We start from the raw sequence: 56200 nt of genomic DNA on the forward strand, positions 1-56200 counted from the left end.
ACCGACGAGCGGAGACGGGCGGCCAGCGCGCGCAGCAGGTCGTCGCCGGCCGCGTGCCCGGAACCGTCGTTGATCGTCTTGAACCGGTCGACGTCGATGTAGATGACGTTGACCGGCTCGCCGGCGTCCAGCAGCACGGGCAGGTCGGCCTCGAACGCCGAGCGGGACAGCAGCCCGGTCAGGGCGTCGTGCCGGACCTGGTTCCGCAGCTCCTCCTGGTGGCGGACGTTGGCGGTGATGTCGAGGCAGTGCACGAAGATCAGGCGAAGCTCGCCCCGGGCGTCGTAGAGGTTGGTGCCGTGCACCTCGACCCACATCGTGGTGCCGTCGTCCTTACGGCGGTAGTGCCGGACGTTGATCGAGTTGCCCTCCTCGGCCACCAGGACGTCGAGCATCCGCGGGGCGACCTCGTCGACCGGCTCGATCGGCAGGTCGGCCACCATGAACCCGGCCGGCAACTCCTCGGGCAGGCGCAGCCACGACCGGTAGGCCGCGTTGGTGCGGACGATCCGGCCCTCGGGCGACAGCATGGCCATCGGCACCGGCGTCTCGTCGAAGGCGATGGTGAGCTGGGCCTGGCTCTCGTCCAGGTTCTGCTGGGCCCGGTGCTCCTCGGCCTCGGACAGGCGCCACGCGATCACCTGGAAGCCGGCCGCGAGCAGCACGGCCGTACCGTGCACGCCGGCCCAGAACAGCGGGTGCGTCTGGGCGGAGTGGTGCCCGTACGTGAGCTCCGGGTCGATGAGGCCGAACAGCCCGTGGTGCACGGTGGTGGCCACGAGGAACACGCCGAACGGCGCCCAGTCCCGATAGAGGGCGAGCGCGGCCACGGCGATGAAGAAGGTGAAGTGGGCCTCGGTCTGGCCGTGTGTCATCGCCACGAAGTCGGCGCAGGCGATGGTGAACCCGAGCGAGACGAAGATCGACGGCAGCCGGCGGCCGGGCATGCGGACCGCGGCCACGACGCACGGCAGCACGAGCAGGAGCAGCCAGGTGGTCAGGTTCCACGCGCTGAGCTCGTCCTGCAGCGCGCCGAAGATGACCAGTACGGCCATGCTGGCGGCGAGCAGGCGGGTCATCAGGCGGTGGCGCCCGGCCCAGTCCTCGTCACGCAGTCCTCCACCGGTCGGCAGCCAGCCGAGCAGCGCAGTCGTCCGGGTCATCATGCGCCTCTCATCGGCGGACCACGTTTCCGGTCGCGGAGTCACCCGGTAGCGACATGGTTGCGTGACGCGGGCCACATTCCGATACGACCCCGTTCCGTTTCGCAACAGTCCGGCGCTAGTGTGCTCATCGGATACGGAACAGTTCCGTTTCGAAATATGGGGGAAACGCCAGATGGACGCACAAACAACGACCGCACCCGCCGGTCACCCGCGGCGGTGGGTCATCCTCGGCGTGCTCGTCATCAGCCTGCTCGTGGTCGTGCTCGACAACACGATCCTCAATGTGGCGCTGCGCACGATCGCCGACCCGGAGCACGGCCTCGGGGCCACCCAGAGCGAGCTCGAGTGGGCGATCAACTCGTACACCCTGGTCTTCGCCGGCCTGCTCTTCACCGCCGGCATCCTGGCCGACCGCCTCGGTCGCCGGATCACCCTGGTCACCGGCCTCGCCATCTTCGCGCTGGCCTCGCTGATCTCCACCTACGCGGACACGGCGAACCAGCTGATCGCCGCCCGCGCGCTGATGGGCCTGGGCGCCGCCGCCGTCATGCCGGCCACGCTCTCGATCATCGCCAACGTCTTCACGCCGCAGGAGCGGCCCCGCGCCATCGGCATCTGGGCCGGCGCGGTCGGCCTCGGCGTGGCCATCGGCCCGATCGTCGGCGGCCTGCTCCTCGAGCACTTCTGGTGGGGTTCGGTCTTCCTGATCAACGTGCCGATCGCCCTGGCCGGTGTCTTCCTGGTCAGCTTCCTGGTGCCCGAGTCCCGCGATCCGCGCCCCAACCGGATCGACATCCCGGGTGTCCTGCTCTCCATCGTCGGCCTGACCCTGCTCACCTACGGCGTGATCGAGGGCGGCGAGGCCGGCTTCGGTGACCCGAAGTCGTGGGGCACGCTCGCTGGTGCCGTGGTCGTCCTGGCCGCGTTCGTCTGGTGGGAGATGCGCACCGAGTTCCCGTCGCTCGACGTCCGGCTGTTCCGCAACCGCACGTTCTCGGCCTCGACCGGCGTCATCGGCCTGGTCTTCTTCGCCGCGATGGGCGCGATGTTCTTCGGCGCGTTCTACCTGCAGCTGGTCCGCAACTACGGCCCGCTCGCGTCCGGTGCGCTGTTCGTCCCGTTCGCCGTCGCCCAGATGGTCTTCGCCCCGCGCAGCGCGGCGATGGTCAAGCGCTTCGGTCCCAAGATGGTCAGCACCGTCGGCCTGCTGCTGGTCGCGGCCGGCCTGACGCTCTGGATCTTCATCGGTCAGGACACCCCGATCTGGATCGTGGGCGCGGCGTTCTTCGTGATGGGTGCCGGCATGGCCAACGTGATGCCGCCCGCCACCGAGTCGATCATGTCGGCCCTGCCCCGCGAGAAGGCGGGCGTCGGCTCGGCCGTCAGCAACACGATCCGCCAGCTCGGCGGCGCGCTCGGCGTCGCGGTCCTGGGCGCCGTGCTCTCCTCGGTCTACCGCAGCAACCTGGGTACTGCGACCGACGGCCTGCCCGCTCAGGCGGCCGACGCGGCCCGCGAGTCGATCTCGGGTGCCTACGGGGTCGCCGAGCAGGCCGGCGCGGCCGGCGCGCAGCTGATCCCGGCGGCCAACGCGGCCTTCCTGGACGCCATGCACGTCGCGTCGATCGGCTCGGCGGTGTTCGCCCTGCTCGGCGCCGTCGTGGCCCTGCTCTGGCTGCCCGGCAAGCGCCCCGCCTCCGCTCCGAAGCCCACCTCCGCCGAGGGGCTGGCCGAGGAGCAGGGCGTGGAGCTGGTCGAGGCGTGACGCGTCGGTAACAATGAACCCCATGACGACTGCCTCGTTGGCCGGCCAGGAGCGCAAGGCTCCCGGCCGGCCGCGCAACGCCCAGGCCGACGAGGCGATCCTTCGCGCCGTGCTCGACCTGCTCAACGAGGGCCAGACCGTGGCCGCCATCTCGATCGAGGCGGTCGCCGCCCGGGCCGGGGTGGGCAAGGCGACGATCTACCGCCGCTGGGCCAACAAGGAAGCCCTGATCGTCGACGCCGTCGCGGCGATGAAGGGCCCGCTGCCCGATCTGGCCGGCGAGTCCGTCCGCGACGACCTGGTCACCCTGATCAAGGCGAACCGCAGCGGTCACCTGCGCGGCTACACCAAGGTCACCGCGTGCCTGCTGCCCGAGCTGATGCGCGACGACTCGATCCTCGAGATGTACAAGGCGGTCGCCGAGCCCCGGCGCGAGCTGATGCGCTCGGTGCTGCGCCGCGGCATCGAGACCGGCGAGCTGCGGTCCGACCTCGACGTCGAGCTGACCCTGTTGATGCTGAGCGGGCCGTCGATGATGCACGGGCTGTTCCAGTGGCAGCCCCGGGTGCCCGACGAGGGCTTCGTCGAAAAGCTGATCGACGCCGTTCTGCGCGGCGCCGCGGCCTGAAAAAGAGAACCGGGCGTGGGCCCTAGCGGCGGCCACGCCCGGTACTCGCCGTCCGGGGTCCGTGTCGCTCACGCCCCCGTGCGGGAACGACCCCCCGTTATCGGATCCGTCCGGCCTCCTCACTCTGCTGCACGTACGGACTCCCCGTGCGGAATCCGAACGAATCCGGATGTCGTAGATTCCCCCTCATCCGTTTCGACGTCGGGAGGCCCGTGTCGCAGTTCGCCGCGCTGCCCGATCCGGGCCAGGCGCAGACCCTGGACGAGGTCGCGGGCTGCCTGCGCCTGCTCAAGGCGTGGGCCGGGAATCCCTCGTACGAGGCGATCGCGGCCCGGGTCAACGCCGTGCGCCCGGCCGGCGAGCAGGTCGGCAAGACCACGGTCGTCGACTGTTTCCGGGCCGGTCGGCGCCGGCTCGACGCCGACCTGGTCGTCGCGGTGGTCGAGGCCCTGCACGCCGACACCGGCTACACCATCCAGTGGCGCCAGGCGCTGCGCGTGGTCAGTGGCGAGACCCGGGCCGAGGCTCAGGTACGCGTGCAGGACGCGCTCCCGCCCCTTCAGCCCGGGTACGTCGAGCGGGCCGCCTTCGCGCCGGCCCCGGTCACTGTGCTGTCCGGCATGGCCGGGTCGGGCAAGACGCGCCTGGCCGTGCACCATGCCCACCGCCTCGCCGCCGACCGGGTCCTCTCGGTCAACCTGCGCGGCAGCCATCCGGACCAGCCGCCGGTCGAGCCGGGCGCCGTGCTCGACGGCTTCCTGCGTCTGCTCGGCGTCCCCGGCCAGCACCTGCCGCACGGTCTGACCGCGCTGGCCGCGGCGTTCCGGGCCCGGCTGGCCGGAACGCGCAGCCTGATCCTGCTCGACGACGCCGTCTCCGACACCCAGGTACGCCCGCTGCTGCCCGACGTGCCCGGCAGCGTCACCCTGATCACCAGCCGGCGTCGCCTCGGCGGCCTGGTCGGCGCGGCCCACGTGCCGGTCGGCGTGTTCACCGAGGCCGAGGCGCGCGCCTTCCTGGCCGCCGCGGTCCCCGAGATCCCGGCCGGCCCCGACCCCGGGGCGGCCGACCGGATCGCGGCGACGTGCGGCTACCTGCCCCTCGCGCTGTCCCTGGTGGCCGAGCACATGCGCCGCCGCCCCGGCTGGACCCTGACCGACCACGCCGACTGGCTCACCGAACGCCGCCGCACCGGCCGCCTCGATGCCGGTGTGCAGACCGCGCTCGACGTCTCGTACCGGAGCGTCTCCACCCCGGCCCGGCACCTGCTGAGGCTGCTCGCCTTCCACCCGGGCCGCACCTTCGACACACCGGCCGCCGCGACCCTGGCCGGCGACCCGCCCCTGGCCGAGCTGGCCCGGCACCATCTGCTGCTGCCGGCCGGACCGGGCCGGTGGGCGCTGCACGACCTGGTCCGCGTGTTCGCGGCGGCCCGCTCGGCCGACGAGGACAGGCGGGCCGACCGGCGGGCCGCCCTGACCCGCCTGCTCGACCACCTGATCGCCACCTGCGCCGACCCGGACGAGCTGGCCGCGGCCGCCTCCTTCGCGGCCGCCGAGGGCTGGCCCGACCACGCCGCCCGCCTCGAGCGCCGCTCAGGACGATGAGGTCGGCGCCCGTTGTGGCCATACGCAGCAGACAACGATCGCGAGGATCGGGATCAGCGACAGGATCGCGAGCGGCTCGGCCCCGAGGAACACGAACCCGCCCCAATACACCGACGGGCCGTGGCCGTTGCGGTGGGTGTTGGCCAGCAGCGACCCGGTCGAGGTGGGGATGTTGCCCAGGCAGGCCGGGGCGAGCAACAGCAGCGTGACGACGCAGAGACCGGTGTAGAGCCGCCGCCGACGCATGCGCATCGACGTGACGAGCCCGAACAGTGCGCCGACCAGCGCACCGGCCAGGCCGCCGAGGACGGTGTCGCGCACGTGGCCGGGCGGCTCGGCCCACATCAGGTCGAGGTTCGGACCGGAGTCCGGGCTGATCTGCACCGCGGCCAGATAGCCGGCGCGGGTGCCGGTGACCTCGGTGAACGCGTCGCGGTCGGCCGTGGTGCGTACGTCCTGCCAGCCGTGGGCCCGCATCTGCCCGGCGACGTCGGCGGCGACCTGCTCCACGCCGGTCCGCTGCGGCATCATGCCGGTCACACTGGTCCGGCCGGCCCGGACGCCGGTGCCGCCGAACAGGGTGTTCCGGCTGTACGGGTTCCAGAAGGTGTGCCGCCCGAACTGGCCGGCCTCGTCGTCGAACGGGATCGGCAGGACCGTCGGCGCGAGGGCGATCGCCGTGGCCGGGTCGGGCGCCATCGGGTCCACGTCCCGCCACGACAGCCACGAGCCGAGCGCGATCCCGCTCAACCCGCCGAGCACGGCCGCGACGACCGCGATCACGAACGCCCGGCTCCTCATGGCCGCCAATATAAGGCAACCTTTCCCGGCGGACCGGCCACCAACAGGGCGTGCCCTTCCTTAAGAGACGACACGTCATCGCCGCCGGCCTCGGCGCCCTGGTCCTGCTGGCCGGGGTGGCCCGCGCGCAGTTCGCCGACGCCGCCGCCAACGTCACCTACGACACCGGCAGCGGGCTGGTCTTCACCGTCAACGGGACCAACGGCAACATCAGCTCGCTGCAGCACAACGGCGTCGAGCTGGCCGCGAGCGGGCAGGCGGCCGGGCAGTTCCAGTCCGGCTGGTCGTCGGCGGCGGTGTCGAGCCGGACCATCGGCACCTCGGTGCTGGTCACCGTGGCCAACAGCGACCTCGGCGTGACGATGTACTACTTCGCGCGCCGCAACGACAACACGATCTACATCGCCACGAACATCACCAAGGCGCTGAACCCGGGGGAGGCCCGCTTCATCAGCCGCCTCAAGTCGTCACTGCTCACGACGTCGCCGGTGGCCGCGCGTACGGCCGGCTTCGGCACCACGGTCGAGGGTTCGGACGTCTTCGCTGATGCCAACGGCCGGACGGCGTCGAAGTTCTACAACTCGCAGCGCACGCTCGTGCAGCAGCCGTTCGGGGCGAGCGGGAACGGGCACGGGGCGTACATCATCCCGGGGTCGCACGAGATGAGCTCGGGCGGGCCGTTCTTCCGCGACATCGAGGTCAACGACACCGGCTCGGCGGTCAACATCACGCACTACATGTTCAGCGGCCACCAGCAGACCGAGCCGCTGCGCCTGGGGCTGCACGGCCCGTACGCGCTCGCCGTCACCGACGGCGCCCCGCCGGCCGGGCGGTCGCTCGACTTCCTGTCCGGGGCGATCCCGGGGCTGCTGCCCGACGCCCAGCGGGGAGGAGTTTCCGGTACGGCGTCCGGCGCCACCTCGGCCACGGTCGGGCTCGCCGGTCCCACGGGTCAGTACTGGGGCGCGGTGAAGTCCGGCCAGTTCGTGATCGGGCACATCCGGCCGGGTACCTACACGGCGACGCTCTACTCGGGAGAGCTGGCAGTCTCGTCCAAGACGGTCACCGTGGCCGGCGGCGCGACGACGACGGTCGCTTTGTCCGGTTCGGCGCCCGCCTCGGGAACGCTGCTGCAGCTCGGCGTCTTCGACGGCACCCCGGCCGGGTTCCGCAACGCCGACAAGATCGAGACGATGCACCCGTCGGACTCCCGCATGGCGTCGTGGCAACCCGGCACGGTCTCGAGCGCGGCATCCTGGCCGATGGCGTCGTTCAAGGCGGTCAACTCGCCGCTGGCCCTGGCCTTCCCGCTCGCCTCGGTGCCGGCCAACGGGGTGCGGCTGCGGATCGCCATCACCGGTGGCTTCGCCGGCGGGCGGCCCGCGGTGTCGATCGGCGGCTTCACGTCCCCGGCGTCGGCCTCGCCCGCCTCCGAGAACCTCAACTCGCGCGGTGTCACCCGTGGCACGTGGCGGGGCGTCAACCGCACCTACTCGTTCGCGATCCCGGCCGGCGCCTTGAAGACCGGCACCAACACCCTGTCGATCTCGGTGATCAGCGGCAGCAGCGGCGACGGATTCCTGAGCCCCAATTTCGTGTACGACGCCATCGCCCTCGACCCGGCTTAATACGGTTTCGCCGCGCGCCCCGGCCGTGTTCGATAGCGGCATGGTCGAGGTGCTGGCACTCCACGGGTCGCCCGGGTCGGGCAAGACCACCCTCGCACGCGAACTGTCCGAGACGATGCGGATGGCCGACATCGCCCACGGACTGGTCGACCTGGACGATCTGAGCATCGTGCACCCGTACGCGGGACCGCAGTTCTCGCGCGACAACCTGCGGGCCGTCTTCCCGAACTATGTGGCCGCCGCGCCCGGCCTCCACCTGATCGTGCCGCTCGTCTTCAACGACGAGGACGACGTCGACCTGCTCAAGGCGGCCGTGCCGGGTGCGCGGCTGATCGTCTGCGAGACGACGGCGCCGATCGACGTGCTGAAGAAGCGGGTGACCGCACGCGAGCCGACCGAGGAGTGGCGCCGGCGGCTGCGCGACTTCGTCGACCTCTATCGCTCGCGCGACGACCACGTCCGGATCCGGGACTTCCAGGTGAGCACCTACCCGGCCACGGTGGCGGAGTCCGCGGCCGAGATCCTGGAGAAGGCGGGCTGGCTCACCCCTTCCGGGCGCTGACCAGGTGGGTCGGCAGCCACGGACCCGACCACCACTGGCGCCAGCCCAGGCCGTGCCGCTCGACGTCGGTCACGGGCAGGGTGCGCAGGCGACGCTCGTACTGGACCGTGTGGTTGAGGTCGGCCAGCAACAGCCGGCCGCCCGGCCGCAGGACGCGTACGGCCTCGGAAATCGCCCGGTCCCGGTCGCCGAAGTCCCTGAGGTTGTGCACCACGATGTTCGAGACGACCAGGTCGAACGATTCGTCCGGGAACGGCAGCGCGGTGATGTTCGCCGTCTCGACCGACACCCGCTCGGCAACGCCGGCCGCCGTGGCGTTGCGTAACGTCGCGTCGGGTCCGTTGCCGGACTGATCGGCCCGCCACAGATCGACGCCGACCGCCCCGCCCCGCGGCACCCGGCGCGCGGCCGAGATCAGCAGAGCGCCGCGCCCGCACCCCAGGTCTAGCACTTCTTCGTCGCCGCGCAGCCCGAGCCCGTCGAGCAGCCGCCCCCACACCACGAATTTGCCCACCCGCGACGCGTAGAACCCGAGCCCGCAGCACGCGCCGATCGCCAGCACCCCCAGCAGCGGCCACCAGCTGCGGCTCAGCACGGCCTGCACCAGCCCGGCCACGGCCAGCAGCGCCGGCACGACAAGCAGCCGCGGCGCGTCGACACCATAGGATCCGGGCGGCCGCTCAGACATCGGCTTCTCCCATCTGGCCCGCCTGGCGGGAGCAATTCACGCTACTGATCAACGGTGAAGATGACAGCCCGGTTCGCAGCCGCAGCCTTGCCGTAGAAGTCACGTACCTTGCCGAACCAGTACCAGGTGTAGTCGAAGTCTTCATCGCTGAGCACACCCTGATAGTCCTCGGGGTCGATGCGGTCATAGCGGCGGCGCATCCAAGTCCGGTCCACCTTTTCGAGGGCTTCGGCGACCTGGGCGACCTCGGCCGGACGCACGTGCACCACGAAGTATTCCTCGCCCTCGTGGTGGTGGTCGCCACCGAGCACCGCCATGTCCAGCGGAGACAGGCGTCGGCCGCTACCGAGCGTCCCGTCGCTCAGGCACCGATGGATCGCATCCCAGGCTTTATCCGTCTCGCAGTCCAACGGATCGCCCTCCCAGTCACCCATCTCGACGTCCTCGACGAACTCCCGAACCTCGGAGTCGTCACGTGTCGCGATCAGCGCTGCTTCCTGCTCGTCGGTAAGCGCATAGAACATTCCGCGGCATGCCATGGCCAGCAGGGTACGTGTGCCGCCGCCGGCGAAGGCTGCTCGGCAGATGTGGATGGCAATCTCGGCTAGACCTGGCGTCGGCGAACCGGGACCGGTGGATCGGGGAAGCGCGCATCACAGGCATCGCACAGCGTGAGTTCTGTGGTCCGCCATTCGCGAAGCTCTGCGGTGGCACCACACCATTCGCACACCGTTCGGGAAAGAGTTCGGAACGCGTCCGTGATGGTGGACAGCTCGTCTGACTCCTCCGGCGACCACTGCGGTTGATCCTGGACCCGTCGGCGCGGGAACGCCTGGAACGAGAGTTCGCCGTCCTCCTGTCTGATGTCCAGGAGCTCGTATTCTCCGAAGACGGCCACGAGTCGTTCGTGGCAGGCCTCAACGAGTGCCCGCCATCCCTCGCCGACCCACGCCACGTCGAAATCGCCGTGGCGGCCGTGTGGCCGCAGCCGGTCGATCAACTCAGGGCTGTTGACGGGATCGAGGCACCACACCGACTGAGCCTTCCATAGTTCGAGACCACGCGCGTGGCCGCGGACAGCCGTCGAAGCGTGGCGATCGCCGGAACCGGCGTGACCGGGCCGGTGCGGCAGGCGGGCAGATGACAGCGGCCACCGGTGCGAGTCGCACCGATGGCCGCCGTGTGTTCAGTTCAGATCAGGCCTGCATCAGGGGTACGCCACCACGTTGCGCGGGGTGGTGTTGCCGGCCGGGTTGGGGACCGAGCCGCCGGTGTCGTTGACGACGTTGGCGATGGTGCCGACGTCGCCCAGGGAGACCGTCAGGATGCTGCGCAGCTGCACGCCGGAGCGGTTCGGGACCTCGAAGGCCCGGTCGACCCGGACGCTCGGGTTCACGTTGAAGAAGGAGTACGAGCCGCCACCCCAGAGCTGGTGCTCGGTCACGTTGTCGGCGACCTTGTAGGCGGCGTAGCCGTTTCCGCGGGGGCCGATCCAGGCCGCCTGGTTGGGCACGTCGTACGGCTTCTCGTTCTGGAAGAAGATCGTCTTGCCGCGGTTGCCGTTCCAGATCACCTCGTACTTCTGGTAGTGCTCGACGAACAGGCCGGTGGCCAGCACGTCGTCACCGTTGACGATGAGGCCGGTGTCGCCGGTGTTCACCGTCCAGCCGGTCGGGGCGCCACCGTGGTCGGCGCGCCAGGCCCAGATGTGGTCGATGATCGTGTCGTCGCTGTGCACGGCCAGGGTGGTGGTGGCCTTGCCCTGCACGCTGCTGCCGATGCGGAAGAACACGTCCTGGATGCTGATCGGGTTCGCCGCGTGGTCGGTGTGCACGCCGGCCCGGCCGACGCTCATCAGGGTCGGGCTGTTGGTCGTGCCGGCGTCGAACGTGATGCCGCTGACCTTGACGCCGTCGACGTCGGCCACGTTGAGCGCCTCGACACCGCCGGTCGGGATCAGGGTCGGGTAGCCGATGCCGGTGACCACGGTGTTGGCCCGGGTGACCTGCAGCGTCTGGTTGAGCGAGTAGGTGCCCGGGGTGAAGAACAGGTTCAGGCCCTGGGCCAGCGCCTGGTTGATGCGGGCGGCGCTGTCGGTCGGCTTGGCGACGTAGAACTCACGCATCGGGATCGACGTGCCGGCGGTGTTCGGCCAGCTGGCGCCCGCGGAGTTGCGGCGCAGGGCGGGCACGAAGACGCGGTACTTGCCGGTGTTGTCGATGTAGAGGAACGGCTTCTCCCGGGTGACCGGGGTGGTCGCCAGCGTGGTGTGCGGCGGGTTCGGGAACGCGTTGCCCGGGGCACCCTGCACGCCGGAGAACACCATGTTCCAGACGCCACCCTCCCAGCGGCCCACCTTGCTGTCGCGGGTGTACCACTGCTGCTGCGAGCCGGAGGAGATGGTGCCGTCGACGATCGAGTCGGCCAGGTAGCCACCGCTGGAGTAGCCCTGCCCGTTGTCCTGGTTGGACGGGGCCAGGGTCAGGTTGCCCTTGATGTGCACGCGGCGCATCGGGGCGGCCTGCGAGACGGCCCACCGGTTGGTGCCGCCCTCGGGCACGATGGACAGGTTCTCCATGCTGCGCCAGAAGTTCTGGGTCGCGTTCTTCTCGTCGCCGTAGTTCCAGCCCGAGTCGACGTTGACCGCACCGTTGATCGTCACGTCGTCGGGGTTGAGACCGAGACCGGCGACCGTGGTGTAGAAGCCGACGTTGGCCCAGACCCGCCCGTACGTGCCGGGCTTGAACAGGAACACGTGGCGCTGGGTGCCGAACTGCGCGGTCGGGCTGCGCAGCTGCGCGTTGAACGCCGAGTCGACCGCCGTCTGGATCGTCGCGGCGGACGTGCCCGGGTCGAAGATCCGGACGTTGCCGCCGAAGTCCGGGGTGTCGGACGTCGGCAGGGCCGGTCCGGTGGTGGGCGGCGTGGTGGGCGGGTTGGTGGTGGCGCCGAAGACCTGGAACTCCCAGAGCGAGTAGCCGTACGGGGTGGCCCGGGTCGTGCCGTTCATGCGCACGTACCGGCCGCTGCCCGAGACGTTGAGGGTCTGGAGGCCGGCCTTGCCGACCGTGGTCGGGGTGATGTTGGTCCATCTGGTGCCGTTGGCCGAGGTCTGGATGGTGAAGGCCGACGCGTACGCGGCCTCCCAGTTCAGCTCGACCCGGCTGATCGACTGGGTGCTGCCCAGGTCGACCTGCAGCCACTGGGGGTCGGCGAACGTGCTGGACCAGCGGGTGCCGGTGTTACCGTCGACCGCCGCGCCCGCGGTGAAGGCGCCACTCTCGACGGACGAGGCGGTGGCCGGCTTGCCCTGCGAGATAGGGGTTTCCGCGGCGCTGGCATTGGTCGTGACCGCGGCGACTGTGATGCCGAGGGCGGTGGCCAGCACCGCGCTCATGGCGATCAGTCCACGTCGTCGATTCTTCTTCGGCGGTGGGGATGTCAGTGTCGGGGATGTCATATGCCTGCCTTGTCGGGCGGGTGGCCGCGCCTCCGTGGGGACGGACGCGCAGCGGAACGGGGAGCCGTGCAAGCGCTCCCAGAGAGCGCTTTCCGGGAATTGTTACTTCGCTGTTCAGGAGCGTCAATATCCCGGCAACAAAGCTGCCCCTTTGACCCCGACCTGCCGAAGTGCGGCGGGAAACTGTTATCCGAGGGCGAGCGGATCGTCCAGAAGGCACGCGAAGCCGAGGTCGGCCGCGCCGATCAGGGTGGCGTCGTCGGCCAGGGCCGAGACCCGCAGCTGGGCCCGTTCGCGCGAGACGGGCATGGCGTGCCGGCTGATCCGGGCGGTCACCTGCGGGGCGGCGGCCGTGAAGACGTCGCGCAGCATGCCGCCGAAGATGACCACGCCCGGGTTGAACAGGTTGATCAGGTTGGCCACGCCGATGCCGAGCCAGTCGCCGATCCCGGCCACGGCGGCCGACGCGACCTGGTCGCCCGCGAGGGCGTCGCGCACCACCTCGGCCACGGTGGCGGAGCCGGGCGCGCGGCCGGCCGCCGCGATCAGGGCGTACTCGCCGGTCTCGGCCTCGAGGCAGCCCTGCGATCCGCACAGGCAGTCCCGGCCGTCGAACGGGTTGACCAGCATGTGCCCGACCTCGCAGCCGTAGCCGCCGTCGCCGCCCATCAGCCGGCCGCCGACCAGGATGCCGCCGCCCACGCCGACGTCGCCGTGCAGATAGATCAGGTCGGGGACGCCCACGCCGGCGCCGCGTTCGTACTCGGCCAAGGCACCCAGGTGCGCCTCGTTGCCGACCGCGACCGGGCGGCTGATGTCGAGAGCGCGGGCCAGCTCGGTGCCGAACGCCTGGTCGACCCAGCCCATCTCGGGCCCGTAGCGGACCATCCCGTCGCCCGGCCGGATCATGCCGCAGTAGGAGGCGCCCACTCCCACGCACACCGATTCCGCCGGCGCCTCGCTGAGCAGCTCATGACCCAGAGACGCCAGTTTCCGTACGACGGTGTCGAGGTCGACGCCGGTCCGCGTGCGGCCCGCGGAGCGGCGGTCCAGGATCTGCCCGCCCAGCCCGACGCGCGCCACGGTGAGCCGGTCGACCGCCACGTCGATCGCGAGCACGAAGACGTGTGGCGACGGGCGCACGACCAGCGACGGGCGGCCCGCCCCGGTGGTCCCGGCCGGTCGTTCCTCGGTGACCAGCCCGGCCCCGGCCAGTTCGGCCGTCAGGGCCAGGATCGTGCTGCGGTTGACGCCCATCCGCTCGGCCAGCGCGGCACGCGACAGCGGCCCGCTCACGTGCACGTGGTGCAGCAGGGTTCCGAGGCTGGGCCGGTGTCTGGTCATCCCACCGACATCAAACAAGCACGGACCGCGATTGCCAAGCGTCAGGGCCGGACCGGAGAGGCCCGCCAGATCCGCTCGAGGTAGTCCGACACCGTACGGTCGGACGAGAAGAACCCGCTGCCCGCCGTGTTCAGGATCGACATCCGGGTCCAGCGCTCCTGGTTCTGCCAGACGGCGGCCACCTCGTCCTGCTTGTCGATGTACGAGCGGTAGTCGGCCAGCGTCAGGTATTCGTCCCGGCCGAGCAACGACTGCGCCACCTCCTGGCCGGCCCCGCCGAAGACTCCGTTCGACAGGGCGTCGAGGGCGGCCCGCAACTCGTCGTCCGCCTCGTAGTACGAGCGCGGCTGGTAGTCGCCCGAGCGCAGGGACAGGGCGGCCGGGGCGTCCAGCCCGAACAGGAAGAAGTTGTCGGCGCCGACCCGGTCGCGGATCTCGACGTTGGCGCCGTCGAGGGTGCCGATGGTGAGCGCACCGTTGAGCGCGAGCTTCATGTTCCCCGTACCGGAAGCCTCTTTGCCGGCCATCGAGATCTGCTCGCTCAGGTCGGCGGCCGGGATGATCTTCTCGGCCAGGGTGACGTTGTAGTTGGCCGGGAAGACCACGCGCAGCAGGCCGGACGACTTGGGATCGGCCGCCACGGCTGCCGCCACCGCGTTGATCGTCTTGATGATCGACTTGGCCGCGTAGTAGGCCGGGGCCGCCTTGCCGCCGAACAGCACCGTGCGTGGCACGCCGAACCGGCCGGGGGCGGACTGCAGGCGCTGGTAGAGCGTGATCACGTGCAGGATCTTGAGCTGCTGCCGCTTGTACTCGTGGAACCGCTTGATCATCACGTCCAGCATCGCGCCCGGGTCGCCGAGCCCGAGGGCGGACTTGGCGTGCCGCTTCTCCGAGCGCCACCGGGCCCGGAACGACGCGTCGTCGGCCAGCGGGGCCAAGCCGGACAGCAGCGACAGGTCGCGCAGCCAGTCCTCGGAACCGAGGCCCTCGGTGATCAGCGCCGACAGCCCCGGGTTGGCCAGCCGGACGAAGCGCCGCGGGGTGACACCGTTGGTGACGTTCGTAAATTTGTCCGGCCAGAGGGCGGCGAAATCGGCGAACGTGGTCGACGTCAGGAGCTGCGAATGCAACTCCGCGACCCCATTGACCTTGAACGTGCCGGTGACGGCCAGATTCGCCATGCGGACCCGGCGCTGCGGTTCCTCCTGGATCAGCGACAGATTCCGTACGCGGGAAAGGTCGTCCGGGAATGTGGCGCGGACCTCGTCGAGCAACTCGGCGTTGATCCGGTAGATGATCTCGAGGTGCCGGGGCAGGAGGCGGCCCAGCATGTCCACCGGCCAGGTCTCGAGGGCCTCGGGCAGCAGCGTGTGGCAGGTGTAGGCGAACGTCTGCCGGACCAGCGACCAGGCCTGCTCCCAGTCCAGCTTCTCCTCGTCGACCAGCAGCCGCATCAGCTCGGGGATCGCGAGCGTAGGGTGCGTGTCGTTGAGCTGGATGACCGTCTTGACCGGAAAGTCGGACCAGTCGGAGTTGCGGAACCGGAAGCGGCGGATGATGTCGCGCAGCGAGCACGAGACCAGGAAGTACTGCTGCTTGAGCCGCAGCTCGCGACCCATCTCGGTGCTGTCGTCGGGGTAGAGCACCTTGCTGATGTTCTCGGCCTTGACCGCCTCCTGCACGGCCTCGGCGTATTGCCCGGCGGAGAAGCGCCGCAGGTCGAACGAGGCCTGCGCGGCCCGCGCGCGCCACAGCCGGACGATGTTGACCGTCTCGGTGCCGTAGCCGGGGACCAGCAGGTGGCTGGGCTCGCCGTGGACGATCTCGCCCGGCACCCAGCCCTCGGGGCCGACGTAGCCGTAGAAGCCGACCGTCTGCCAGTCGTCGGGGGCCGGGAACTCCCACGGGTCACCCTGGAACGTCCAGTCGTCAGGCTTCTCGACCTGCTCGCCGTTCTCGAAGTCCTGCTTGAAGATGCCCAGGTCGTAGCGGATGCCGTAGCCGACCGCGGGGATGTCGAGGGTGGCCAGCGAGTCGAGCAGGCAGGCGGCGAGCCGGCCCAGACCACCGTTGCCGAGGCCGGGCTCGACGTCGAGCGCCTCGACCTCTTCGGGCGAGAAGCCGAGCGCCTTGAGCGCGGCCGGGGCGAGGTCGGTGGTGCCGCTGTAGAGCAGGTTCTGCTCCAGCTGGGGGCCGAGCAGGTATTCGGCCGACAGGTAGTAGACCCAGCGCGGGTTCGTCTCGTAGTGCGCCGCGGCCGTGCGGGCCCGGCGGGCGGCGAGCCGGTCGCGGACGGTGAGGGCGAGCGTCTCGTACGCGTCCTGCGCGCTCGCCGACTCGACCGTCGTGCCCCGGCGGTAGTACAGGTTGCTCAGCAGATCCTGTTCGAACTCGGCCGGTGTGCTGCCCAGCGGCCGCAGCCCATTGCGAAGGTCCATGGCCCGACCCTTCCCCATCGGCGTTTCACACGTCGACGCTGGCGAACTGCTTTCCCGCAGTGTTCACCACCCGTACGGATTTGACGTCGGCCGGATCGATCAGCGCGCTGCCGTTGAGCGTGGTGCCGCCCGATTCGCCGGCTTCGGAGACGACCCAGCTGCCCGCCTGCACCGTGTAGCCGTCTTTGGCCACGACCTCGAGAACGCATCGCTCTCCGGCCGGGATCCCGGCCACCGCGGCGTTGACCCGCACCCATCCGGCGGCCGGCGCGACCGCCACGGTGATCCGCGCTCCGGTGGAAGGATCAACTGCGGTTCCCGTACGGGTGCCAGGCACCGCCGTCGCCTGGCTCGCCGGGGCCGCAGTCGGGGCGGACGGGGCGCTCTGCCGACCGGCGATCACCCCGCCGACGGCCATCGCGATGACCAGCACCGCGGCCGCGGCGGAGAGCAGGCCCGTCCGGCGTCGCCGCTCGCCGACCGACGTCTGCCGCACCTGCCGCAGGGTGCGTTGCAGCAGCAGGTCGCCACCGTCGGGCGGGCCCTCGAGCAGCATCTCTTCGGGGACGGCGCGCAGGCGCTCGGTCCACTCGCGGAGCGACTCGACCTCGGCCCGGCACTCGGCGCACCCGCTCAGATGTGCCTCGGCCGCTTCATCGGGCTCGCCGACCAGGTATGCGGCCATGTCGACGTGCTCGTTCCCGGTCATGACGCGGCCCTCTCGGTGACGCATCGCTTGCCGGTGTTCAGGCAGCTCACGACCTGTTTCATCACGGCCTCGGGCATCAGGTTGACCAGGAAACCGTGGTCGGTGGCGGGATTGTTGTCCTGCCCGTCGAACGCGTCGATCTGGTAGCGCGTCCCGCTCGGGATCGCGTACGACATCGTCATCTTCAGCCGGGGGATGGCGAACGTGCCCATCGGGCAGCCACCACCCTCGGCCGGGAACGCCATGTGGCGGCGGTGGTCCGGGCTGTCGAGCTGGCGGCCGTCCCAGCAGCTCGGGAAGTCGAAGATCCGCACCACCTCGGCACCGTCCTCGCATGCGGGATACTTCATCGTCTGCCGGTCCAGCGTATTCGAGCAACTCCACCAGGCCCTGGTGTGCGCCCCGCCGTCGGTCATCGCGTACGCGTCACCGACCTGGGCCCGCAGCAGCCGGGGCATGGCCAGCACCGGCCCGCGCGGGTTCCCGTAGTAGGTCATGGTCAGCGACGTCGGCACCTGCACCGGCCCGTCGTGCTGGTCCTGCCCCTCGGTCACGAAGCGCAGCACCGGCCAGAAGTAGGTCGACGCGTCACCGTTGGTGCAGGTCGTCTTCGTCTGCCCGGCCAGGCTGCCGACGGTCGTGTCGTCGCGTACGCCGAGGTTGCCGATGTAGTCGTGCAGATGATGGGCCGGCCCGGGCTTCTTCGGCGTGACCACGATGTTGGCCGTGTTGCGGTGCCCGTTCTCGTTGCGGCCGCAGTCCCAGCTGTACGACCCGGTCGACGCCCCCTTGACCGCGACCGGCTCGGCCGGCACCCGGGCCGCGTCGTCCATCGACGTCGAGTAGGGCCCGAGATCGGGGCCGCGCAGCGCCACGGCGGTCAGTGCCACCGCCGCCACCAGCACCGCGTCAATCCCGAGGACGACCAGCCGCCCCCGCGATCCCATCGACATGGTTCGACGATACTCATCCGGCATGCCCGGTAACGTGCCCCCGATGGGATGGGAAGCGCTCTCTCAGTGGGGTGACGACGCGGTCCGGCTCGAACGGATGACCGGCGGAGTGGCCAACGACGTGTGGCGGGTCCGGGTCGGCGGGCGGATCGCGGTCGGCCGGCTCGGGACTCGTGACGACGCCGATCTCGCCTGGGAGACCGGGCTCATGCAGCACCTCGACCGGGCCGGGATGGCCGTTCCGGTGCCGATCCCCACGGTGGACGGGCGGCTCTTCGTGGACGGTCTCACGGTGATGACCTTCATGGAGGGTGGCCCGCCCGCGACGCCGGACGACTGGCGTCGGGTTGCCGACACCTTGCGCGAACTGCACCGGCTCACGGCGGGCCGGCCGCAACGCCCGGGCTGGCGGTCGTCGGCCGACCTCCTGCACGCCGAGACCGGCACCAAGGTCGACCTCGGCGCGATGCCCGCGGAGAGCGTCGCCCGCGTCCGGGCCGCCTGGGCGCGGCTGGCCGGGCGACCGACGAGCGTCGTGCACGGCAACCCGGCCAACCCGGGCAACGTCCGGGTCACCGCCGAGCGGGTCGCGCTGATCGACTGGGACGAGGCCCACGTCGACGCGCCCGACCTCGACCTGGTGCTGCCGGGCAACGCGGCCGGCCTCGACCCCGACCGGCACGACATCGCCGCGCAGGCGTCGGCCGCCTGGGAGGCCACCGTCAGCTGGGGCGACGACTACGCGACCCGGAGATTGTCCGAGGTTCGAGTCGTCTGATGGATCGCCGCGGTGGTGATCGCAAAGCCGGTCCAGCCCGTGCTCACCCTGGTCGCCGCGGGTGTCACCTATGGTGTGGCGGCCATCCTGCTCAACTGGAGTCTGCAGCCGTTCCTCGAGTCGGCCGAGACGATTCCGCTGCCCGGCTACTTCGGCATCCTGGCCTTCAACGTCGTCCAGGGCGCCGTCCTCGGCGTGATCGCCAGGCTCGTGCTGCGGCGCTTGGGGAGACTTCGCTGATGGGCCGACGAACCGATCTCGTCCTCGGCGTCGCCACCGCGGTGGTGGTCGGCGTCGCGGTCGCCGTCAACGTGCGCGGCAACGGGACGCCGCCGGTGGCCTACCTGTTCGCGGCCGGGTTCGGCGCGCTGATGCGGGCCCGCCGCCGGGCGCCCGTCCCGGTGCTGCTGGCCTCGGGCGCCGGGCTCCTCGGCTACTACGCGCTCGGGCTGCCCCCGATCGGGCTCGCGCTGCCGGTCGGCGCCGCCCTCTATTCGGCCGCCGAGATCGGCCACCTGCGCTGGGCGGTCGGCACCGCCGCCACGCTGGTCATGGTCTCGTCGCTGGCCCGCACCATCGGGGGCGAGGACCCCGGTTTCCTGTACGGGTACGAGCTGCCCACGGCCGTCGCGGTGATGGCGGCCGCGATCCTGCTCGGCGAGGTGGTCCGCTCCCGCCGCTTGTGGCGCGCCGAGGTGGCCGGCCGGGCCGCCCGCGACGCCGAACGCCAGGTCCAGCACGAGCGGCTCGCCCTGGCCCGCGACCTGCACGACGTGCTCGCCCACACGATCTCGGTGGTGACCCTGCACGCCGACGTCGCGGCCGAGGCGATCGAGGACGGCAACCCCGAGGCCGCCCGTACGGCGGTCAAGCGCGTCCGGGACGCCAGCGGCAGCGCCGCCCGCGAATTGCGCGCACCCTGGGCGCCCTGCGGGCCGACACGATGGGCCGTCTGGACCGGCTCGGCGACCTGATCGACGGGCAGCCGGTCGAGGTGGTGATCGAGGGCCGCGAGCGGCCGTTGCCGCAGGTGGTGGACGCGTCGGCCTACCGGATCGTGCAGGAGGCGCTGACCAACGCGCGGCGGCACGCGCCCGGACGGCCGGTGACGCTGACCCTGAGCTACCGGCCGGCCGAGCTGGGGCTGCGGGTCGTCAACGCGGCCGGCGGCCCGGCCGGCCGCGGGCACGGACTGCCCGGGATGCGCGAGCGGGCGGCCCTGCTCGGGGGCACGCTGACCGCCGGGCCGGCCGGCGACGGGACGTTCGTGGTGGCGGCGACGCTGCCCGCCTCATGACGGTCCGGATTCTGCGGCCGGTTTCCTGCTCAAGGACTGCGGCCCCGGACGAGCTGCGCCGAGCGGTCCGGCTGGTCGCGGCCGGGGAGGCACTGCTGTCGCCCGCGGTCACCCGCCGGGTGATGGACGCGGCCGCGGCGGCCGGACCGCGCACCGTCGACGCGGCCGCGCTGGCCGTCCTGACCGACCGCGAACGCGACGTCCTGGTCGAGGTCGCGCGCGGCCTGGCCAACGACGAGATCGCGGCGGCGTTGCATCTGAGCCCGGCCACCGTACGGACGTACGTGAGCCGCCTGTTGACCAAGCTGGACGCGCGCGACCGGGCCCAGCTGGTGGTGATCGCCTACCGGGCCGGGCTGGTCGCGCCGTAGTTCCGGCGATCGGCGAACCGCCCGCGCGCACGGTGATCTACTGGGTGGATGCATCGGCGCCGAGTTCTGGCCGGCCTGGCCGGGCTGCTGCTCCCGGCGGGATGTGCCCGGCCCGGTACGTCTCCCTCCGCACCTGGTTCGAGTGTGCCGAGCCCAGTCCCGTCGGGGTCGAGCGTGCCCAGTTCCGACGGGAAGGCGACGGCGGCCGACTACACCGATCTCATGCTCGGCGAGGTCTATGCCGTCACCTGGGCCGAAGGGCTCACGCCGGACGCCGTCCTGGATCGCTGGCGCGTGCGCCGGAGGCTCGGACGTCACACTTGGCCGGAGGCGAACTGGGCCGATCTGCCCGGTGTCCGGCGGGACGAAGCCGTCGTGGCCGTCACCGTGGCCGGCGGGTGGGCACTCGTGTTCGAGGAGATGTCCTCATACGACGACGCCCCACTACGGCGGCTGTCCGCGTCCACGCGCGTGGTCTCGAACTATCACAACTTCGAGGCCGACGACCGGTTCGTCATCTTCCAGGACGGTGTCATCGAGGTCGACTTCGACCCGAACACGCCCACGATGCGTACTGGCCGCCGGCCCGACATGCTGGTGCCCGAGATGAACGCGGCCGGACTCGACATGAGCGGCCTGTATCTGGACCCGGCGGACCCGGGCTATCGCGACGTGCCCTACGACGCGGCCGCCCTTGCGCTGACCGAGCGGCTGACCGGCGTCCGCCTCACCGACGAGCTTCTCCACTCGTCGTCCTACCTGGCGGCGACCGTCGAGAGCCCGCTCGGCGGTGCTGTCATCAACGAGGAGGAGCCGCGGGTTCAGGCCTCGGGTCCCGGATAGCCGCTCACCCGGTGGGAGGCCGGCGCCCCGGTCGTGTCGCCGGCGCCGACCGTCCAGGTGGTGCGGGGCTTCGGGGAGTTCGGAGCCGCGTGGCCGGGCGGCGTGGCAGCCAGCGCGAGACCGGCCACCAGCGCGGCCAGGGACGCGACGATGCTGCGGCGGCTCACCATGCCCTCCATCGTCGGGGATCGACGGGCCGAGACGACATCGGGTGAAACCCTGACGCGACCCGGACGTGCGACGATGCCCGGCATGGCGGAGACGATGAGCCGGGTAGCGGCGTCGGCGGCGGTCAGTGATCTCGGGTGGCGCTACCTGCTGGGCGCCCTGCGCGCCTCGGTCCCGGTCGGTTCGCTGTTCCAGGCGGCGTCGGTGGCGGCCGGCGCGGTGGCGGCCTGCGGCCCGGACGCCGACGACCATCTGTCGGTGGGCCTGCGATCCGACCGGGTTCTCCTGACCTTGACGACCGGCGGCGAGGTGACCGCCCTCGACGTCGACCTGGCCCGGCGCATCACCGGGATGGGAATGCCCACCGAGCCCGGATCGCTGCGGATGCTCGAGATCGCCATCGACGCGCTCGACATCCCGGCCGTCTGGCCGTTCTGGCGGGCGGTGCTCGGCTACACCGGCGACCCGGGCGACGGCGGCCCAGCGGCACAGTTGATCGACCCGGCCGGTGAGGGCCCGGTGGTCTGGTTCCAGCAGATGGACGAGCCGCGCCCGCAGCGCAACCGCATCCACGTCGACATCACGGTCGCCCACGACGAGGCCGCCGCCCGCATCGAGGCCGCGCTGAACGCCGGTGGGCGGTTGATGCCCGGTTCGCGGGAGCCCGCGTTCTGGATCCTGGCTGACCCCGAGGGCAACGAGGCCTGCATCTGCACCTGGCAGGGCCGCGAACCATAGCCGTCGTCGGCTACCGCCTAGGGTCGGGGCATGTTCGCACTTGTGGTTCGGTTCGACTGCCGTGACCTGGACTCGGCCGTGACCTTCGACGAGCTCACGGCCGAGGTGGTGCGGGCGATCGCCGAGAACGAGCCGGGCACGCTCACCTACGCCACCCACGCGGTGGACGGCGAGCCGCTGGCCCGGGTCTTCTACGAGGTCTACCGCGACCGCGACGCCTTCCAGGCGCATGAGACCGCCGAGCACGTACGGCGGTTCCACGCCCGCAAGGAGCCGCTGCTGGTGGCCACGCGCGTCGAGTTCCTGCAGCCGAGGAATTAGAGGCGCACCCAGATGGTCGTGTCGGGAGCCAGCGTCACCGAGCCGTCTGCAGCGGCGGGCACGTCCGGCGACGAGGCCAGCAGCACCTGGGTGGCCGGCACCGCGACCGGGTCGGAGCCCATGTTGATGTAGCAGGTGATCGGGTCGGGGTCGCCGAAGCGGGACGTCAGGTCGACGCGGATCACGCCGTCCGTGAGGGTCACCGAGGCCTGCCCGCTGCCGAGCGCCGGGTAGAGGTCGCGCAGCAGGATGGCCTGCTGATACAGGGCGAGCGTCGACGACGGGTCGACCGCCTGGCGGTCGACGGCGTAGGCCGGCCAGTTGGCGGGGATCGGCAGCCAGGGCGTGCCGGAGGTGAAGCCGGCATTGCGCGTCAAGGACTCCCACGGCATCGGGATGCGGCAGCCGTCGCGGCCGGCCCGTTTGCCGTTCGAGCGGAAGAAGATCGGGTCACGCCGGGCCTCGTCCGGGACAAAAGCCTCGGGCAATCCCAGCTCCTCGCCCGCGTACAGGTAGGCCGAGCCGGGCAGGGCCAGCATGAGCATCGCGGCGGCGCGGGCCCGGCGCTCGCTGCCGTAGCGGGTGACCTGGCGGGCCTTGTCGTGGTTGCCGAGCACCCACGGGGCGGGCGCGCCGACCCGGTCGAAGGCGGCCAGGGCCTCGGTGATGGTGTCGGCGAACGCGGCCGCGTCCCAGTCGCTCTTGAGCAGCCGGAACTGGAACGCGTGGTGCAGCTCGTCGGGGCGGGCGTACAGGCCCACCTCGTCCAGGTCGGCCAGCGACACCTCGCCGACCAGCATACGGTCGCCCGGATAGGAGTCGGCCACGGAACGCCAGCGCCGCCAGATCTGGTGCACCCGGGGCTGGTTGGTGGTCATCGCCTGCTCGGGGCCGTGCCCGAACAGGGTGGGGGAGTAGATGCCCGGATTGTCACGGTAGGCGGGGTCTTTGAACAGCCCGTACGCCACGTCGACCCGGAACCCGTCCACGCCCAGGTCGAACCAGAACCGCAACACCTCGTCGAAGGCGTCGGCCACGGCCGGCTCGTCCCAGTTGAGGTCGGGCTGCTGCGGCGTGAACAGGTGCAGATACCAGCGGCCGTCCGGCGTACGGGACCAGGCCGGTCCGCCGAACATCGACTGCCAGTTGTTGGGCGGCGACTCCGACGGCGGCATGAAGTGATAGAGATCAGCAAAAGGCGATGACGGGTCCGCGAGGGCCTGCTGGAACCACTCGTGCTGGTCACTGGTGTGGTTGGGGACGATGTCGAGCAGCACCCGCAGCCCCAGCGCGTGGGCGTCGGTGACCAGAGCGCGCACGTCTTCAACCGTGCCGTACGAAGGGTCGACCGCGGTGTAGTCGATCACGTCGTAGCCGCCGTCGGCGCCGCCCGACACGTAGTGCGGGGTGACCCAGACCGCGTCCACGCCGAGCGAGGCCAGGTAGGGCAGGCGCGTCCGGAGCCCGGCGAGGTCGCCGATCCCGTCGCCGTTGCCGTCCGCGAACGAGCGCAGATAGACCTGGTAGACCACGGCGTCGCGCCACCACGGATCACGGGCGAGCTGGCGGGACACAAGCATCGGCTCTGCTGACATGCCCGCACCGATCGGCCGGACCTCGGGGTGATGTCAGGGACGCACCGAACGGCAACCCGGGTGAACCCGTGTCACTCTTGGAGAGCCGATACCTACTGGAGGTGGCAATGTCCGACGCGCGACCCCGAGGCGAGACGTTCGATTACGCGGGAGCGACCGTCGAGCTCGTCGACGCGGCGACCGTGCTGGCCGCGGCCCGGGTGAACCCGGTCGAGCTGCTCCGCCGCGCCACCTGGCCGTCCCCGGTGCAGCGTGTCGACCTGACCGTGTCGAGCGCCGACCGCAAGGACGGGCCGGTGCACACCTTCGACGCCGCCATCAGCACGGCCGAGGAGCCGCTGTCCACCGAGCGCATCCGCAAGCTGGTGCTCGGCAACGACCCGGTCGGCCTGCTGCTGGCCAAGCGCATCGAGGCGGGCGACCCGATCGCCACCCGGATCGTCGACGGGGTGGGGGCGGCGGCCGCTGCGGCGTACAAAAAACTCGGTCTTGATCGTCCGGCGACGCCGGTGACCGGCCGCGAACCGGGCACGATCGCCGATGCCGTGGTCGGGTTGCAGGCCGAGCTGACCTACGACGAGACCGGCACGGTCGTCCGGCTGCACGCCGAGGTGGCCCGTGACCAGGTCACCTCGGCGCATCTGCAGGCGTTCGTGGGGCTCACCCTGCAGGCGGTGATCGAGCTGGCCGGGCCCGAGTCGCTGGCCGGCCGGCGCTATGTGGTGAGCCGCGAGACGGTGTCGAAGGTGCCGGCCACCACCCAGACGGTCACCCTCGACATGGTCGGCGGGCTGGCCGACGTGGTGGCCGAGTTGCGCCAGATCGCGGTGTCGTTCCGTCATCCCGAAGCGATGGCCCGCTGGGGTGCGCGCCGGCCGCAGGGCCTGCTCATGTACGGGCCGCCCGGCACCGGCAAGACGATGCTGTCACGTGCGCTGGCCAACGAGATCGGCGCCGACTTCCGCGAGATCCGCACGCCGGAGATCCTGGACAAGTGGCTCGGCGGGTCCGAGCGCAACATCAAGCAGATCTTCCGCGACGCCCGCCGCTACCGGGTGCCCACGCTCATGCTGTTCGACGAGTTCGACTCGATCATCAGCTACGCCGGGGCCGGCGGCGACGCGGCCAGCCAGGCCATCAACGCCGTGGCCGGCATCTTCAAGCAGGAGATGAACGACCTGATCGAGGCCAACCCGAACGTGATCGTGGTGGCCACGACGAACTTCCCGCACCGGGTCGACGACTCGCTGATCCGGTCGGGCCGCTTCGACGTCAAGATCAGCGTCCCCAAGCCGGACGACGCGTCGCGGGCCGAGATCTTCCGCAAGATGATCCGCGGCCTGATCGCGGCCCACGAGTCGCCCGGGTTCCAGATGTTCGCCGACGACCTCGACATCGCCGCCCTGGCCACCGCCAGCCACGGCATGACCGGGGCGGACATCAAGGAGGTGCTGCGGCGGGTGCAGCTGTCCAAGGCGATGCAGGACGCCCGGTCAGCCGGCCCGGTCGAGCCGATCACGACCGACGAGCTGCTGGTCAGCGTACGGGAAATGCTCGGTTAGAGGCCGAACCGCTGCCGCATGCCGCCCAGAAAGGTGGCGTCGTCGGCCGCCGCGCGTTGGCCGAGCAATTCGGCCGCGTAGGGACCGGCGGGGTATCGGAGCTGATCCGTGCCGTCGGTGGCCGCCCGATAGATGACCTCGGCGACCACCGACGGATCGTCACCGTCCACGTTCATCGAGGTCATGAACTCCGACACCAGCTTCTGATACTCGGTCAGGCTCTCGTCGTTGGTGAAGTCGAACGACCGGCCCGCGAAATCGGTCCGGGTGAAACCGGGTTCGACGATCTTGACCCGTACGCCGATGCCCGCCAGCTCGTAGTGCAGCGCCTCGCTCAGCCCCTCGACCGCGAACTTGCTCCCGTGATAGAGCGTGCCCAGGGGAAACGTCACCCGGCCACCGATCGACGACACGTTGATCACCGTGCCCGCGCCGTTCGCGCGGAAATGCGGCAGCACGGCCTTGGTCGTCTCGAGCAGACCGATCACGTTGACGTCGAACTGCCGGCGGATCTTCTCGATCGGCGTGGCCTCGAGGATTCCGTACGCTCCGTAGCCGGCGTTGTTGAGCAGCACGTCGATCCGCCCGAACCGCTCGATCCCGGCCTCGACGGCAGCGGTGATCGACTCCGGGTCCTGGACGTCGAGCCGCGTCACGAACACGGTGTCGCTCTCGGCAGGCTCCCGCATGGTCGCGACCACGTTCCAGCCCTGCTCGTGGAAGTACTGCGCGGTCGCCTGTCCGATGCCGCTCGAACTGCCGGTGATGAGGATCGTCTGCATGCCTCCGACGCTAGGTTCGACGATCGGCCCCGGCACTAGCGCAGCACGCCGACCCACTTGCCGATCGCGCCAGGCCGTTACCGTGGGCGCATGGCGACCGGCCGCTTCACCCTCGACCCGGGCATCCGCGCGCTCCTGCACGACCTGGGCGTCTCCACCGATCGGGTGCCCGAGCTCGAGCAGGGCCCGGTCATGCTTACCGTCGACGAGTACTACCGCTTCTGGGACGCGATCGATCGCGAGGCAGGCGACCCCGATTTTCCCGTACGGATCGGTCGCGCTCTCTCGGTCGAGTCGTTCAACCCGCCGTTCTTCGCCGCGTTGTGCAGTGCCGACCTGCGCCGGGCGGCCGAACGGATCGCCGCTTTCAAGCCGCTGATCGGCCCGATCGTGCTCGACGTCACCGGCCCGGACCTCACCCTGTCTCTCCGCTGGCCCGATGGCCCGGCACCTTCATCGCTGCTGGTCGCGGCCGAGCTCGCGTTCTGGATCGCCCTGGCCCGCATCGGCACCCGGCGCATAGTGCATGCCACGCGGGTCACCATGCGTTCGGCGCATAATTCGCCGGCGCTCACCGAATACTTCGGCACCCCGGTCGTCGCGGGCCCGGCCGACTCGATCAGCTTCTCGGCCGGGGACGCCGCCCACCCTTTCCTGACCGAGGACGAGTCCCGCTGGCGCCTGTTCGAACCCGAGCTGCGCCGCCGCCTGGCCGCACTGGAAGCCTCCGACACGACCGCCGACCGGGTGCGGGCCGCACTGCACCTCAACCTGCCCGCCGGTGACAGCTCGATAGGCGGCGTCGCCACCCGGCTGTTCGTGAGCCCGCGCTCGCTGCAGCGCCGGCTCCAGACCGAGGGCACCAACTATCAGGCCGTCCTCACCACCACTCGCGAGCAACTGGCCCGCCGTTACCTGGCCGACCGCTCACTGTCCACGGCGCAGATCGCGTACCTGCTCGCCTACGACGACACCAATTCGTTCTACCGGGCGTTCCGCTCGTGGACCGGTGCGACCCCCGACGAACTCAGACCAGCCGGTTCTCGTACGCGAAAATGACGATCTGCACCCGGTCGCGCAGCTGGAGCTTGGCCAGCAGCCGTCCCACGTGGGCCTTGACCGTCGCCTCGCTCAGCGTCAGCTCGGCCGCGATCTCGGTGTTGGTCCGTCCCCGCGCGACCAGCGTGAGCACCTCGCGTTCCCGCCCGGTCAGGCGATTCAGCAGTTCGTCGCCGGGGGAGCGGCCGGTCGACGGCTCGGGCAGCAGCGGCGCGAACCGTTCCAGCAGCCGCCGGGTCACGGCCGGCGCGACCACCGCGTGCCCGCCCGCCACCGCCTTGATCGCCGAGATCAGGTCGGCCGGCGGCACGTCCTTGAGCAGGAAACCGCCGGCCCCGGCCCGCAGCGCGGCATAGACGTACTCGTCCAGGTCGAACGTGGTCAGCACCAGGACCCGCGCCGGGCTCCCCGACTGCACGATCTGCCGGGTCGCGGCGATGCCGTCCAGCACCGGCATGCGGACGTCCATCAGCACCACGTCGGGCCGCAGCGCCCGGGTCATGGCGACTGCCTGGGCACCGTCCCCCGCCTCGCCGACCACGGTGATGCCGGGCTGCGCCTCGAGCACGAGCCGGAATCCCAGCGACAGCAGCGGCTGATCGTCGACCAGCAGCACGTCGATCGTCACGCCGCCTTCCCCAGGTCGAGCCGGGTGTGGACCCGCCAGCCGCCGCCCGCGCGCGGACCGGCCTCGACCCGGCTCCCGAACGCCGCCGCTCGCTCGGCCATCCCCACCAGCCCGTGCTTCTCGCCCCGGGCTTCGTCCGGCGTGGCCGTGCCGTCGTCGGTGACGGTGATCTCGGCGCTCTCCGGCCCGAACGACAGCCGCACCTCCACCGCGACCCCGGGCCCGGCATGCTTGATCGTGTTGGTCAGCGCCTCCTGCACGATGCGGTGGATCGCGAGCTCCGCCCCGGCACCCCACAAACCTTTACGGCCTTCCCGTACGACGGTCACGCGCATCCCGGCCCGCCGCACCTGCTCGATCAGCGTGTCGAGGTCGTCGACGCCGGGCGGCGGCGTCCGCTCGCCCGGTGCGTCCCGCCGGATCAGGCCGACGATCCGCCGCATCTCGGTCAGCGCCTGACGGCCGGTCGCCGCCACCTGCGTCATCACCGTCGAGGCGCGGTCCGGGGCCGCCGGAACGCTGGCGGCGGCCCCTTCCGAGAGCGCGACCATGACGGTCAGGTGATGGGCGACGACGTCGTGCATCTCGCGGGCGATCCGGGCCTGCTCGGCGGCCACCGCGAGCCGGGCGCGCTGGTCCCGCTCGACCTCCAGCCGGTGCGCCTGGTCCTCCAGCGCGGTCAGGTAGGCCTGGCGGGTGCGCTGGTTGATGCCGATCACCGCGATGGCCACGGTGATCACCGAGATCACCGCGAAGCCGGTCCACCCGGCCGGCCCGACCGGCCCGGTCAGGAAGCCGGCCAGCACGGTGACCGCGACCGCCACCCAGGCCGTCCGGGCCTCGCGGTGCCGGGCCACCGCATAGAGGGCGACGAGCGGCACGAGAAAGATTCCCGGCGTACGCACCCCGAGCGCCCCGCCCAGCCCGACCAGCCCGAGCACGGCCGCGAAGACCGGGACCGGCCACCGGTTGCGCCAGAACAGCGCCAGGCACGGCACGGTCACCGCCACCCAGTCGAGCCAGCGGTCCCCGGTCTGCGTGGCGCCGGTCCGGCCGGTCTGGATGACCAGGCACGCCACCAGCACCAGGGCCGCCACCGGGACGTCGTCGTTCCTCAGTCCGCGGTTCATGCGTTCCATTGTGGCCACCTCCGGCCCGGTCATGGGTCCCGCCGCAGCACCGTCGTGGCGCCGGCGGCCAGCGCCACGGCCACCCAGCCGGCCAGGACCCACGCCGCCGGCCCGGTGTGCAGCATGGAGCTGTCCGATTCGGTGTAGAGCGCCTGGGCCGCCGACACCGGCGTGTACTTGACCATCCGGTCACCCCAGTCGTCCGGCAGGGCCGCGCCGAGCAGGGTCGGCGCCACCAGGATGACCAGGATGAAGCCGGTGATCGCGGCCGCCGTGTGCCGCACCAGGGCGCCGATCCCGAGCCCGAGCAGGGCCAGCAGCACCGGCGCGACCGCGGCCCCCGCGGCGTGCCCCATCATCCCCGGCATCGGCCCTCGCACCAGCCGGAACGTCAACGCGGCGAGCAGCACCACCGCGGCCATCACCGGCAGCGCGAAACCGGCCAGCACGACCGCCTTGGCCCACAACAACGGCAACCGGGCCGGCACCGCCGTGAACGTCGCCCGCACCAGCCCCGACCCGTACTCACCGGTGACCATCACGATGCCGACCACCCCGAGCAGCAGCGACACGACGTCCACGCCGAGATAGGCCGAGGACGACGTCGGCGTCTCCGCATTGTCGGCGATCGCGTACGACAGCCCGACCGTGGCCACCGCGACCAGCGCGAACAGGATCCAGGTGGAGCGCAGCGCGACGAACTTCGTCCACTCCGCCCGCACCACCCGCGGGAACGTGACCCTCATGCCGCGACCTCCTTGGTGAGTTCCATGTACGCCTGTTCCAGCGACGCCCGCCGCGGAGTGAGCTCGTGCAGCACCAGGTTCTCGCCGGCCGCCGTCGCCCCGATCTCCTCGGCCCGCACCCCTGTCACGGTGAGCAGTCCCTCGGCGGGCGACGTCACGCGGGCCCCCAGCGCGACAAGCCTTCGTCCGAGCCGTTCCGCGTCGGGCGTCCGTACGGTCACCTCGCCCAATTCGACCCGGGCGATCAGGTCGTCCACGGTCGTGTCGGCCAGCAGCCGCCCACCGCCGACGATCACGAGGTGGTCCGCGGTCACGGCCATCTCGCTCATCAGGTGACTGGAGACGAGCACCGTACGACCGTCGGCCGCCAGCTCGCGGATCAGCGTGCGCACCCACAGCACCCCGTCCGGGTCGAGTCCGTTGACCGGCTCGTCCAGAATCACCACGGCCGGGTCGCCGAGCAGCGCGGCCGCGATGCCGAGCCGCTGTCCCATGCCGAGCGAGAACGCCCCCGCCCGGCGCCGGGCCACGCTCGCGATGCCCGCCTGTTCAAGCACCTCACCCACGCGGCCGTCGGGCAGCCCGTGCGTGCGGGCCAGCCCCAGCAGATGCGTGCGGGCGCTGCGCCCCCGATGCACCGAACGGGCCTCGAGCAGCACCCCCGCGACCCCGAGCGGCGCCCGATGCTCCCGGAACGGCCGCCCGTTGACCAGCGCCCGCCCCGCGGTAGGCCGATCAAGGCCGACGACCATGCGCATGGTGGTCGACTTGCCGGCCCCGTTGGGTCCGAGAAAGCCGGTGACCCGCCCCGGCTTCACCGTGAACGACAGCCCGTCCACCGCAGTCGTCGACCCGTACTTCTTGACCAGATCCGCAACTTCAATCATGTCCCCGACGCTAGAAACGACCCGCGCCGCGCAGAACCACCCACGGTCGCGTCCGGCCCCCACCCCACCCCCGACCACGGTCGCATCCACCCACGACCACGCTCACGAGCGCGGCCGGCGGGAGATGCTCGAAGCCATGCGCGCCGCCCACGAACGCGCCGCGGTCGGCGAGACCGGACGCACCGTCCCCGGCGACGAGGACTGACGGCCGTACCATCACGCTGTGCCGGTCGACGATGACATCCGCACCCAGGCCGGCCTCGCGGCCGCCATGGCCGAGCTGCGGAAGAGTGCCGGGCTCAGCCTGGGCGCCATCGCCGCCCGGCGAACGCCGTCCGGCGACGGCATCTCGAAGACGACAGCGTCCAATATCGTCACCCCCGGCCGGGACCTGCCGTCCGAGGTCAGTCTCCGGTGTTTCCTGCACGCCTGCCGGGTCACCGGCGCCGACGCCGACCGGTGGCTCGCGGTGCTGGCCGCACTGCGCGAGCGCCCGGGGCCGATTCCGATTCCGCGAGCTGGTGCCGTCCCCGCCGGACCGGCCGGACGGGCCTGGGACGAGCTCCTCACCCTGCCGCTGGTCCGGCGCGCCCGGGATCTGTCGCCGGGCGCCTTCGGTCAGCTGCGCGAGCTCGTCGACCGGATGGCCGGCATCCTCGCCGAGCCCTACGAGACCGCCCCGGCCTACATCCGGCACGACGTGGACCACGCGATCGAGGTGGTCCGGCGCCAGGGTGACCTGCTCGGCGCGGGCCTGCGCCACCTGTCCCCACGCGAGGCCCACCTGCTGATCCTGGGAGCGTTCGCGCACGACCTCGGCCGGTCACCGGCGAGCGGGCCACCCGCGCCGGCACGCATCGCGCGGTACCTCGACGAGCATCCGGACGGCACTCCGGAGGACTACGCGATCTGGGACAGCGCATGGCGACTCTCGTCCGTGCTGCACACCGTCGACGGTGCCCTGCTCGAATGGGACCGGGTGCCGTTCCGCGACGTCCTGGCCGCGATCTGCTCGGGTCATGGTCTGCCGGGCGCCTTCCTGGACGTCGACGTCCGGTTCTGTGCCACGCTGCTGCGCCTGGCGACCCGTCTCGAACTGTGTGGCGTGCGGCGGGCGGACGACATCTTTCGCCGGCTGGGCATCGACCGGCGGGAGACGCCACGCCTCGGCCCGGACGACGTGGAGTGGAACGCGTACGTCCGAGGGCTGCGGGTGACCTCGCGGCCCTCCGGACGCCGCGACTACGAGGTGCGGGTCGACGCGGTCCCGTTGCGCCCGGTCGTCGAGTTCGATCTGCGGGAGATGCTCGACGAACTCGAGCGTGACCTCGGTGCGGCCCAGGACGAGCGGATGATGTGGACCGCGCGCTGGGCCGACCTCCCGCTGCCCCGCGCAGTCGACCGTTCGGGCATTCAGGGAGTCGGCTACACGTACGAGAAACTGGCGTTCGAACTGGCCCGGGACGACGTGCTCGAACTGTTCACCGGCGCCCGCCTCTACGGCAACCCGGACGTCTTCGTGCGGGAGCTCTTCCAGAACGCGGTCGACGCCGTGCGGCTCCGCGAACTGTTCGACGGCCGTCCGTGCGGAGGCGGCATCGCCATCAGCACGTGGGAGGACGAGGGCTCGATCTGGTTCCGCATCGACGACGACGGCGTGGGCATGGACCGGCACACCATCCGTGAGTACTTCCTGCAGGTCGGCCGGTCCTACTACAACTCGGCCGATCTCCGGCGGGAACTGCGCCGGGGAGGCCGGGCCGGCGCCGGGTTCGGGGCGATCAGCCGGTTCGGCATCGGGATCATGTCGTGCTTCCTGCTCGGCGACCGGATCGAGGTGAGCACGCTCAGGGGCGCGGACGGTGGGACACCGCTGCGACTGTCCCTGTCCAAGCAGGAGGACTTCGTGGTGCTCCGGCAGGCGGGGCAGGGCTACGACCCGTTGCCGGCGCGGCCGGGGGAACCGGTCGTGGACTTCCGCGAGACTCCGGGGACGACCGTCGTCGTGCACATCGACGCGGCCAAACACGACGTACGGACGGAGAACTTCCTCGAGCAGGCCGCCCGTTACCACTTCGACGCGGCGATCAGCCTGACCTTGAACGGGGTGACCCACCCGGGGCGGTTCGTCGACCGGCCGCTTCTCGAGCGACCCCGTTCCGAGATCCTGGACTTCGCCGATCTGTCCCGGGAGCCCGACACGACGCCATGTTTCCGGGGGCGGCTGCAGGTCTGGGCGGTGCCCGTCGACCTGTCCGCCTTCTCGCCCGATCCCCGGGTGAGGGGGCAGCTCGTGGCGTACGGGACCGTGATGGAGGGCCCCGCCCCGGCCACGATGCTCGATCTCTGGCCGAAGCACATCCAGGACGCGATCGGTCCCAAACTCCGCGCTGCCCTCGCCGGCTTGAAGATCGACGTCAGCGTCCGGCTGTCAGACGAATCCCACCATGTGAGCGTCCGATCCGAGCACAGCACACTGAGAGAAGTCCGGTCCGCGGTGGGTCCCTTTCCCCGCGGCGAGTTGGACCGCTCCGTGGTGGGTGCTCTGCGCAAAATTCTCGGGAAGCCGAAGGATGTCGATCAGTACAACGCGTTCAGTATGTGGAACTCGGCGGAGACGACGGTCCTGCAGGTGTCCAGAGAGCTGGACGTCACCGGATGGCTGGGCCACAACGGCGTGACCCTTCCCCGCTCCGGCGAGGTGCTGGGGGTGGGCGGGACAATCGACCACGATGTCCTCGCCTTCCAGGGGCACGTCGCCCTCTCCGACGATCTGCGGCCGGATCTCACCCTGGACCGGGAGGAGATTCAGCACCTGTCCTTCGCCCTTGACGCCGCGGTCAACCTCGCGATCCGCCGGGCCCTCGCGTCGGTCGCGCCGCCGGAACTGCAACGGGCGGTCGACGGTTCGAACAGGTTTCGACCGTCCCTGCACGGTCACGACCGGACCAACCTGGGTGTCATCCTGGACGTCATCGAGGCCGACCCGGAGGGCTGGGCGAGGGAACGGCTCTTCCAGGTCGGCGACCGCTGGCTCACGGTCGACGAGATCGCCGAGAAAGCGACCGAGTCACCGGTGGCGATCGAGAACGTCAATCCACGATTCTGGTCGTCGGGTGGTTCGTTGATATCGGAATTCATGACGCAGGGTCTGGCGCAACAGCGGCTCAACGTGCGGTGGCGAACGGCCACGGTTCACGGCTACGAGCAACGCCGCTACGTCGTGGTGGACGGCGGCCGCCCGCCGCAGTGGCCGGGACTGCGCCACTTCCCGCCATTCACCTTCCTGCACGATCCGGCCGAGCCGGCTCTGCAGACGGCTGAGGGCCCGCTCAACCTCGATCACCCCCTCAGCCGATGGGTGGTCTCGCGAGCACCGGAGCTGGTCGAGGCAGCACCGGGACATTTCGCGAGAATCGGTGACGCGATCCATGACCTGGCGAACATCTGGCGGGTGCGTCCTGATGAAGGGCTGCAGGGGCGGGCCTTCCGAAATCGGGCGATGCCGGCTCTGGCCGAGTTCCTGGACGGCCGGGACCCGGACGTCCTGTTCGTTCGCACCGAGACCCGGATCATCTTCCTGGCCGCGCTCCGCCAGGCTCTGATCCGGGCCGCCCGGGCCGTACCGCACCTCGCTCCTCCCGAGGAGGTCATGCGCTGGCTGGTGGAGGAGATCCGCGCCGGGCTGGCCCAGCACTGACCCCGGCGACGTCAGGGCCGCCCACCCGAGCGGAAGCTGGCCATGGCGAATCCCAGCACCCCCAGCAGCAGTCCCTCCGCTCCCGCGAACGTCACCGCCCCGGCGACGATCGCCGCCGGCAGGTTCTCGCCGGAGAGGTGGGCCAGCAGGCCGCCGGCAACACCGGCGAGCGAGCTCGCCAGCACCGTGATCAACAGCCAGAGCAGTCGTGTCGTGGTCGTCATGAGAAGTCTCCCCTCGGGCGCCGCGGACGGTTCCGCCGGCAACCGCAGGAGATCAGTTCACGCCGTTCAGGTCCCAGCGCCTGAACGAGGTGAACGGTCATGCACGCCGGGCCCGATAAGGGCGAGCGGATCGCGCGGGGTTGTCGCGATACTGCTGCCGTGAATCCGGCTGTGCTGCGTCCCCGTGCTCTGAAACCCGGCGACCTTGTCGTCGTCGCCTCGCTGTCGGGGCCGCTCGAAGAACGGTATGTGCCTGACCTCGACCGGGCTGTGGCTGTGATCGAGGGGATGGGATTTCGTGTCCGGCGGGCGCCGCTGCTCGAGCCGGGACGCCGACGGTGGTGGAGCGCGGCGAAGCCGTCCGAGATCGCGGCCGAGCTCAATGGACTGCTGCGTGACTCCGAGGTCCGGGCGATCGTGGCGCACGACGGCGGGCAGACGGTGCTCGGCTACCTCGACCTGGTCGACTTCGCGGCGGTCGCCGCCGACCCCAAGCCGATCCTCGGGTACAGCGACATCTCCCTTCTGCACCTGGTGCTCTACGGGCGGACCGGCCTGGTCGGTTTCCACGCCGACCTGGCCACCCGCGGTCTCGGCGGGACCTGGCCGGAGGTGTCGGCGGCCCGCCGTGCGCAACTCGAGGGGCTCCACGCCGCCCTGCTGACCAGCACGGATCCGATCGGTGAGCTGCCCGCCGGCCCGTCCTGGGAGTGCTGGCGGGCGGGCTGCGCCGAGGGGCCTCTGCTGGGTGGGGTGATCAACCGGGTCGTTTTGAATCAGGCGACGCCGTACGGGCTCCCGCTCGAAGTTTTCGATGGTGCGTTGCTGTTCTGGGAGGAGGCGGGCGGCCAGGCGTCCTATGTGTGGAGCTATCTGCAAGTGCTTCGGCACAGCGGCATCCTCGACCGGATCGCCGGCATGGTCGTCGGGGTCCCGGACGCGATCGAGGGCCTCGACCCGCCCTCGCTGGCCGAGATCGTTCTCGACGTCCTCGGCGAGCGCGACATCCCGGTCCTCGGCAACGTCGACGTCGGGCACGCCGGACCGAACCTCCCGCTGCCGATCGGTCTGCGTGCGGCCCTCGATGCCGGACGGCGGAGTCTGTCCCTGCTCGAGCCGGCCGTTCGCCCGGCGTGATCTCACCCGAGTCGCGAGACCGGTCGAGTGGGGTCGCAAGCGCGGCGTGGGCCGGCCGAGTGGGACGGCGAGCGCGGCGGACAGGTCGTTTGGAGTGGCAAGCGCGGCGGGGCCGGTCGACTGGGGTGGCAACCTTGGCGGGCCGGTCGCGTTGGTCGGTAGCCCTGGCGTGACCACTCTTTAGGGCGTTGCCAAGGCTCGGTCGAGCAGAGTCTTCAGCTTGGCGGCCCGGGACGGGTGGTGGTGGGACATCCAGGCGACCCGGCCGGTCAGGTGGGCGGCGAAGTCGGCGTGGCCGTCGCGGTTGGCTTCGGCCATGCCGTGGGTGGCGGCGTTGTGCAGGATCGCGCGCAGGCGGTCGTAGTCTTCGCGCGGGACGGCCGGGCGCTCGTTGACGACCAGGCCGGTCAGGGCCTGACGCTGGGAACGGCGCCGGACCTCGGTCTTGCCGGGGTGTACCCGGAAGCCCTCCTCGGCGGCGATCCCGTCGACCAGGGCGATCAGGTGGTCCGTCTCCGTGCGGCCCAGGCGGCCCGAGAAGGCCAGGTCGTCGGCGTAACGCCCGTAGGTCACCCCGAACCGGGTGGCCAGGGCGGCCAGGCGCCGATCTAGGCGGTACGCGCACAGGTTGGCCAGTGCGGGTGACGTCGGCGCGCCCTGGGGCAGGTGCGGTTGCCGCAGCAGGGCGGCCAGGTGCGGGTCGGGGGCGGCCCGCAGCACGTGGGCGGGCGTGCGGGTGGTGGTCAGGGCGGTCAGGGTGTGGGCGACCGGTTCGGGATAGCCGATGCCGCGGAACAATCCGTAGATCCGGGCGGCCGTGATGCTGGAGAAGAACGCCCGCAGGTCGAGGCTGATCAGCACGTCGCATCCGGCGTGGGCGCGCGCGAACGAATGAACGCCCCGGCCACGCACGAAACCGTGAACGCCCTCGTGGACCGGGACCGCCGACAGGATGTCGTCGAGCACCCGTCGTTGCAGGTCGCGCAGGCGGGGCTTGGGCGCCTCGATCAACCGGTGGGTCAGCCACGCGTAGCGGTAGTGGCGCAGCCGCTCGTCGCGGGCGTGTCGGTTGATCTCGCGGCGGTCGGCGAACCAGTCGAGTTCGTCGCCGTCGAGTCCGAGAAAGTCCGCCAGTGAGTCGATCGCGGGGGCGCCCCAGCGCATGTGGACGGTTCGGGCGGGCGTGACGAGCCGCCGCCGGACGTGGGCGCGGCGTGTCAGGTGGAGCAGGAAACGCCTCAGCTCGCGCGGGCGGTCGGCGGGCGGTTGCGGGTACGCGTGCAGCACGACGGCGACGAGTCGGCGAGCCCAGGGTGGGCGGGCCGCGGTCACCGTCCGTACGGCCGCAAGCATCTGATCTTTGTGCCAGGTCGTGGTGAGCAGCGCGTCGGCCACAGCGCCGGCGACCACGGACGGGGGAGAGGCAGCGTGTCCCGACGAAGCCCGGTCGTGCCTGCGCCGTGCTGCGCGAAGCGCTGAGGCGCGCCGGCGATGCGCTGCGGTGATCACTGGACGCCCTCGGGGTTACCCCGAAGAGACCCTCGCCGCCGTTTCCGGCGGGCGACGGCCAGCTCGGGACACGCTGCCATCGGGCCAGCATAGAGGCCACCCTTGACGCAACTATCTGGTTGCCATAGTGTGAGTAGCAACAATCCAGTTGCTATAGGGGGACGACATGACCAGTCTGAGCTTCACCGTCGACAACTCGCCGCAAGAGGTGTTCAAGGCGGTCACCAACGTCGGCGGCTGGTGGACCGGCGTGGTCGAGGGCGATCCGGCCGGCGAGTTCACCTACCGCTACGAAGACCTGCACTACTCCCGGCAGCGGGTCATCGAGTGGGTGACCGATCGTAAGGTCGTCTGGCGTGTGACCGAGGCGCACCTGACGTTCGTCGCCGACCCGGCCGAGTGGGTCGGCACCGAGATCGTCTTCGAGGTGGTCCCGCAGGGCGCGCGGACCGAGGTCCGGTTCACGCACGAGGGCCTGCGGTCCGACTTCGAGTGCTACGAACAGTGCTCGAGCGCGTGGGCCTTCTTCGTCAACGCGAGCCTGCGCCGCCTGATCGAGACGGGCGACGGCCCGGCCACGCCACCGTGGGCCGCCTAAGGTCGGACCATGATGGACGAACTCGGCGAGGAGCCAAGCGATGAACTCGGCGGCAGCGACCGGTCGCGCGTCCATCGGGTCCGCACCGGTGACACGACCGTCATCGTGAAGAGGTTTCTCGCGGGAGGGCAGGGCTTCGCCCGAGAAGCGGCGGCGCTCAGCGTGATGCCGGAGGATGCGCCGACGCCCCGGCTGCTCGACGAGACGGCGGACCCGCCGACGGTGGTCATGTCCGACGCCGGCCCCGGCCGCAGCGTCGCCGACGACCTGCTCGGCGACGACCCCGCGGCCGCGCGAAAGAGCCTGCTCGGCTGGGCCGAAGCGGTCGCCCGTCTGCACAACAGCACGGCCGGCAGCGGTGACGCGTTCCGGGCGGCGCTGGCGGCCCGAAGCGACGAGCCGGTCGCGACGTCCGGCCTCGAGCGGGCGATCGAGCTGCTCGACGGCCACTGCGACGAGGTGGGTGCGCCCCGCGGCGATTGGGGCGAGGTGCGCCGGATGAACGTACGGCTGGGGGAAGGCTCTTCCGTCCTGTCGCCCGGGGACTTATGCCCGGACAACAACGTGACGACGCCGTACGGGCTGGTCCTGATCGACTTCGAACGTGCCCAATGGCAGCACCCGGCGTGGGATCTGGCCTATCTGGCCGTGCCGTGGCCGAACTGCTGGTGTTCGTGGCGGCTGCCGGACGACGTCGCCGAGCAGGCCCTCGACCGCTACCGGCGGACGGCCGATCGGCCCGGCGCGACCGCGGACGTCGAAGCGGCGTCGACCCTGTGGGCCGTGCGGACGGCCGCGCGGTTCCTGCCCGAGGCGTTCGACGACTTCCCGCAGTCGGCCGAGCTGCGCCGCCTGATGCCGGGCCGGCGGGCGCAGGTGATGCACCGGCTGCGACGTCTCCCGATGCTCGACGGTCTGCGAAGCGTGCTCGCCGGCCGGTGGGGCGAGACGCCGCTGCCCTACGCGCCGGCCTTCGCCTGATCGGTGACGACGCCGGTCAACGCCGTGCCGGCCTGATCGGTGACGACGCCGGTGAGCGCGGCGGCCGTCTCGCGGATGACGTCGGCCATCGGGCGGTCGGTGTCGTCGTCGAGCCAGCGGTGGGCTGCGGTGTCGATGATGGTCGCGGCCAGTTGGGCGGCCAGCGTCGCCGACAACTCGTCGAGCCCCCGGTCACGGAACCCGGCCACCCCGGCCTCGGCGATCAGCGCCCGTTTCCGCAGGTCACGCTCGCGCAGCCCCTCATCGGAGAGGACGACCTGTCGCCGTACGCGCAAGGAGTCCTTCAGCCCGTCGAAGCGCGGGGCGACCAGCGTGCACAGCCCCTCGACGATCACCTCCATCGGTGTCAGCCCGGGCGGCGCGTCGGCGAAGAACCGGGTCATCAACCCGGGGAGCGCGGCCTCGTGGGCGAAGAGGACCTCGCGCTTGTCGGCGAAGTGCCGGAAGAACGTGCGCGTGGTCAGCCCGGCCCGCGCGGTGATCTGGGGGACCGTGACCGCCGCGAACCCGTGCTCGACGAACAGGTCGAGCGCGGCCGCCCGCAGTCGTTCGGCCGCTCCGGGCTCCCATCGACTCATGGGCCCAAGTGTAGTTGACGACATCGCGTGTCATCGCGCATAGTGATGACACGTCATGTCGTCAACGAAGCGAGCGTCAGATGCGGATATTGGTCCTGGGTGCCACCGGGTTCGTCGGGCGGCGGCTGGTGGCGGCCCTCCAGCAAGCGGGCCATGAGGTGCGTTGCCTGGCCCGCGACCCACGCAAGGCCGAGGGACCAGGCGTTGAGGTCGTGAAGGGCGACATGCTCGACCCCGAAGCGGTGTCCCGGGCCGTCGACGGGGTCCACGCGGTCTACTTCTGCGTCCACACATTGTCGAAACAGGCGGACCCCAGCGCCGACTTCATGGACGTGGAGCGGACCGGCCTGCGCAACGTCATCGACGCCGCCCAGCGCCACGGCGTACGGCGGGTGGTCTACGTGACGGCGATCGGCACCGACCCGGCGTCGGTCAACAGCTGGGCCCGGGGCCGGGCACAGACCGAGCGCATGCTGTTCGACAGCGGCCTCGACGCGACGGTCCTGCGGCCGGGCATGATCGTCGGGCACGGCGGGGACGGCTTCGCCATGGTCGAGCGGGGTGCCCGGAGCCGGGTCGCGGTGCTGATGGCGAGCCGGCGTACGCGGTTCCGCACGATCGCGGTCGACGACCTGGCCGGGGCGCTGACCGACGTGCTGGACGAGCCGCGGGCGTACGGGAAGGCCTTCGATGTCGGCTCGGACGACGTGCTCACCATCGACGAGATGATCGACATCGCCGCCGATCACCTCAGCCGGAAGCATCCGGTCAAGGTGCATCTGCCCCGCCGGGCCCTCGCGGTCGTCGGTCCGCTGATCGAGCGCGTGGCCGGGATGCCGCGGGGTGCGGTCGGCGCCTTCGTCGGGCCCGGTTCCGAGGCCGATCTGGTGGGTGACGCGAAACCGATCCGCGCCCTGCTGACGAGCCCGCCGCGGTCCTTCCGGGAGTCGCTCTAGGGAGTCAGGACAAGCTTTCCCCGTACGCGTCCCGCCTCACCCACACGATGCGCCTCGGCCACGTCCGCGAGCGGAAACGTCCGGCCCACGGGCATCGAGAACCGGCCCGCCGCGATCAGATCGCCCAGCTCACCGAGGATGTAGAGGGCCCGCCCCGAGTCACCCCGGCTGAACCGCACCCCGTACTGCTGCGCGCCCTGGAAGTCGGCCACGGTCAGCACGTTCCCGGCGCCGCCGGCCAGCTTGATCAGCTCGGGCAGCACCCCGCTCCCGGCCACGTCGAGGGCGAGGTCGATCTTTTCCGAGGCGACCTGCTCCACCATGTGCTCGCCGTAGACCACCGGTACAGCGCCGAGTGACCGCACGTAGTCCTGGTTGGCGGGCCCGGCCGTCCCGATCACGCGAGCACCGCGCCCCACGGCCAGTTGCACAGCCGCGCCGCCCACGCTGCCGGACGCGCCGTTGATCAGCACGGTCTGGCCGGCGGTGACGCCGAGCTGGTCGAGCGCCCGCGCCGCGGTCTCGGTGGCGGCGGGCAGGGCGGCCGCGCCGGCGAAGTCGAGCGACGGCGGGACCGGTGCCCAGAACGACAGCACCGCCAGTTCGGACTGGGCCGCGCCGCCGGGCGAGATGCCGAACACCTCGTCCCCGAGCGCGACGCCGGTGACCCCGTCACCGAGCTCGTCGACGACACCGGCCGCTTCGTAACCAAGGGTCTGCGGCAGTTCCGGGTCCATCAGGCCCTGACGTTTCTTCCAGTCGCTCGCGTTGATGCCCGCCGCCCGCACCTTGATGCGGATCTCGCCCGCCCCGGCGTGCGGATCCGGCAGCTCGACGATCTCGAGTACTTCGGGCCCACCGAACCGGCTGAACTGGACTGCCTTCATATCCGCGACCCTACAAGGCGGCCACCCCGGCGACGCGGAATGCGGGTTCCTCGACCGGCCGCCCGAAGTGGTAGCCCTGCGCATACCGGTAGCCGAGTTCGAACAGCACCGCCGCCTGCTCGGCCGTCTCCACACCCTCGGCCACCGCGGTCAGGCCCAACCCGTCGCTGACCTGGATCAGCGCGGTGGCGATGACCGCGTGCCGCCCGGCCTCGGTGATGGTGTCGACGAACGACTTGTCGACCTTGAGCACGTCGACCGGCACGGTCTGCAGCAACGTCAGCGACGAGTGCCCGGTCCCGAAGTCGTCCAGCGCGATCCGCACACCCAGCCGATGCAGCTCCTCGACCGCCCGCACGGCCACGCCCCCACCGAACACCGCCGTCTCGGTGACCTCCACGATCAGGCAGTCCGGGTCCATCCCGCTCGCCGCCAGGGCGTCGGCCACGACCGGGACGAAACCGGGTTCGGCCAGCTGCCGGGCCGACACGTTCACACTGATCTTCGAAGGAGCGTTTTCCCCGTACGTCTCCAGCCAGCTCATGAACTGCGTACATGCGACCCGCAGGATCCACTCGCCCAGCTCGACGATCAGGCCGTTGCGCTCGGCCACCGGGATGAATTCGGCCGGGCTGACGAAACCGCGCACCGGATGGGTCCAGCGGACCAGCGACTCCACGTAGCGGATCTCGCCGTCCGGCAGCGACACGATCGGCTGGTAGACGAGGTGGAACTGGCCGGTGTCCAGGGCCGCCCGCATCTCCGCCCCGAGCCGGGCCTCCTCGTCCGCGCGGTCGTCGAGTTCCACGGCGTACCGGCGGAACCTGGCCTTGGAGGTCTTGGCCGCGTACATGGCGACGTCGGCCCGGCGGAGCACGTCCACCGAGTCGGTCCCGTCGGCGATCCCGATGGCCGCCCCGATCAGCAGCTCGTGCCCGTCGACCTCGAACGGCGACCGCAGCACCCCGGCCAGCCGGTCGACCACGGCGTCACCCTGCTCGGCGGTCGCGTCGGCGAGCAGCAGCGCGAACTCGTCGCCGCCCATCCGGGCCAGCAGGCCCTCGCCGTGCAGTTCGGCGCTGAGCCGGGCCGCCACCGCGATCAGCAGCTGGTCGCCCACGGCGTGGCCGAGCCGGTCGTTGACCTGCTTGAATCCGTTCAGGTCGAGCAGGCACACCTGCGGCGACCCGGTCGCCACAGCCCCGGTCAGCCGCTGCTCGAACCGGCGGCGGTTGGCCAGCCCGGTCAGGTCGTCGCGCATGGCGAGCTCCTCGAGCTCGGCCGCCTGCCGCTGGGTCCGGCCCACGAACCCGCCCAGCCGCAGCAGCACCAGCACGAACAGCACGACGGCACCGATCCCGATCGCGACCCAGTTGATCTGCTCGGCCCGGACGCCCTGCAGGAACAGCACGGCGGGCACCATCATCGTGACGCCGCCGAGCAGCACGAGCCGGCCGCGGCCGAAGTGGGCGCGACCCACCGCCCGCCGGCCGATGTCGCGCATCGACGGGTGCAGCGCGGCGCCCGCCCACAGCACGTAGGCCAGCATGAATCCGGAGTTGACCAGGCCACCCGAGTAGTTCGAGAACGCCTCGGTCAGGCTCCAGACGACGTCGCAGGTGAAGTTGAGGGCGCATCCGGCGGCGAGCAGCCACAGGCTCAGCGCACGCTCGCCGGGCCGGCTGAGCAGCCGGGTCACGACGGCGCACATCAGCACGTCGAAGGTGGGGTAGCCGACCGTGACGAGCCGTTCCAGCAGCGCGGTGCTGTGGTCGCCGAGCGTCGGCTCGATGACGAACACCCAGTAGACCAGCCCGACGCCGGTGGCGATGATGGCCGCGTCGATCAGACCGGCCAGTTCCCGCGTCCCGGAACCGCGCGAGATCATCAGCAGCCCGGCGAACAGCATCGGGTAGGCCGCGAAGTAGACGGCGTCGTCCCAGTACGGGTAGGGGTGCTGCCCGAGGACGAGCCCGGTCACCTCGTAGACGATGTCGCCGCTGACGTAGGCCACGGTGCCGGCCACGAAGACCCACCAGCCGCGCGCGGCGACCGGCCGGTGGCGGCGGATGCCCACCGCGATCATCACGCAGGTGGCGACCCCGAGCCCGTTGTAGACCACGGTCGACGCCACGTGCCCGTCCGGGAGCAGCAGGTAGCCGGCGCACACGAGCACGCCCGCCACCATCCAGCTCCACCACGTACGCATCATTCGTCGGATCGGCCGGGCGGGCTGAGTGCTGAATCTTCGCGAGTTGCTACGCGGGTGCGGCCCGATCGACTATGGCCGCCGTGTCGGCCGCGGAACCCAGCGTGCCGAACGTGTGCCCCCAGTCGCCGCCGAGCCGGCTGGCGCAGAAGGCGTCGGCCACCGCGGCCGGGGTGTGCCGGACCAGGAGGGAGGCCTGCAGCGTCAGGGCCATCAGTTCGACCAGCCGGCGCGCGTCCGGCTCGTCCGGCTTGGCGTCCCTCAGGCGGCGGATGGCCGCGTCGAGATGCCGGTCGGCGCCCGGGGCCAGCTCCGCGAAGAACGCCTCGACGCTCTCCGGGGAGCGCTGCATCGTGCGCAGCACGTCGAGGGCCTGCACGTTGCCCGAGCCCTCCCAGATCGAGTTGAGCGGCGCGTCCCGATAGAGCCGGGGCAGCCCGGACTCCTCGACATAGCCGTTGCCACCCAGGCACTCCAGGGCCTCACCGACCACGGCCGGCTGCCGCTTGCACACCCAGAACTTGCCCACCGCGATGGCCAGCCGCTTGAACGCCTGCTCGTCCCGGTCGGCCGCGCCGGCCAGCCGGATGGCCAGCGCGGTCGCGGCCTCGCTCTCCAGGGCCAGGTCGGCCAGCACGTTGCGCATGGCCGGTTTGCCGATCAGCGGCCCGCCGAACGCGTGGCGGTGCCGGGTGTGGTGGACCGCCTGGGTGAGCGCGGCCCGCATGCCCGAAGCTGAGCCGGTGACGCAGTCGAGCCGGGTCATGGCGACCATCTCGATGATCGTCCGGACGCCCTGGCCCTCGCCGCCGACCAGCCAGGCCACGGTGTCGTCGAACTCGGGCTCGCTGCTGGCGTTGCTGCGGTTGCCCAGCTTGTCCTTGAGGCGCTGGATGCGGAACGGGTTGCGGGTGCCGTCGGGCAGCACCCGGGGCACCAGGAAGCAGGACAGCCCAGCCGGGGCCTGGGCCAGCACCAGGAACAGGTCGCACATGGGCGCGCTGGTGAACCACTTGTGCCCGCGCAGCCGCCACATGCCGCCGCCGGCCGGGGTCGCCGTGGTGGTGTTGGCCCGGACGTCGGAGCCGCCCTGCTTCTCGGTCATGCCCATGCCGGCCAGCAGGCCCGCCTTGGCCGACGGGGCGCGCAGGCCCGGGTCGTACGTGCGGGAGGTCAGCCGGGGCTCGTAGATGCCGGACAGGTCGGCCGCGTGGCGCAGGGCCGGGATCACCGCGTAGGTCATCGAGATCGGGCAGGAGTGCCCGGCCTCGGCCTGGGACCAGACGTAGAGCCCGGCGGCCCGGGCCACGTGCGCGCCCGGCCGGTCGTCGGCCCACGCCGCCCCGGCCAGGCCCGCGCCGACCGCGACCTCCATCAGGGCGTGCCACGACGGGTGGAAGTCGACCTCGTCGATCCGGTTCCCGTAGCGGTCGTGGGTCCGCAGCCGCGGCTCGTGGCGGTTGGCCTCGTCGGCCCAGCGCTGCGTCTCGGCCGTGCCGGCCAGCTTGCCCAGGCGGTGCAGGTCGTCCGCCGCCCACGCGGCGCCCTCCCGGGCCACGGCCGCGAGCAGGGCGGTGTCGGCCGCCACGTCGTAGTCGACCAGCGGGGGAGCCTGGTTGAACACCTCGTGCGTCACGCCCTGGAGCCTACCGCCGGGTAACTTGGCCGGGCCAGCCTCGCCTTGCCCTGTGCAGGGACGATAAGGTCGAGCGTTGCCCACGGAGGGGGAAGGTTGACCACGACGGCCGACGTGCTGGCCCGGCTGGCCGAGGCCCGGCGGATCGCCGGCGCCGAGGGCCGCGACGACCTCGTGCGGCGCCTCGACGAGGTGTCCGGTCAGCTCACCGAGGGCGCCGACACCGCCGTGGCCGTGGTCGGCGAGTTCAAGCAGGGCAAGAGCACCCTGGTCAACGCCCTGCTCCGGACCGATCTGTGCCCGGTCGACGCCGACATTGTCACCGCGCTGCCCACCATCCTGCGCTTCGGCCGCCCGCCGTCGGCCGTGCTGCGGACGGGTGACGGCCCGGTGCCGATCGAGTTCGGCGAGATCCGGCGCTACATCAGCGGCGACGGTGACGAGGAGGTGCGGGCGGTCGAGGTCCGGATCGACCGGCGGCTGCTCGGCGCGGGCCTGGCGATCGTCGACACACCCGGCGTCGGCGGTCTCGATTCGGCTCACGGCAACCTCACGCTGGCCGCGATCGGCATGGCGGGCGCCGCGCTGTTCGTCACGGACGCCGCTCAGGAACTCACCGCACCCGAGGTCGACTTCCTTCGCCGTACGGTGGAACGCTGTCCCCGCACGTTCATCGTGCTCACCAAGATCGACCTTTACGCCGAGTGGCGCCGGATCGCCGAGCTGAACCAGGGTCACCTGCACCGGGCCGGGCTCGAGCTGCCGATCGTGCCGGTCTCGTCCTTCCTGCGCACCCGCGCCCAGGCCCGCGACGACATCGCCCTCAACACCGAGTCCGGCTTCCCGCGGCTGGTCGAGCTGCTGCGGACCGAGGTGGCCGGGCGGGCCGCGGCCGACCGGGTCGCCGCGGCCCGGGCCGAGCTCGCCTTCGTCGCCGCCCAGCTGCGCGAACGCCTGGACGCCGAATCGGCCGCGGCCCACGACCCCGGTGTCCGCGACAAGTACGCCGAGCGCTCCCGCCGCAGCAACGACCTGCAGAACGGCGCGTGGCAGCTGGTGCTGCAGGACGGCATCCAGGACCTCGCCGCCGACGTCGACCACGACCTGCGCGAACGGCTCCGCCTGACGATCCGGCACGGCGAGGAACTGCTCGAGCAGACCGACCCGCGCGACACCTGGCAGGAGTTCCAGGCCTGGGCCGCGCGCGAGGCGACCCGCGCCGCGACCGACAACCTGATGCTGCTGATCACCCGGGCCGAACAGCTCGGGGCCGAGGTGGCCGCCCGGTTCGGCATGGAGGCCCGCGACATCAGCGCCACCCTGCCCGCCCTGCGCACCAACGCCGACAAGGCCCGGCAGATCGAGCTCAGCTTCGACAAGTCCGGCATGCGGCAGTTCCTCGGCGCGTTCACCGCGGCCCGGGTCGCGTACGGCGGGTTCTACCTGCTCGGTGCGGTCGGCGCGTTCTTCAGCGTGGCCTGGGCCGCCCCGCTCGGGCTGATCGCCGGCGTCACGCTCGGCCGCCGGCTGATCAAGACCGAGAAGGAACGGCAGGTCAAGCAGCGCCGCCTGCAGGCCGCCCAGGAGCTGCGCCGCTACATCGACGAGGTCGGCTTCCACGTGGGCCGGGACAGCCGCGAGGCGGTCCGCCGCACCCAGCGCCTGCTGCGGGACGAGTTCGCCGCCCGGGCCCGCGAGCTCAGCCGCTCGGCCCAGCAGGCCGAGGCCGCCGTCCGCGAGGTGGCCGCCCTCGGCGCCGAGCAGCGCCGGCACCGCGCCGCCGCCCTCGACGCGCAGCGCCGCCGGCTCGATCGGCTGGCCGCATGACACTGCTCAGCCAGACCCGTGACCTGCTCGACCAGGCCGTCGCGGCCACCGGCGACCGGCGGCTGGCCGACGCCCGCACCCGCCTCGACCTGCCCCTGCGGGTGGCCATCGCGGGCAAGCTCAAAGCGGGCAAGTCCACCCTGCTAAACGCCCTGATCGGCGAGGAACTGGCGCCGACCGACGCGGGCGAGTGCACCCGCATCGTCACCTGGTACGCCGACGGCCCCTCGTACGCCGTGCTGTCCTACCTGACCAACGGCGTCGCCGAGGCACGGCCGTTCACCCGGCGCGACGGCGCGGTCCGGATCGACCTGGGCCGCCCGGCCGAGCAGGTCGACCGTCTCGAGGTACGCGTCCCCAGCGCCCGCCTGCGCCGCCACACCCTGATCGACACCCCCGGCATCGAGTCGCTGTCGACCGACGTCTCCGCCCGCACCTACGACTTCCTCGACGGCGGCGGCCGGGCCGACGCCGTCATCTACCTGCTGCGCCACCTGCACGCCGGGGATGTGCGCTTCCTCGAGGCGTTCCACGGCGGGGGAGAGGGCGGCACCCCGGTCAACGCGATCGGCGTGCTCTCCCGGGCCGACGAGATCGGCGGCTGCCGGCTCGACGCGATGACCGCGGCCGCCCGGGTCGCCGACCGGTACAGCGCCGACGAGCGGATGCGCCGCCTGTGCCCGGTCGTGGTGCCGGTCGCCGGGCTGCTCGGCGCGGCCGGGGCGACCCTGCGCGAGGGTGAGTACCGCACGCTGGCCCAGGTCGCGGCGCTGCCGATGGACGACATCGTCGAGGTGCTGCTGACCGCCGACCGGTTCGCGGCCGGCGGCGAGGAGCGGCGCCGGCTGCTCGGCCGGGTCGGCCTGTTCGGCGTCCGGCTGGGCACCCGGCTGATCCGCGAGGGCACGGTCACCGACGCCGCCGGACTGGCCGCGGCCCTGACCGAGCAGAGCGGCATCGCCCGGCTCCGCGAGGTGTTCGCCACCCACCTGGAGGGCCGGGCCGAGGTGCTCAAGGCCCGCAGCGCCCTGGCCACGCTCGACGAGTGCCTGCCGCCCGGCTCACCCCTGGCCGCGGGCGCCGAGCGGATCCGGGCCGGCGCCCACGAGTTCGTCGAGCTGCGCCTGCTGCACGAGCTGCGCGCGGGCCGTCTGCCGGTCACCGACGACCGCCGCGCCGAAATGGACCGCCTGCTCGGCGGCTCCGGCGGCTCGGCTCAGGCCCGGCTCGGTCTGGCCGACCCGGCCGAGGTGGTCGCGGCCGCCCTCGACACGATGGCCCGCTGGCAGCGCCTGGCCGAGCACCCGCTCTCCAACCGCGACGTCAAGGCCGCGGCCCGCGCCGTGATCCGCACCTGCGAGGGCATCGTCGCCACTCAGAACCAGCAGGCGTGACCCTCCCGATCCCCGTCGGCGGTCATCACGGTCTGGCTCGAGCCGTCCATCTTCATGATCACAATCTTGGGTTCCTCGTACGACCCCCGGGTGAACGCGATCCACTTGCCGTCCGGCGACCACGACGGATCCATCTCGCGCTCCGGGTTGGTGGTCAGCCGTCTCGCGCCGCCGTTGAGCTTGTCGACGATCCAGATGTCGGAGTTGCCGTCCTCGGCCTCCCGCGTGTAGACCACCCACTTGTGATCGGGTGACACCGCCGGGTCGACCGCCGGGCCCTCGTCGGGCTCGGTGATGCGACGGCCCGGTTCCTTCGGCTTGACCGCGTTCAGCGCGTAGATCAGCCGGGACCCGGCCCGGTCGACCCAGTAGACGATCGACAGGCTGTCCGGGGTGAAGAACGGGTCGTCCTTCTCCACGTTCGAGGTGGTCATCTGGGTCGCCTCGCCACCGGCCACCGGCATCACGAAGATCTGGTTGAAGCCGCCGACCTTCTTCACATAGGTGATCCGGGTGTCGTCGCCCGACCAGGTGACCCGGCCGTCGGTGACCCCGCTGACCAGCTTGCGGCGGTCGCTGCCGTCCTTCTTCATCACGTAGATGTCGCTGGTCGAGCCCGGGTTGTTGTGGGTCAACGCGATCATCAGGCGGTTGTGCGACCAGCGCGGCAGCGTGTCACCGGGCACCGTGCCGGCCAGCTCGGTGCGTTCCGTGCCGATGCCCGGCTGGAACGAGTACACCTTCGACGTCCGGCTCGCGGCGTCCGCGCCGCCGGTGTCGACGCGCACCAGGATGTTCGCGTCGGTCGGATAGGGCGGCGCCGGCGTCGGGGAGGTGCTGACCGACGGGCTGACCGGCGGCGCGGCGGTCTCGTCGCCACCGGAGTCCTTGTCCCGGTTGTTGAGCATCACGACAACGGTGACCGCGCCCGCGACCAGCAGCACGGCCAGCCCGGCCGACAGCGCGACCAGGCGGCCACTGCGTTTCTTCCCGGACGCCTTCTTGCCGTCCCAGACCGGCGGCGGCGCTCCCGGCGGCGCCTTCATGGGCGCGGCCGACCGGTGCATCTCGCGGCCGGGCGCGCCGTTGCCACGACCGGCCGGGGGCGGCGGCACGAAACCCGCGCTCCCGGCCGCGTGCGGCACGTCAGCTCGCGGCTGATTCGCTGGGGCGTGTGCGTCGGCCCACGCCTGGTTCGCCGGCCCGGCGCCGGGCGCGTCGACCCACCCCTGCTGCGGCGGCGCCGAGCTGGGTGCCTCGGCCCTGGCCTGGTTCACGGGCGGGGCGCTCCACGGCTGGTTCGGCGGGGCGGAGCTGGGTGCCGCGCCCCACGCCGGGTCGGCCGGCGCCGCGCCCTGCATGTCGACGCGCGTCTCGTTGACCGGCGGCGTGCTCTGCATGTCGACCCGGGTCGGGTTGACCGGTGCGGCCGGCGTCGAGCCCGGAATGCTGGCCGCGCCCCGCCGGTATGAGACCGGCCCGCCGGTCCGCTGCGGCGGAACCGCCTCGGTCGGCATCGCGCCGAGCGGCGTCGCCTGCGGAGACGCCGTGCCCATGGGTGTCGTCCCGGCCGTCATCATTCCGGTGGTCGCCAGCTCGGCCGGGTTCTGCGCCGCCGGGCTCTGCGGTGCCGCCTCGGACGTGGTGGCCCACGGGTCGGAGGCCGGGGGCAACCCGGCCGGCACCGTGCCCACGCCGGTCGCCCAGCCCGCCCCCATCGCCACGCTGTGCTCCGGGTGCGGGTCGGCCACCACCGGCCGCTTGAACTCCTCACCCAGCATCTGGGCCACCAGCGGGATCCGCGACGACCCGCCCGCCAGCAGCACCGCGCTCAGCTGACCGGCGTCGACCCCGGCCCCGCGCAGCGCCCGCCGGGTGGCCGCCACCGTGTCTTCCAGGGCGGGCAGGATCATCGACTCGAGCTCGGACCGATTCAGCCGTACGCGCGTGTGCAGCCCCGGCAGCGCCACCGGGATCGACGTCTCGGTGTCGAAGGACAGCGCCTCCTTGGCCTCGACGCAGTCGCGCCGCAGCCGGGTGAGCGCCTCGATCACCGCCGGGTCGTCCGGGTCGAGGTCGGTCGCGGCGTCGCCCAGTGCCCCCACCACGTGCGCGAACACGGCCTCGTCGAAGTCGGCCCCGCCCAGCTGCTCGACGCCCTCGGGCTCACCGAGCAGCAGGAACCCGTCGCCGTCACGGCGCAGCACGGCTACGTCGAACGTGCCGCCACCCAGGTCGTACACGCAAACGGTCTCTCCCGGCGTGATCCGGCGGGCCGTCGCGTGTTCCAGGGCCGCCGCCTCGGGCTCGGTCAGATAGTTGACCGAGCCGGCGTCGGCCAGCCGCACCGCCTGCGAGAACTGCTCCCGCTTGTAGGGGCCCCAGTTGGCCGGATGGGTCAGCGTGACGGCCGCGGGCGGGCCCTCGCGCAGCCGCGTGACCTCGTCGAGCACGTGCCGCAGCAGCTTCGCGGTCAGCGCGTGGGCCGAGAACGGCGCACCCCCGACCAGGATCGGCACCGGGTCGCCCATGCGCCGCTTGAACTCGCGGGCCAGGCGCGACGGCTCGGCCAGCCCGCGCCGCTCGGCCGCCTCACCCACCACGGTGCTGCCGTCGGCCGCCACGAACACCAGCGACGGGATCTCGGCCCGGCGCGCGCCGATGCGCACGACCTCGACCCGCCCGTCGTCGTCACGGGTGGCCGCCGCCGTCTGAGTGGTGCCCAGGTCGATGCCGAGGCCGTAGGTCCGCTCCACGCCGTAGATGTTCGCATCCGCGTGCGACATTCCGACGCTGCCCGAACGGGTATCTGAGGCGTCGTTCGAGCCGGATGTGCGACAGTGTGGATCGAGAGGCAGCCTCATCAAGATCCACTTCTCGACCTGCGGAGTTCATCTTGCCGAAACCACTGGCCACGCGCCGTTGGGTAGCGTCACGCCATTCTCGACAACGTTGACCCCTTCATCGGCACCGCGGCGACGGACCTGCCTCCCGCCCGCGGCCTCGCCGCCACCTGGTGGTTCCCGAAACCCCAGGTCGGCAACACGCACCCGGGCGCCACGGCGCCGCTGGGCATGGTGTCCGCGTGTGCCTACTCCGGGGCCTACCCGACCGGCTACGGGCGTTACACCAAGAACACCGAGGGCGTTCCCGAGACCATGTACGACCGGGTCCAGGCGTCCGGGTTCACCCACTTCCAGCAGTCCGGCACCGGCGCCATCCGCAAGTACTACAACTACGTCCGGGTGACCCCGATGGTCCAGCCGCTCGACGACCTCGGGCAGAGCTGGGCCCTGCACGACGAGACGGCCGAGGCCGGCTACTACGCGGCCACCCTCGACACCGGCATCCGCAGCGAGATCACCGTCGGCGACAAGGTGGCCATCCACCGCTACACGTTCCCGGCCCACCGCAGCGCCCGCGTGGTCATCGACCTGTCCTGCGGCGGTCTGGCCACCGAGCTCGGCCGCACCATCCCGCTGCGCGCCCAGGTCGAGAGCATGGGCCACGGCACGGCCCAGGGCACGGTGGTCATGGAGGGCGTGCCGCTGTCGGTGTACGTCGAGGTCGACGGCCCCAACTGGCGGCAGATGCTCTGGTACGACCGGCGCCTCATCGACGGCGGCACCCGGCTCGACTTCGACAGCATCCGGCAGACCAACCTGCGCCCCTTCGGCATGCTGTTCATGGGCTCGACCCGGCCCGGGCAGACGGTCGAGGTGCGGCTCGGGTTCTCCCTGCGCGGCCCCGAACAGGCCCGGGACAACCTCTATCGGGAGTGCAACGGCGACCGTCCGGCCTTCACCGCCGTACGGGCGAAAACGCGGGCCAAGTGGCGCGAGCAGTTCGACAAGGTGCAGGTCGACGGCGGCACCGACGCCCGGCGCACGGTCCTCGGCACGTCGCTCTACCACGCGCTGATCAAGCCGTGCTTCGCCGACGACGAGAGCCCGTTCTGGCCCACCAGCGGCCCGTACGCGTTCGACGTCTGCACGATGTGGGACATTTACAAGACGCAGATCCCGCTGCTCTCCGCGCTGGTCCCCGACCGCGCCGCCGACCTGCTCGAATCGCTCATCCGGGTCTGCGAGGAAGAGGGCAACTTCCCGATCGGCTACCGGATGGCCCGCGGCGCCGACCGGTTCTTCCGCCAGGCCAGCTCGCTCGCGCACACCGCGATCGCCGACGCCCACGCCCTGGGCCGGGCCGGCATCGACTGGGCCTGGGCCCTGGTGCACATGGTCGACGACCTGCGGCGCATGTACGGCGAAGACTTCTACGAGCACGGCGTGGTCCACCCGATCACCCACACCCTCGACCTGGCGTACGCGTACCACTGCACCGCCCGGGTCGCCCGCGCCGTCGGCGACCGCCGCCTGGCCGCCGACCTCGAGGAACGCAGCCGCGGCTGGGTCAACGCGTTCGACCCGGTCACCGGCCTGCTGCGCGACTCCGAGTTCTACGAGGGCGGCAAGTGGAACTACTCGTTCCGCCTGCTCCACGACATGCGCGCCCGGATCGACCTGGCCGGCGGCGACCTCGCCTTCATCGGCAAACTCGACCGCTTCTTCGGCTACGGCGCCGAACCGGTCAAACAACCCGGCCGGCGTCCGCCCGCGGCCGAGATGGTGGCCGGCTACGCCCTCAAACGCTTCGAGGGCCTCAACAACGAACCCGACATGGAAGCCCCCTGGGCCTACCACTACGCGGGCCGCCCCGACCGTACGGCGCAGATCGTCCACTCGGCGCTGACCTGGCAGTTCGGCACCGGCCCGGGCGGCCTGCCCGGCAACGACGACTCGGGCGGGCTCTCCTCCTGGTACGTGTGGGCCTCCCTCGGCCTGTTCCCGGTCGCCGGCCAGCACCTGTTCCTGGTCAACGCGCCCGCCTTCGAACGCGCGGCCATCCAGGTCCCCGACGGCGAATTCGTCATCGAGACCAGCGGCCACCGCGCGACCCCGATCGGCGTCGACGGCATCGACCGCGAACCGCCGCCCCTGTTCGTCCAGAGCGCCACCCTGAACGGCAAACCCCTGCACGCCACCCACCTGAGCGCCACGGACGTGCACCGTGGCGGCCGGTTGCACCTGCGGCTGGGCCCGGAGCCGTCGAGCTGGGGAACAAGCGGCGGCACCCGGCCGCCCTCCCTGTCCGATCCCGCCCACCCGGAGGAAGCACGTTGAACAAGCCCGACCGTCGTCTCGTCATCGTGGTCCGCGCGGACCCGGTGATCTGCGGCCACTCCGGCGAGGCCCGCAACCTCGCCGAGGTCGCGCTCACCCGCGGATTCACCGACGTCCGCCTGCTCACCTGGCCCATCCCGGTGCTCCAGGCGGCGGGACTGCCCCTCAAACCGCTCGACCGCCTGCTCCCGTACAGCGAAGGAATCACGGTCGAACGCCCCGAAGCGGTCGGCGACTACCGCGTGCCCGACGGCCGCCACCTGGCCGGCCTGACCGGGCGCCTGGTCGAGCTGCTGGCCGAACCGATCCCCACGGTCTGCCTGTCGATGTACACGGTCCCGCACACCACAGTGGTGGTCGACGCGGTGACGTCGGCGAAAGCGGCCGGCCTGAACCCCGACGTGCACACCATCGCCAAGGCGGTCGGCTCGGACGTCACCAACGTCATCCGCCAGTGCCTGCGCGAGGGCCGCTTCGGAGCGGCGACGGTGCTGTTCACGACGTTCCTGGCCAACGACGAAGTGGTAGCGGTCTCCGAGTACACCAAGGACGAGATCATCGCGTCGGCGATCGAGGTGGACGCGGCCTGCGGCACAAAGTTCGCGGCCCAGTGCCGCGAACGGGTCACGGTCAGCTACCCGCCGATCGACTCGTCGGCCTACCTCGACCTCGACCCGGCCGATGTGGACGCGGCACTGGCCCGGCGAGGACTGGAAAGAGACGGGTACATCCTGTTTTTGTCCCGGGTGGCGCGGGCCAAGGGCATCTACGACCTGATCATCGCGTACGGGCAGATGCAGAGCCGGGACAACGTGAAGCTCGTGGTCGCGGGCACCGGGCCGGCACTGGAACACGTGCAGGCGATGGCCAAGGAGGACGACCGGATCATCTTCCTGACCGACGTGGACGACGAGGAGAAGCCGCTCCTGATGCGCGGCTGCGCTGCTTACGCGCTGCCGACAAAGCCGGAGCCGGATTTCGTGGAGACGTTCGGGATCGCGCTGGCCGAAAAAATGCTGGCCGGCGGCGGCCCGGTGATCACAACTCTCACGGGTGGCACAGGCGAGGCGGTCGGCGATACTGCGATCATCGTCGAGCCTGGCGATATTCACGCCCTGGCCTCGGCGCTCGATCACGCTGTGCTTTCGATGACAGCCTCGGAGAAATCGGCGATGGCTGCTCGGGCTCTGGCCAAGGCCATGGAGTTTGATCGGGTGGCGGTGTTCGAGTCTCTGCTTGGCTGACGATTTGGTTGCGCTTTGACGGTCGGGGGCCGGGGTGACCACGCTGGGCGGTGAGGCATTTATGCCCTGCGTGGTCACCCCGGCCCCCGACCTTGCATGGGAATCCGTGACGGCCAGGACTTTGGTCGCCGGTCTGCATGCGGATGTCTGGGCTGGGCTTCCCCCCATCACCCTGGGTGGTCTGGCTCCGCGCCGGTCGTTCCGGGCGTCGTTCTCACCCAGGCCGGGCTTTGTGGTGGGTCGTGCGGACGTACCTCGCCGGTTGCGGTTGGCGCTTCGCGCCTTGCGTCTTCGCTTCGCTCGGGAAGGGCGACGATTCGGTGTCGGCTGGGGTGGGGAGAGGCGCCGCGATGGGTGGGGGGTTGCCTGTTGTGGTTGCTCTGAATGAGTCGCGTGCGGTTGGTGGTTGCCTGTTGTGGTTGCGGTGAGTGAGCCGCGTGCGGTGGTGGGTGGCCTGTTGTGGTTGCGCTTGGTGGGCTGAATGCGGTTGGGGCGGGGAGAACGGCTTCTGGTTCTTCTTCTCTCACGGGCCCCTGGTTTGGGGGATCTCCGGGCGACGGCAGCCTCGGCCCATCGTGCAGGAGGGGAGGGCGCAACCGGGGTTTGGTTGCGCCCTCCCCTCCTGTGCGATTCGCTCTCGGCCGCCGTTGTTCGGAGATCCCCCAAACCCCCACCGTCACCATCGTCAGCCAGATCTCCAGCGATGGCCGGGGTCTGGGGCGGAGCCCCAGGGTCTGTCAGCGCTTCGCGCAGCACGCCCCCGCTGAGAACCGGCCGATCTACCAGGTGCGCCATTCGTCGGTTAAATCGCTGCGGGCCACGTTGTGGCGTGCTGACAGAGCGTCCAGGTCGATGTTGGCTGCGGTGAGCGTCTGGTCGATATACGAGCACAGCCTCGTCCGGCCCTCGGTGGCGATAGCGTCCTGCTCGTAGCCGTCGTTGATGGCATTGAGCTGCAGGACAGTTTCCTGGATCAGGAGCAGGACGTCGTCGTCCGGTCGGCCGTCCAGCTGGGATGCGCGGGTCTCGAGCTCGTCGAAGACCTCGTCCAAGCGCTGCAACAGGTCAGGTGGATACAGCTCTGCGGTGACGGCGAATTCGGCGTCCAGATCGCCCTGCGCGACCAATTCGGCTTCCTCGGCGATGCTTTCGCGCCACTCTTCCGTCGGCCTGACAACCCGTGCCATCACCTGATCACCGTATCCAGCGTCGGTGGCAGGATGCGGAGGGTGGAAGCTGCCGTCCGGGTCGGGGTCGAGTGGGCTGAGTCGGTCTGGCCGCGGCGGGTTGTCGAGGCTCGGGTCCTGGTCGGCGGGTGGACGTCGACCTTGGTCGGGCTGACCGGGGAGGACGGCGCGCAGGCAGTCCTCCGGCTGATGACCAAGGAACCTTGGCGGCGGCATGCTGCTGGGCTGCTCGAGCGGGAGTCGGCGGTGCAGAAGGAGTTGGCCGGGTCGCT

The 56200-nt window shown here is 71.3% G+C and carries 51 protein-coding genes (2 of these 51 cut by a window edge); 26 read left to right on the forward strand and 25 right to left on the reverse strand.

Going from position 1 to position 56200, the window contains the following annotated elements:
* Positions 1-1166, reverse strand: partial view of a putative bifunctional diguanylate cyclase/phosphodiesterase gene (locus KOI35_RS17505; protein ID WP_246613254.1) — the 5' portion only. It extends 1126 nt beyond the left edge of the window; the window shows 1166 of its 2292 coding nt (coding positions 1-1166); it begins with the start codon at positions 1164-1166; its stop codon lies beyond the left edge, outside the window.
* A 172-nt stretch (positions 1167-1338) separates the two neighbouring features.
* On the opposite strand from KOI35_RS17505, the gene KOI35_RS17510 reads away from it, so the two are divergent.
* The 3 genes from KOI35_RS17510 (at position 1339) to KOI35_RS17520 (ending at position 5166) form a co-directional block, all read left to right on the forward strand.
* Complete coding sequence (locus KOI35_RS17510; protein ID WP_215788519.1) at positions 1339-2931, forward strand: MFS transporter; 1593 nt, start codon at positions 1339-1341, stop codon at positions 2929-2931.
* A 22-nt stretch (positions 2932-2953) separates the two neighbouring features.
* Complete coding sequence (locus KOI35_RS17515) at positions 2954-3559, forward strand: TetR/AcrR family transcriptional regulator (protein ID WP_246613255.1); 606 nt, start codon at positions 2954-2956, stop codon at positions 3557-3559.
* 212 nt (positions 3560-3771) lie between these two features.
* A complete protein-coding gene (locus KOI35_RS17520) occupies positions 3772-5166 on the forward strand; it encodes a hypothetical protein (RefSeq protein ID WP_215788521.1) in 1395 nt (464 codons plus the stop codon).
* Here the strand turns inward: KOI35_RS17520 and KOI35_RS17525 are convergent.
* Complete coding sequence (locus tag KOI35_RS17525) at positions 5155-5967, reverse strand: hypothetical protein (RefSeq protein ID WP_215788522.1); 813 nt, start codon at positions 5965-5967, stop codon at positions 5155-5157. The two genes, KOI35_RS17520 and KOI35_RS17525, sit on opposite strands and share 12 nt — an antisense overlap.
* Positions 5968-6017: 50 nt before the next feature.
* Between KOI35_RS17525 and KOI35_RS17530 the strand changes: the two genes are divergently transcribed.
* Entirely contained in the window at positions 6018-7595 is a 1578-nt protein-coding gene (locus KOI35_RS17530; RefSeq protein WP_215788523.1) for a rhamnogalacturonan lyase B N-terminal domain-containing protein, read from the forward strand.
* A 40-nt stretch (positions 7596-7635) separates the two neighbouring features.
* Positions 7636-8157 (forward strand): ATP-binding protein, encoded by a 522-nt coding sequence (locus KOI35_RS17535; RefSeq protein WP_215788524.1) that lies wholly within the window; start codon positions 7636-7638, stop codon positions 8155-8157.
* Here KOI35_RS17535 and KOI35_RS17540 read toward each other — a convergent pair.
* From KOI35_RS17540 to KOI35_RS17575, 8 genes are all read right to left on the reverse strand, one after another.
* Entirely contained in the window at positions 8138-8845 is a 708-nt protein-coding gene (locus KOI35_RS17540) for a class I SAM-dependent methyltransferase (RefSeq protein WP_215788525.1), read from the reverse strand. The genes KOI35_RS17535 and KOI35_RS17540 overlap by 20 nt on opposite strands.
* Before the next feature lie 41 nt (positions 8846-8886).
* A complete protein-coding gene (locus tag KOI35_RS17545) occupies positions 8887-9384 on the reverse strand; it encodes a YfbM family protein (protein WP_215788526.1) in 498 nt (165 codons plus the stop codon).
* Positions 9385-9449: 65 nt separating this feature from the next.
* Positions 9450-9878: a hypothetical protein gene (locus KOI35_RS17550; protein WP_215788527.1), complete on the reverse strand. Its 429-nt coding sequence runs from the start codon at positions 9876-9878 to the stop codon at positions 9450-9452.
* A gap of 174 nt (positions 9879-10052) precedes the next feature.
* On the reverse strand, positions 10053-12242 hold the full coding sequence (locus KOI35_RS17555; protein ID WP_438870608.1) for a pectate lyase-like domain-containing protein: 2190 nt from the start codon (positions 12240-12242) through the stop codon (positions 10053-10055).
* Between the two features lie 249 nt (positions 12243-12491).
* On the reverse strand, positions 12492-13649 hold the full coding sequence (locus KOI35_RS17560) for an ROK family transcriptional regulator (RefSeq protein ID WP_215788529.1): 1158 nt from the start codon (positions 13647-13649) through the stop codon (positions 12492-12494).
* Positions 13650-13690: 41 nt separating this feature from the next.
* Positions 13691-16090, reverse strand: a complete 2400-nt coding sequence (locus tag KOI35_RS17565) for a glycogen/starch/alpha-glucan phosphorylase (protein ID WP_215788530.1) — start codon at positions 16088-16090, stop codon at positions 13691-13693.
* A gap of 25 nt (positions 16091-16115) precedes the next feature.
* Positions 16116-16799 carry an anti-sigma factor gene (locus KOI35_RS17570; protein ID WP_215788531.1) on the reverse strand — a complete coding sequence of 228 codons (684 nt, stop codon included), beginning with the start codon at positions 16797-16799 and terminating at the stop codon, positions 16116-16118.
* Positions 16796-17752: a DUF1996 domain-containing protein gene (locus KOI35_RS17575; protein ID WP_246613256.1), complete on the reverse strand. Its 957-nt coding sequence runs from the start codon at positions 17750-17752 to the stop codon at positions 16796-16798. The genes KOI35_RS17570 and KOI35_RS17575 overlap by 4 nt, the downstream gene beginning before the upstream one ends.
* 43 nt (positions 17753-17795) lie before the next feature.
* Here KOI35_RS17575 and KOI35_RS17580 point away from each other — a divergent pair, with 43 nt between their 5' ends.
* The 6 genes from KOI35_RS17580 to KOI35_RS17605 all read left to right on the forward strand — a co-directional run bounded on the left by KOI35_RS17580 (position 17796) and on the right by KOI35_RS17605 (position 21041).
* Entirely contained in the window at positions 17796-18530 is a 735-nt protein-coding gene (locus KOI35_RS17580; protein WP_215788532.1) for a phosphotransferase, read from the forward strand.
* A gap of 12 nt (positions 18531-18542) precedes the next feature.
* On the forward strand, positions 18543-18770 hold the full coding sequence (locus tag KOI35_RS17585) for a hypothetical protein (protein WP_215788533.1): 228 nt from the start codon (positions 18543-18545) through the stop codon (positions 18768-18770).
* Positions 18770-19504 (forward strand): histidine kinase, encoded by a 735-nt coding sequence (locus KOI35_RS17590; protein ID WP_215788534.1) that lies wholly within the window; start codon positions 18770-18772, stop codon positions 19502-19504. The genes KOI35_RS17585 and KOI35_RS17590 overlap by 1 nt, the downstream gene beginning before the upstream one ends.
* Positions 19474-19827, forward strand: a complete 354-nt coding sequence (locus KOI35_RS17595; RefSeq protein WP_215788535.1) for a sensor histidine kinase — start codon at positions 19474-19476, stop codon at positions 19825-19827. The genes KOI35_RS17590 and KOI35_RS17595 overlap by 31 nt, the downstream gene beginning before the upstream one ends.
* Positions 19824-20198 carry a response regulator transcription factor gene (locus KOI35_RS17600; RefSeq protein WP_215788536.1) on the forward strand — a complete coding sequence of 125 codons (375 nt, stop codon included), beginning with the start codon at positions 19824-19826 and terminating at the stop codon, positions 20196-20198. Before KOI35_RS17595 ends, KOI35_RS17600 begins: the two co-directional genes overlap by 4 nt.
* 174 nt (positions 20199-20372) lie before the next feature.
* A complete protein-coding gene (locus KOI35_RS17605) occupies positions 20373-21041 on the forward strand; it encodes a DUF6461 domain-containing protein (RefSeq protein ID WP_215788537.1) in 669 nt (222 codons plus the stop codon).
* Here the strand turns inward: KOI35_RS17605 and KOI35_RS17610 are convergent.
* Positions 21020-21211: a hypothetical protein gene (locus tag KOI35_RS17610; protein ID WP_215788538.1), complete on the reverse strand. Its 192-nt coding sequence runs from the start codon at positions 21209-21211 to the stop codon at positions 21020-21022. The genes KOI35_RS17605 and KOI35_RS17610 overlap by 22 nt on opposite strands.
* An 82-nt stretch (positions 21212-21293) precedes the next feature.
* On the opposite strand from KOI35_RS17610, the gene KOI35_RS17615 reads away from it, so the two are divergent.
* Positions 21294-21947 carry a VOC family protein gene (locus KOI35_RS17615; protein ID WP_215788539.1) on the forward strand — a complete coding sequence of 218 codons (654 nt, stop codon included), beginning with the start codon at positions 21294-21296 and terminating at the stop codon, positions 21945-21947.
* Between the two features lie 30 nt (positions 21948-21977).
* On the forward strand, positions 21978-22268 hold the full coding sequence (locus tag KOI35_RS17620) for a putative quinol monooxygenase (RefSeq protein WP_215788540.1): 291 nt from the start codon (positions 21978-21980) through the stop codon (positions 22266-22268).
* Here KOI35_RS17620 and KOI35_RS17625 read toward each other — a convergent pair.
* Positions 22265-23863, reverse strand: a complete 1599-nt coding sequence (locus KOI35_RS17625; RefSeq protein WP_246613257.1) for a glycoside hydrolase family 13 protein — start codon at positions 23861-23863, stop codon at positions 22265-22267. The genes KOI35_RS17620 and KOI35_RS17625 overlap by 4 nt on opposite strands.
* A gap of 107 nt (positions 23864-23970) precedes the next feature.
* Here KOI35_RS17625 and KOI35_RS17630 point away from each other — a divergent pair, with 107 nt between their 5' ends.
* On the forward strand, positions 23971-25425 hold the full coding sequence (locus tag KOI35_RS17630) for an ATP-binding protein (protein ID WP_215788541.1): 1455 nt from the start codon (positions 23971-23973) through the stop codon (positions 25423-25425).
* Here the strand turns inward: KOI35_RS17630 and KOI35_RS17635 are convergent.
* Positions 25422-26207, reverse strand: coding sequence for an SDR family oxidoreductase (locus tag KOI35_RS17635; RefSeq protein ID WP_215788542.1), 786 nt, complete (start codon positions 26205-26207; stop codon positions 25422-25424). The two genes, KOI35_RS17630 and KOI35_RS17635, sit on opposite strands and share 4 nt — an antisense overlap.
* A gap of 90 nt (positions 26208-26297) precedes the next feature.
* Here KOI35_RS17635 and KOI35_RS17640 point away from each other — a divergent pair, with 90 nt between their 5' ends.
* On the forward strand, positions 26298-27266 hold the full coding sequence (locus KOI35_RS17640) for an AraC family transcriptional regulator (protein WP_215788543.1): 969 nt from the start codon (positions 26298-26300) through the stop codon (positions 27264-27266).
* On the opposite strand, the gene KOI35_RS17645 is transcribed toward KOI35_RS17640, so the two are convergent.
* The 4 genes from KOI35_RS17645 to KOI35_RS17660 are packed head-to-tail and all read right to left on the reverse strand — an operon-like array spanning position 27235 to position 30657.
* Positions 27235-27894 carry a response regulator gene (locus tag KOI35_RS17645; RefSeq protein WP_215788544.1) on the reverse strand — a complete coding sequence of 220 codons (660 nt, stop codon included), beginning with the start codon at positions 27892-27894 and terminating at the stop codon, positions 27235-27237. The two genes, KOI35_RS17640 and KOI35_RS17645, sit on opposite strands and share 32 nt — an antisense overlap.
* Complete coding sequence (locus KOI35_RS17650; protein WP_215788545.1) at positions 27891-29024, reverse strand: sensor histidine kinase; 1134 nt, start codon at positions 29022-29024, stop codon at positions 27891-27893. The genes KOI35_RS17645 and KOI35_RS17650 overlap by 4 nt, the downstream gene beginning before the upstream one ends.
* A gap of 29 nt (positions 29025-29053) precedes the next feature.
* Positions 29054-29770, reverse strand: coding sequence for a hypothetical protein (locus KOI35_RS17655; protein WP_215788546.1), 717 nt, complete (start codon positions 29768-29770; stop codon positions 29054-29056).
* Positions 29767-30657 (reverse strand): ABC transporter ATP-binding protein, encoded by an 891-nt coding sequence (locus tag KOI35_RS17660; RefSeq protein WP_215788547.1) that lies wholly within the window; start codon positions 30655-30657, stop codon positions 29767-29769. The genes KOI35_RS17655 and KOI35_RS17660 overlap by 4 nt, the downstream gene beginning before the upstream one ends.
* Here KOI35_RS17660 and KOI35_RS17665 point away from each other — a divergent pair.
* A complete protein-coding gene (locus KOI35_RS17665; protein WP_215788548.1) occupies positions 30656-30862 on the forward strand; it encodes a hypothetical protein in 207 nt (68 codons plus the stop codon). The genes KOI35_RS17660 and KOI35_RS17665 overlap by 2 nt on opposite strands.
* 18 nt (positions 30863-30880) lie before the next feature.
* Positions 30881-34357 carry an HD domain-containing protein gene (locus tag KOI35_RS17670; RefSeq protein ID WP_215788549.1) on the forward strand — a complete coding sequence of 1159 codons (3477 nt, stop codon included), beginning with the start codon at positions 30881-30883 and terminating at the stop codon, positions 34355-34357.
* Between the two features lie 11 nt (positions 34358-34368).
* On the opposite strand, the gene KOI35_RS17675 is transcribed toward KOI35_RS17670, so the two are convergent.
* Positions 34369-34581, reverse strand: coding sequence for a hypothetical protein (locus tag KOI35_RS17675; RefSeq protein ID WP_215788550.1), 213 nt, complete (start codon positions 34579-34581; stop codon positions 34369-34371).
* A gap of 99 nt (positions 34582-34680) precedes the next feature.
* Here KOI35_RS17675 and KOI35_RS17680 point away from each other — a divergent pair, with 99 nt between their 5' ends.
* Positions 34681-35718 carry a S66 peptidase family protein gene (locus KOI35_RS17680; protein ID WP_246613258.1) on the forward strand — a complete coding sequence of 346 codons (1038 nt, stop codon included), beginning with the start codon at positions 34681-34683 and terminating at the stop codon, positions 35716-35718.
* Between the two features lie 180 nt (positions 35719-35898).
* On the opposite strand, the gene KOI35_RS17685 is transcribed toward KOI35_RS17680, so the two are convergent.
* Positions 35899-37128, reverse strand: a complete 1230-nt coding sequence (locus KOI35_RS17685; RefSeq protein WP_215788552.1) for a reverse transcriptase family protein — start codon at positions 37126-37128, stop codon at positions 35899-35901.
* A 265-nt stretch (positions 37129-37393) separates the two neighbouring features.
* Here KOI35_RS17685 and KOI35_RS17690 point away from each other — a divergent pair, with 265 nt between their 5' ends.
* Together KOI35_RS17690 and KOI35_RS17695 are read left to right on the forward strand one after the other, a co-directional pair.
* Positions 37394-37825, forward strand: a complete 432-nt coding sequence (locus tag KOI35_RS17690; protein WP_215788553.1) for an SRPBCC family protein — start codon at positions 37394-37396, stop codon at positions 37823-37825.
* Between the two features lie 9 nt (positions 37826-37834).
* A complete protein-coding gene (locus KOI35_RS17695) occupies positions 37835-38806 on the forward strand; it encodes a phosphotransferase family protein (RefSeq protein ID WP_215788554.1) in 972 nt (323 codons plus the stop codon).
* Here KOI35_RS17695 and KOI35_RS17700 read toward each other — a convergent pair.
* Positions 38785-39405 carry a TetR/AcrR family transcriptional regulator gene (locus tag KOI35_RS17700; protein WP_215788555.1) on the reverse strand — a complete coding sequence of 207 codons (621 nt, stop codon included), beginning with the start codon at positions 39403-39405 and terminating at the stop codon, positions 38785-38787. The two genes, KOI35_RS17695 and KOI35_RS17700, sit on opposite strands and share 22 nt — an antisense overlap.
* A gap of 80 nt (positions 39406-39485) precedes the next feature.
* Here KOI35_RS17700 and KOI35_RS17705 point away from each other — a divergent pair, with 80 nt between their 5' ends.
* Entirely contained in the window at positions 39486-40361 is an 876-nt protein-coding gene (locus KOI35_RS17705; protein ID WP_215788556.1) for an SDR family oxidoreductase, read from the forward strand.
* Here the strand turns inward: KOI35_RS17705 and KOI35_RS17710 are convergent.
* Genes KOI35_RS17710 through KOI35_RS17720 form a run of 3 tightly spaced genes read right to left on the reverse strand, consistent with a single transcriptional unit; the run spans position 40358 to position 45093 of the window.
* On the reverse strand, positions 40358-41248 hold the full coding sequence (locus KOI35_RS17710; RefSeq protein ID WP_215788557.1) for an NADP-dependent oxidoreductase: 891 nt from the start codon (positions 41246-41248) through the stop codon (positions 40358-40360). The two genes, KOI35_RS17705 and KOI35_RS17710, sit on opposite strands and share 4 nt — an antisense overlap.
* A gap of 10 nt (positions 41249-41258) precedes the next feature.
* Positions 41259-43460: a putative bifunctional diguanylate cyclase/phosphodiesterase gene (locus KOI35_RS17715; RefSeq protein WP_246613259.1), complete on the reverse strand. Its 2202-nt coding sequence runs from the start codon at positions 43458-43460 to the stop codon at positions 41259-41261.
* A gap of 46 nt (positions 43461-43506) precedes the next feature.
* Complete coding sequence (locus KOI35_RS17720) at positions 43507-45093, reverse strand: acyl-CoA dehydrogenase family protein (protein ID WP_215788558.1); 1587 nt, start codon at positions 45091-45093, stop codon at positions 43507-43509.
* Positions 45094-45189: 96 nt separating this feature from the next.
* Here KOI35_RS17720 and KOI35_RS17725 point away from each other — a divergent pair, with 96 nt between their 5' ends.
* Together KOI35_RS17725 and KOI35_RS17730 are read left to right on the forward strand one after the other, a co-directional pair.
* Positions 45190-46920, forward strand: coding sequence for a dynamin family protein (locus KOI35_RS17725; protein WP_215788559.1), 1731 nt, complete (start codon positions 45190-45192; stop codon positions 46918-46920).
* A complete protein-coding gene (locus KOI35_RS17730; protein WP_215788560.1) occupies positions 46917-48314 on the forward strand; it encodes a dynamin family protein in 1398 nt (465 codons plus the stop codon). The genes KOI35_RS17725 and KOI35_RS17730 overlap by 4 nt, the downstream gene beginning before the upstream one ends.
* Here KOI35_RS17730 and KOI35_RS17735 read toward each other — a convergent pair.
* Entirely contained in the window at positions 48296-51070 is a 2775-nt protein-coding gene (locus KOI35_RS17735; protein WP_215788561.1) for an Hsp70 family protein, read from the reverse strand. The genes KOI35_RS17730 and KOI35_RS17735 overlap by 19 nt on opposite strands.
* A gap of 183 nt (positions 51071-51253) precedes the next feature.
* Between KOI35_RS17735 and KOI35_RS17740 the strand changes: the two genes are divergently transcribed.
* Together KOI35_RS17740 and KOI35_RS17745 are read left to right on the forward strand one after the other, a co-directional pair.
* The gene (locus tag KOI35_RS17740; RefSeq protein WP_215788844.1) at positions 51254-53497 is read left to right on the forward strand and encodes a glycoside hydrolase domain-containing protein; all 2244 of its coding nucleotides are present in this window, start codon (positions 51254-51256) and stop codon (positions 53495-53497) included.
* Positions 53494-54741, forward strand: a complete 1248-nt coding sequence (locus KOI35_RS17745) for a glycosyltransferase (protein ID WP_215788562.1) — start codon at positions 53494-53496, stop codon at positions 54739-54741. The genes KOI35_RS17740 and KOI35_RS17745 overlap by 4 nt, the downstream gene beginning before the upstream one ends.
* A gap of 779 nt (positions 54742-55520) precedes the next feature.
* On the opposite strand, the gene KOI35_RS17750 is transcribed toward KOI35_RS17745, so the two are convergent.
* Complete coding sequence (locus KOI35_RS17750) at positions 55521-55931, reverse strand: hypothetical protein (RefSeq protein ID WP_215788563.1); 411 nt, start codon at positions 55929-55931, stop codon at positions 55521-55523.
* 39 nt (positions 55932-55970) lie between these two features.
* Between KOI35_RS17750 and KOI35_RS17755 the strand changes: the two genes are divergently transcribed.
* Positions 55971-56200: the beginning of an aminoglycoside phosphotransferase family protein gene (locus KOI35_RS17755; protein ID WP_215788564.1), read on the forward strand. 652 nt of this gene lie beyond the right edge of the window; 230 of the gene's 882 nt are visible here — the first part of the coding sequence; its start codon is at positions 55971-55973; its stop codon lies beyond the right edge, outside the window.

The organism is Paractinoplanes bogorensis (genome assembly GCF_018829635.1).
Classification (GTDB): Bacteria; Actinomycetota; Actinomycetes; order Mycobacteriales; family Micromonosporaceae; genus Actinoplanes; species Actinoplanes bogorensis.

Excerpts from the sequence above, each read along its gene's own strand:
- KOI35_RS17595 (WP_215788535.1), top strand. The coding sequence starts at position 19,474 with ATGGGCCGTCTGGACCGGCTCGGCGACCTGATCGACGGGCAGCCGGTC.
- KOI35_RS17615 (WP_215788539.1), top strand. The coding sequence starts at position 21,294 with ATGGCGGAGACGATGAGCCGGGTAGCGGCGTCGGCGGCGGTCAGTGAT.
- KOI35_RS17575 (WP_246613256.1), bottom strand. The coding sequence starts at position 17,752 with ATGTCGATGGGATCGCGGGGGCGGCTGGTCGTCCTCGGGATTGACGCG.
- KOI35_RS17620 (WP_215788540.1), top strand. The coding sequence starts at position 21,978 with ATGTTCGCACTTGTGGTTCGGTTCGACTGCCGTGACCTGGACTCGGCC.
- KOI35_RS17655 (WP_215788546.1), bottom strand. The coding sequence starts at position 29,770 with ATGAGGGTCACGTTCCCGCGGGTGGTGCGGGCGGAGTGGACGAAGTTC.
- KOI35_RS17560 (WP_215788529.1), bottom strand. The coding sequence starts at position 13,649 with ATGACCAGACACCGGCCCAGCCTCGGAACCCTGCTGCACCACGTGCAC.
- KOI35_RS17650 (WP_215788545.1), bottom strand. The coding sequence starts at position 29,024 with ATGAACCGCGGACTGAGGAACGACGACGTCCCGGTGGCGGCCCTGGTG.
- KOI35_RS17640 (WP_215788543.1), top strand. The coding sequence starts at position 26,298 with ATGGCGACCGGCCGCTTCACCCTCGACCCGGGCATCCGCGCGCTCCTG.
- KOI35_RS17525 (WP_215788522.1), bottom strand. The coding sequence starts at position 5,967 with ATGAGGAGCCGGGCGTTCGTGATCGCGGTCGTCGCGGCCGTGCTCGGC.
- KOI35_RS17730 (WP_215788560.1), top strand. The coding sequence starts at position 46,917 with ATGACACTGCTCAGCCAGACCCGTGACCTGCTCGACCAGGCCGTCGCG.
- KOI35_RS17680 (WP_246613258.1), top strand. The coding sequence starts at position 34,681 with ATGCACGCCGGGCCCGATAAGGGCGAGCGGATCGCGCGGGGTTGTCGC.
- KOI35_RS17660 (WP_215788547.1), bottom strand. The coding sequence starts at position 30,657 with ATGATTGAAGTTGCGGATCTGGTCAAGAAGTACGGGTCGACGACTGCG.
- KOI35_RS17665 (WP_215788548.1), top strand. The coding sequence starts at position 30,656 with ATGTCCCCGACGCTAGAAACGACCCGCGCCGCGCAGAACCACCCACGG.
- KOI35_RS17570 (WP_215788531.1), bottom strand. The coding sequence starts at position 16,799 with ATGACCGGGAACGAGCACGTCGACATGGCCGCATACCTGGTCGGCGAG.
- KOI35_RS17610 (WP_215788538.1), bottom strand. The coding sequence starts at position 21,211 with ATGGTGAGCCGCCGCAGCATCGTCGCGTCCCTGGCCGCGCTGGTGGCC.
- KOI35_RS17590 (WP_215788534.1), top strand. The coding sequence starts at position 18,770 with ATGGGCCGACGAACCGATCTCGTCCTCGGCGTCGCCACCGCGGTGGTG.
- KOI35_RS17695 (WP_215788554.1), top strand. The coding sequence starts at position 37,835 with ATGATGGACGAACTCGGCGAGGAGCCAAGCGATGAACTCGGCGGCAGC.
- KOI35_RS17635 (WP_215788542.1), bottom strand. The coding sequence starts at position 26,207 with ATGCAGACGATCCTCATCACCGGCAGTTCGAGCGGCATCGGACAGGCG.
- KOI35_RS17625 (WP_246613257.1), bottom strand. The coding sequence starts at position 23,863 with ATGTCAGCAGAGCCGATGCTTGTGTCCCGCCAGCTCGCCCGTGATCCG.
- KOI35_RS17630 (WP_215788541.1), top strand. The coding sequence starts at position 23,971 with ATGTCCGACGCGCGACCCCGAGGCGAGACGTTCGATTACGCGGGAGCG.
- KOI35_RS17710 (WP_215788557.1), bottom strand. The coding sequence starts at position 41,248 with ATGAAGGCAGTCCAGTTCAGCCGGTTCGGTGGGCCCGAAGTACTCGAG.
- KOI35_RS17705 (WP_215788556.1), top strand. The coding sequence starts at position 39,486 with ATGCGGATATTGGTCCTGGGTGCCACCGGGTTCGTCGGGCGGCGGCTG.
- KOI35_RS17700 (WP_215788555.1), bottom strand. The coding sequence starts at position 39,405 with ATGAGTCGATGGGAGCCCGGAGCGGCCGAACGACTGCGGGCGGCCGCG.
- KOI35_RS17600 (WP_215788536.1), top strand. The coding sequence starts at position 19,824 with ATGACGGTCCGGATTCTGCGGCCGGTTTCCTGCTCAAGGACTGCGGCC.
- KOI35_RS17545 (WP_215788526.1), bottom strand. The coding sequence starts at position 9,384 with ATGGCATGCCGCGGAATGTTCTATGCGCTTACCGACGAGCAGGAAGCA.
- KOI35_RS17555 (WP_438870608.1), bottom strand. The coding sequence starts at position 12,242 with ATGAGCGCGGTGCTGGCCACCGCCCTCGGCATCACAGTCGCCGCGGTC.
- KOI35_RS17565 (WP_215788530.1), bottom strand. The coding sequence starts at position 16,090 with ATGGACCTTCGCAATGGGCTGCGGCCGCTGGGCAGCACACCGGCCGAG.
- KOI35_RS17715 (WP_246613259.1), bottom strand. The coding sequence starts at position 43,460 with ATGATGCGTACGTGGTGGAGCTGGATGGTGGCGGGCGTGCTCGTGTGC.
- KOI35_RS17675 (WP_215788550.1), bottom strand. The coding sequence starts at position 34,581 with ATGACGACCACGACACGACTGCTCTGGCTGTTGATCACGGTGCTGGCG.
- KOI35_RS17690 (WP_215788553.1), top strand. The coding sequence starts at position 37,394 with ATGACCAGTCTGAGCTTCACCGTCGACAACTCGCCGCAAGAGGTGTTC.
- KOI35_RS17510 (WP_215788519.1), top strand. The coding sequence starts at position 1,339 with ATGGACGCACAAACAACGACCGCACCCGCCGGTCACCCGCGGCGGTGG.
- KOI35_RS17535 (WP_215788524.1), top strand. The coding sequence starts at position 7,636 with ATGGTCGAGGTGCTGGCACTCCACGGGTCGCCCGGGTCGGGCAAGACC.
- KOI35_RS17515 (WP_246613255.1), top strand. The coding sequence starts at position 2,954 with ATGACGACTGCCTCGTTGGCCGGCCAGGAGCGCAAGGCTCCCGGCCGG.
- KOI35_RS17540 (WP_215788525.1), bottom strand. The coding sequence starts at position 8,845 with ATGTCTGAGCGGCCGCCCGGATCCTATGGTGTCGACGCGCCGCGGCTG.
- KOI35_RS17580 (WP_215788532.1), top strand. The coding sequence starts at position 17,796 with ATGGGATGGGAAGCGCTCTCTCAGTGGGGTGACGACGCGGTCCGGCTC.